This is a genomic window from Psychrosphaera sp. B3R10 (assembly GCF_018861025.1).
In the GTDB taxonomy this organism is placed as follows: domain Bacteria; phylum Pseudomonadota; class Gammaproteobacteria; order Enterobacterales; family Alteromonadaceae; genus Psychrosphaera; species Psychrosphaera algicola.
Genome location: NZ_JAHKQH010000038.1, coordinates 1 through 45,465, shown reverse-complemented (window position 1 = coordinate 45,465; position 45,465 = coordinate 1). Strand labels below are relative to the sequence as shown.

Here is a 45,465-nt window from a genome sequence, read left to right as displayed (position 1 = left end):
GGTTTTATTTAAAACAACGTCTTATTACACCTAAAGTTCAGGCGACTTTTTCCTTCGTCTAAATCCCCCTTAGTTGAGATTTATATCTCGAAGTGAACGGCAGGGACGCCGTTGCAAGGAATGTGCATAGGGATGTGCGTACATTCCGTCTTCGACGATAATATAAATATCAAATAAGGATTAGGGATTTAGCCGAAAGCGGTCTTTTTGCCTACATGATCTTAGAAACAAAGAGCGGCTGTTGAAAAAAGTATGGTCGACGTAGTCGAAATAGTCGCCTGCAAGGCACAAGCCCCGCGCCAGTAAGGTCGACGCAGTCGAAATAGCCGCCTGCAAGGCAAAGAAAGGCGCAGCCTGCAAAGCGAATTATGGCATTCCTCTGCACTCGGTTGGAGATCCCTAATATCGCTTAGGCTGCCTAACTTTACAAGCTACGGGGATGACGTTTTTTTGTTCTGGTTATTGTGAGCCTATGCTTATTTTTTTCTTTTACTGGCGTGGATCATCTGTCTAAGTGGAAACTCTTGGTGTTCGGTTCGTGCAGAGTCCATATAATTTTCAAGTCGTTTAGCAATTTGCGGATTCGCACTTGCGACATTTGTCGTCTCGCCAATATCTTTGCTTAGGTCGTATAACTCCGGTGTTTTATTTAGCTTTCGAAGCAACTTCCAATTGCCAGCACGAACCGCCTGAATTGGGCCTTTACGCTCATTAAATTCCCAGTATAGATAGTCATGCTCTTGCTGTTGTTTGGTATTTCCTAAGAGTGAAGGAACAAATGAAATTCCATCGTTTGCCGGACATTGTGCAACACCCGCCAATTGACAAAAAGTTGGCATAATGTCCCAGAACGCCGATATATGATGACTTTCAGTATTAGGTGCAATCGTTTCCGGCCAAGAGGCTATCATAGGCACTCTTATTCCGCCTTCATATAAGTCACGTTTTTTACCTTTTAAGTCACCATTACTATTAAACCAGTTGTTTCCAGAATCAGGGCCGTTATCTGAGGTAAATATGACTAAGGTATTTTTGTCCAAACCTTTGCGTTTAAGTAACTCGACTATTTTTCCTACGTCTCTATCCATCCGAGTGATCATGCCAGCATAAGAAACATTACCTTCGGCATCGTGTTTATAATGCCCTTTCGTATTCATCTTGCGTTTAGGCCAACCTAGGTCGCGATATTCTAATTGAGAGTCTTCAGGTACAGTTAGTGGCGCATGAGGAATAGTGTAGGCTAAATACAAGAAAAACGGCTTATCTGGTTTGGCATTGCCTACATAAGATAACGCTTCTTGAGTAAACAAGTCGTGCGTATATTGCCCTTGGTTTTCCTCAGGAATATTCGCTGAAAAATAATATGGCGTATTGTTTTTCCAAAGTTTATTCCAATAATAATAGTGCGCATCACGATGGTACTTATAGCCAAAAAAGTAATCAAATCCCTGCTGATTAGGCATCGCTGGGTCAATTTCATAATCACTAACATCGGTACTTTCACTCAGACCCCATTTACCAATCGCAGCAGTACTATATCCGGCCGTTTTCAGCATCTCAGCAATGGTCAGGTCTTCCTTTTTAAGGCTTACCGCTTTACCCGAAGCAGTCCATTTGGGATTGCCACGAATTGGACTGTGCCCAGTGTGTAAGCCTGTAACTAAGCTAGCTCGCGACGGCCCACACACGGTAGAACCTGCATAATGCTGAGTAAATTTAATGCCCTGTTTCGCGAGGCTGTCTATATAGGGCGTTTTGAGTTTTGTTTGACCAAATGCACCAACATCACCGTATCCCATATCGTCCGCAAGAATGTAAACAATATTAGGTTGTTGTTGAGTAGGTTTTTGTAGAGTAGGTAATCCCTGTGTAGACTTTTGCTCTTTAGACTCGGCAATACCAACATTACTGCATATTGCTAGAGGCAGAACACAACTCATGATAAATAGTCGTAAACGTGCTGAACGGGTTTTATGGATTGCAGTTTGTTTGAATGTCATTTCGGTATTGTGCCTTTTTAAATTTTTAAAATGTACACACAAAACATTTATGTACAAGTTATGGCGTAGATGCAGACGAATATTTAGCGAATCGCCCGGCTATCCAATGATTAAGCGGCTTTAGCTAATTAGAGCGGTTGCTGTTTTAAGAAAAATCGTAGTACAAAACAACTTGGTTTATCACACTTTTGAGCGTCACAAATCAAGTTTGGTTTAGGCCATTTCTGGCCCTACTTTGTCTTGTAATTGTGCTGCAACGAATTGTTGCAGCATGCTTTTACTAAAAGCAGTTAAAACAACTTTGTACTACAGTGCAGTCACTTTAACACCGTTAATTGTCGGACTTTGGTTGTTATGTTTAGACAGTTTAAACTCTAGAGTTACCCGATAACCCGCTGGTAAACCAGATACATCCAACGCGGCAGGTGTACTCTCAACTACTCGGGTAAACCCTTTTTTTGCTTTGTAAGTCTCTTTAACTTTAGTGAAAGGTGTCCATTGATCCACCTTACCGTCATTGTCGGTATCCACACCAGCACGAACGTTTACGCCATCAATCCAAGGGCCATCACTGATAAAGTCAGTGCCAGAACGTTGAACTAACAAGTAAAACTTACCTTCGGCAAAACCAACGGTTGGGTCTGGATGAAATCCTTCACCGACTTCGCCGTCCCACACAAACTCTTTAGTAATATCGTCGGTACGCCAGCGTCCTACACGCATGCTTTTATTTTCATCATGAGGGTCGTAATCGCAGAACAGATAATAATGGCCACCCACTTTAATCATTGTGTAGTCACCAAAAGCGTCCTGTGGCCCTTCGTGCTCTTCATAAGTATATGGCGTTGGATCACGGCCAAACTCTAGTTGATTAGGATGCGGTTTATAAGGCAAGATACGACCTGTTGCCGTTGTTCTTTGGTCGATTGGCGCCACATATTCATGAGGTTCAAAGCCATTGATCCCGTCTGGGCTATCTGCATGGCCAGCCAACGGTGAATCCCACGCGTGTTTGCTTGGATCTACTGGGCTCCAGTCTTCATAGATTAAATGAAATAAGCCGTCATCATCACGAAATATCGACATGTCAGAACCATGTGTTGGGTCTTCAAAAACCTTACCTACAACTTTGCCTTGTTTGCCATCGGTTAAATCTTCATCGATGATCAAATGTGGATCTTCATCATTTGGCTTGTCGAAATAAATGTAGAACTTACCGTCCATGTATTCAGCAGAGGTCACCCAACGGTTATCGTGATTTGAAATTGGGCCGTAATGCACCCAGTTTTTCATGTCCGTTGTGTGCCATGCATGATAGCCGGTTTTAGGCTGTTTTTTATGTCTAGATAACAACCAATAATTACCCTCACTCACAGGGATTAGAACCGGTGCATCTTTAGCAAATTTTGGCGTAATTTTACCGGCCGCCTGCCAATTGTCCCAAACAGGTACTTGGCTAATTTCAATTTGATCTAAACGAGTTTTAGTAGAAGACTTATAAACCACTGTTGATAACGTACCCGATTCGCCCACTAACGACGCTTTCCCGTCTTTAATTTCAACGTTTTCACTGCTTACAATTGAAGAAGCCCAATCTACATTGGACTGGCCTACTGATGCAGTCTCCATTACTGCACAGCCCCCCAAATTGGCTAAAACCGCTAGTGCCAATAAATGTTTTTTCATTGTCCTTACCTTTTTCATAATAGTTTTAATAGGCGTCTGCTCTTTAAAGAGCAGACTTATTTTTATTTTTATTTTTATTGTTATTGTTATTGTTATTGTTATTTTTTGACATTTCTTGATTTAAGTGGCCAATCATCAGTTCGAAATGGCGTGACGGGTAACCCAATTTTGTCATATAAATTAACAACCGGATTATCTTCCCAAGCATATCTCACAGCGACGGGTTCATTAATCTCGTTGCTATAAACTTCAACCGTATTTTTGCCGGTAATTTTTGCCGTGGCCCGGACAAAACGTTGGTCTTTTCCTGCAATGTAAAAACCAAGCACTTCATTTTTATCAAGTGCATAAAGCTTTCTTTTTACATTTTTGAAGGTTAGTAAAAATTTATTTCCTTTAATTCGACTCGATTTATACATAGGGCTGTCGGCCATCATCGGATAACCATAAATTTTGGCTAACGGATGACGTACTAAACGATTTGCAACATCTTGCTTATTGCCAGGGTGAATATTTCGCGCTTCGCCGACATCATAAATTACAGCTTCACCTGTATTTGGAAGGCTTAGTGTCATCGTTTGCGCTTCACGCAACTCAGCCCAGTCACTGTATTTTGAAGGTGTATCTTTTTCTGGTCTAAAATCGGCTAATTGCGCCCAATAGAATGGGAAATCGCCCTGACCCCAACGCTCACGCCACGAATTAATCAGCAGCGGGAATAGAGAACGGTATTGATAACCGCGAGCGCCATTAGCCTCACCTTGATACCAAATAACGCCACGGATACCGTAGCCAATAAACGGGTTTACTACACCATTAAATATATTGGCAGGTCGTTTACCGCCCGTTAATACATTAGCTGGGTTTTTCAGTTTTTTACCTTTTGGTTTACCTGCTTTTACCCAATCTTGAAATTCAGCAAGGTCTTTGTTGAATTTATCTTCATCAAAGTTTTCCGCTACCTTGTCCCAATGCGCTAGTAGTTCTTCATATTCATTATTCTTCTCAAGCGCATCTCGTGGGATCCATGCTTCGATTGGCGTTCCGCCCCATGAATTCTTAATTAACCCAATAGGTACATTTAGCGTTTGATGTAATCGACGACCATAAAGGTAACAAATTGCAGAAAAATCTCGTACATTCTGAGGAGTTGTCTTGTACCACTGTGTTTCCACGTCAAATTGTGGTTTATCAATACCCACTCTCGGTACGCTTAACAGACGTATATCTGGGAAATTGGCAGAGGCTAATTCAATTTCAGAGTGATTAATGTGCTGAACACGCCACTCCATATTCGATTGGCCTGAACATAACCACACTTCACCAACCAATACATCACTTATCTCAAGTACAGTATAATCACCTTCGATGGAAAGCTTATAAGGTCCACCAGCAGGCAATGGCGCTAATTTAACGCGCCAATCGCCTTTGCTATCGGCTTTCACTTTGTAATTTTGGTTTGCTATTGATACATGGACCTTGGCTCCAGGAGTTGCCTTACCCCAAATTGGGTTATGTTGTTTTTGCTGCAAAACCATACGATCAGCAAAAATATGCGGCACCGTTATTTTACTTAGTGCGGTGCTAGAAAATAATATAAGTGTCCAAAATAACAAATGTCGTTTCATTGCATTAACTCTCTTATCCCTGTTTAGTGTTTTTATTAACACGATTTTCTACTTTAAAGAACCATAAATGTTTTATTAAATATAAAACAACATACTCAACAAAAACCGTAAATATTTTTCCCCTCGCCGTTTCCGCTCATATTTCAACCAAACATTGTACGGTTTTTAGTTCCTATCTTGTTGTTACATCAGATCTATCCAAATTAAGTGGGGATTTTTCGTATAAAAAGTGCTCGCCTATACATTTGCGCAGGGATGCGATGTTATCGAAAGAGTCACTTATTTATGACGAAACACACTTTGTTGACCGATCTAGGTGCATAAAAATTTGCACTTAAAAAATAAAAGACACTTAACAGTGTGCTTATAAAAATAATAAAAACAATCAATAGGATGAGTAACAATGATAAAAAAAACCAAGAGAAAGCTGATTAACGCGGCAGTTGCGATGGCATTAATGCCAGCATTCGCGAACGCCGCCGATGCAGAGATCACGGTTGATCCAAGTAGTGTGCAGCAAAGCGTTAAATTTGCAGCCGATGTTAAACTGACTTTGAAAGGCGTCGCTGATGGTAATACGAGCTTAGTATTAGACCGTTTTATCGAACTCGGTATGGATATGCTCAGAGTACCAATCTATATGACTCGCGATATTAACGATGTATTTTACGATAAAGTCTATGACGTCGCTGATCAGGCTGAAGATAAGGGCATGACAATATTTGCTAGTGTCGCAAATGGAGATGGTGACTTAAATAACAATTTGCATCATGCAGACAAATTCGACAGCTCTTTTATTTGTAATTGTGCTTATAACGTATACAGCCTGAACTTAACAAAATATGCGGCTTATCTCGACGACTATGTCGAGAACATGGCGCTTAATGACGCCAAAGTCGACATTTTAGGGCCATACAATGAAGACGCAGCCGACAATAGTGACTACCGCAAAATATGGGATCAAATGACCAACAGTGACTTCTCTCGAATTGGAGTTGAATCATGGGCGTTAGATGTTGCGCCTACAACTTACGCGGACGTTTCAAATCGTATTGATATCGCCGGTGCGCATTTTTATGATGATGGTCAATTTGCCCGTTCTACCCACGACAGTCTCTGGTCAAACTTCACAAGTGCGACTGGCACAACACCTGGATGGTTTACCGAGTCGACAAGGCTCAGCGTTGGTGGTAACTCAACCATGCAAAACGTCGTTGCCGGATTAGAACATATCATTCCAGCAATTAGAGGTGGAGTTGAACGAGTTGTAGTTTATCAGACGGCAAACCGCCTAGTTTGGTATAACGGTGGTAAAGTGGCCTATAAATTCAGTGCCTTTAAGCAGTTTATCAATAACTCAACCGGGAACGTTGTAGCATCATCAGCGGATACAGCCGATATTCGAACAGTCAGCTTTAAAGATGGTAACAATGTAAGTATCAATATTACTAACCCTGACAGTGTTACTAAAAGCGTAATAATTAATTTGGATAGTAACTATAAAACCGATGGTTTAATCACTCGTACCGTATGGGAAACAGGGTCAGAAGGGGTAGCAAACAGTTATACATTAAATAACAATGCCCAATGGACAGTTACCGTACCAGCAGAGTCTTACGTTCATCTGCAAGTGCCAGTTAAAGTAAACTGATGTCGTAGCATTAATTAGAAGCCTATTGTTTGAATCACAGTGGATTAATCAATAGCAAACGAACTTTAAAGCAAAAAAAGAGGCGCTAATATTAGCGCCTCTTTTTATTATTTGCCTGAGCCCTCAAAAAAACGAATTCGACTTTTAATACGGAAAACAAACCTAAATTTACAACTTATTTCATGGCCTAAATCGTCCATACTGTTCGTTTTCTATCATTAAAAATAAAATTTTTAGCTGACAACTATTTGTAATAAGACATGAGACTGCCAAAGTGGTTCTAATCCAAGTCATTATTTGATGAAACGTCTAACCAGCAGCAACATTAGAAAGGCCCAAGTTCCAGAGAAGCTGCCGCCGCTACTTTTTTGTTCTGTTAGCGGTGCTTCAACTTCCTCGCTTACAGTTTCTTCGGTTTCTTCTGTTTCTTCTGTTTCTTCTGTTTCTTCGACTTGAGTACCACTGCGGGTTGCATCAAATGGAAATTCGTCTAATTCGTCCAATACGGAATCGTTGTCGTCATCTTCATCAATAAAATCGGCAATGCCGTCTTGGTCAAAGTCTGGCAAGTCACTATCTTGCGGTAGACCAATATGGCTACATTCTTCGATAGTTGACGCAGATAAGGCAACCACAGGCACACTTAATTGCAGATAAGAATTTGCCGGCACAGTCATCGTCCAACAACTTGAATCATCAAAGGCAATATCCGTAAGACCAGCTTCGACATCGTTTGTCCACAACATCTGTGAACCGCTTCCTAGCGCGGCAAAGTTCCCCTTTAATTTAACCGAGGTAATTTTAGGCGTTGATTCGCCATTTGTGATATTTACTTTCAGAACACCGGACTCATAAAAACTGACCGTTTTAACGGCATAATCATCCGAGGTTGAATCCACTACATTTCCAATGGCATTTTTAGTGAATTGCTTAACACCACTAAAACGATAAGCTCGTGCACCACCGTTGTACCAAACAAACCGATTAGCCGCTTGATAGAAGATCACCCGCTCAGCACCACCACGAATAGACGGGATAATATGCTCTAAACCCGTGCGAAGGTTAGTCATATCATTGTTAGAGGCCTCAAAACGAGTGGCTTCGGTGAACCATACTTCCTTGCCGTTTGCCGCTTCGGTTAATGCAGCCCACTGGCTGTCATGAATAGCGACTTTATTGGCCGAATCATCATAAAAATGTGAGCCAACAACATCAACTAGATCAAGTAACTTTGGTGTATCAATAATCGAATTTCCAAGGCCCCAGAGCTCCGGTCCAATGCGTTTAAAGTCACTATTGCGCATGTGTTGCCAGATTTGCTGATAATCGCTTACCGCACCTCTGTCTTCGTTAAATGGCCCGACAAACGTGACTTTAGCATCGTGCAATGCCATTTGATCAAGAAACGCATCCATATACTCTGCATAGGCCGCTAAATTGATATTATAAAATGTTTTAGGGCAATTACTTTGACAGATCAATTTGTCAGAAAACTTATGCGCCCCGTGTAGCCAGTTATTTTTATCACCATCGCCATTTGCAACACTAACAAACAAAATGAGTCCTTTATCTTCGGCAATGTCAGATACCTTAAACACTTTGTCATAGAATGGGTCAGTGACATCACGAATGGGAAAAAATGGCAAACGAACCATATCCATTCCCATTTCAATAAATCTATCCATAACTTTCGACGTGTTCCCCTCGGCAACATTTTTTATGGTTAATTTAATGTCCGCACCAAATTTAACTTGCTGTTTTTGTTGTTCTGGAAATATCTCCAAATGAGTATCAGCCGCATATCCGTAAGCACTTACTAACGCACTCATCATTAAGTTTATTGTTATTATTTTTATTGCTTTCATAATTCCTCTGTTGAGCTTTACCCAGTATCACATTGCTTTGTTGTTGAAACTGCAATTTAGTTAATATGAAACAAGGTATGAACGAGAAAGACGTAATTTTTGGTGGGTTTAGCCAACGGTATAATATGAGTGAGTGACGGTTGAGTGGCTCTGGTCTTGGATATTAATGACGTTATTTAGCCTGATTGTGTTAAGCACTTTATTCAGTCCGCGGGATGTGCGATTGAATTCGAGCCAAAGATCGGGTTAAAACTCAACACTCATAGAGAGGGAATAATCACTACCACTGTTGATATAATTGATCAGGCGCTCTTCATAGACAGAGTAGGAACGTACTGGCTCGTTAGTCAGGTTTAAGATGTCAAATGACACATTGATATTGCCATATTTGTAACTCATTCCAAAATCAAATTGATCTCTTGCTGCAACCATAACGACGTCGCCTAGCAACCCGATGCGGGACTGCAAAAAACTGTCTCGATGGAATAGGCTTAAATTAAAATTTATATTATCTAAATCGTAAAACAATGCCGCAACGTAAGAGTCTGCAGCCCCTTCAATTGCCGGAATCGCCGTATTACTTTGCTCATGTAAATGCTCAGTGGTTTCAACATCTGTATATCTAAAACGACCTCCGAGCCCCTGCAATAGTCCAGGTAACATATGAAATTTACTGACGACATTGAGCTCCCAACCGCTGACGGTTTCATCCGCAATATTTGTAGGAGAAATAATAAGATATTCTCCAAACTGCGAATCATGTAGGGTTCTATACTCTGCCTTACTCGACAAATAATTGGAGAAGTCTTTGTAAAAGTAAGCTATTTCAAATACCGAATAGGCATCCCAGTAATAGTTCCAGTTGATATCAATGTTGTTCGACAAGGTAGGCTCTAAGTATGCATCACCTTGAAATGCGATACTTGCTCCGACCCTTGAAATATAATTGCCAAGTGTAATTGATAAGTCACTTAGGGTTGGTCTTGTCATCGTTTTGGACAACCCTAAACTCACGACATTTTGCTCAGATAGAGCCAGTTTTACATTAAACGATGGTAAAACCTCTGAATAGCTATGAGTTTCGCTGATGTCACTAGCAGAACTAAAACTCATAATTAAGTTTGTCGGATCCCCTTCAATTGTTTCAATGCTTCTAATGGCCTGCTGATTTCCTTCTGACAAAACCTTTGTATTGGCAAATCGAACCCCAAGATTACCGCTCCAGTCTCCCATTGCAGATTCGCCTTGGAATTTGACACTGACATAACCTTCTATTAACTGCTCTTCCACCTGCCAAGATTTGCTAGGGTAATGCACTGGTTCTACACCACCTGCTTGTTTTAGTGCCCAAATCGAATCTGCTAAAGGGTGATCTTTGTCAATGATTTCCGTTTGAATATGTTCATCCGACCATAGGTAATCAACGTACTCTTGAGCGTCAAATGAATACCAATCTGTGGGGTTGCCGCCATCAATGAAATCTGACGCATTAAAAGGGCTAAAAATTTCGTCCGGTATGTCAAACACATAACCCGCAAACTCCCAACCATTTGGAGAACGAAAGCCATCTCTTTGCTTGGTTCTGGCCGATTGGTATATTCCCATATCAAACTGTTTAAACCATTTAAAGTCTGGAAACCAATGTAAGTCTAAACGAGTCTGAAAAATTTCATCTTTAACATTTTCACCATTAAATATAGTGCCATGGCTTCGAATATCTTCGATACCAAATTCACGGTCATAACTTAGCTCGGCATAATTAGCACCGGGGATAAATTGATAAACCGGATTCGCAAATGGCACGCCGGCGATAATAAATTGCTGTTTACCACCATTGTTATTTTCGGCAGCTGAGTAAGATGTATCTAACGTTAACTCTATCGCATCGGACAACAAATGTTGAAGGTTCAACCCCATTTGGATAGTAGAGGTTGGTCGGTTTCGATTGAGCTCAACAAAGTCGGTTGCAAAGTCCCCATCTTCTCTATATCGATAACCTAGCAACGTATTGTGATTATCTACTTGAACACTTTGAAACGACTCGCCTAACGTTGACTCAACACCAATTGGATTTACATGAGTCCAATTACCTGAAGACTTTATATGAGAATCGACTTCATATTTTGAATACAATAAGTCTGCCGTCAAAAGGGTTTTATCGGTAATGCTCGCCTGTAAAACGACATTTCCTCCAATACGCGATTCCTTACCTTCATCTATACGAAAATCATAATTCCTCGGCACGTAAACACGAGAATAGTCATCATTCTGCCCTTCTAAGTAAGACAAATCGACAGGGATCCAACCGTCTGTGTTGACCGACTCTAACCGATAATCTTTTTCGTGGTATTGAATGGAGATTAGCGCACCGTAGTCACCATTGTTATAACTAAATAACTGGGATATTTCAGGAAAGTACTCACCGGAAAGTTCACTGTAACCTAGTTTTACCGCTGACTTAGAATACGTTCCTAAGTGAGAACCGGGCATGGGACTGACTAAGTTAATCGTGGCGCCAATACTTCCGGCTATTAAGTCGGTTGACGGAGATTTATATACATTGACCCGTTCGATAACATCTGAGGAAAGCACATCAAAACTAAACTCACGTCCTTGATTTTCCGTCGCGATAACACGGCCATTATAAAGGACGTTATTAAATTCTGCTCCAAACCCCCGTACAGAAACATGGGTTCCACCACCGTAAATTTTATCGGTTGATATGCTGGGCACATTTCGCACGACGTCTGCGGCATTGCTTTTGGCGATTTGATTAATCTGAGACTGGCTAATTTGCTCTGTTTGAGAATCAGAAAACCGTTTAAAATTGGCCGACTTGTCCATCGCGAACATTTTACCTTCAACGACGATAACTTCTATTTCCTCAACTACCGGTGAAATCTCAACTTCACCTTTGAGTACCACTGGCGCTTTTTCCTCAACGACTACAGGTTGAATCTTAGTGATCTGGATGACACCACTAGGCCGCACGGTTCCTTTTAGAGGGGTGTCTTTCAGTAATTGTTGTAATGCTTGTGATGCGCTGAATTCGCCCTGGAGGCCGTCGACGTAAAGTGAGCTTGCTAAATGATAAGGGTAAATTAATGCGCGATTCGTTTGTTTCGCAAAGCTATTTAAGGCATCGACTAAATTTGAAGCGGGAATATTAATAGATGATTTAGGTTGAACGTCTTCAGCAACGCTAACTTGGCTGTATAGAACAGCGCAGACTAGAAAAATAGCTTGGGTTTGAATTGAAAAAGTCAAAATAAATCTGAACTACACATTGATCAAAGCAGTTGCACACAATATCCCAAAAGCCAAAAAAAAAGAAGTCACGACTAACATAAATATTAGGGTGACTTCCATTCTTCGGTAATGGCGTATTAGTCGGCCGCCATGATCTCTATTTGTTGATATCCAACTTTTGCAACCCTGATTGGGAAGTTAGACTCCAATGAAGCGAAAATAGAATCAATATCGTCAGTTTGGAAACTACCAGCAACTTTGATTGATTTTAATTCACTGTCCACGATCTTAATCTTATAACCGGTTAGGTTGCGGATTTCATCGACGGCATATTCAAGCGTTTCACCAGAAAAGACTAACATACCGTCGCGCCATGCTTGCATACGAGACATGTCGGCAATATCAACATTAAGTGCGTCTTTAACAGCGCTTAATGACTGAGCAATCTCTGCGACTGTATTTACTACAACTCGTTTACCGGCTGTTAATAATCCCAGTTCAACCAAATTTGGTTCAATATTTTCAATCAAATCTGACGATTGTGGGTTACCTGTTGAAGCAACTGCGACTGTACCTTCGGTGACTAACACGTCTAACGATTGTTCTTTTACTTTTACAGTAAATGCTGTACCAACCGCTTCAACACGACCTTGAGCACCATATACTCGAAACGGGATCTGCTTGTCATGAGCAACGTCAAAGTGTGCTTGACCACGTACCAATTGGATATCTCGCGTGCTTTCATCAAAGCTGACATTAACTTTACTATTAGAATTTAACGTAATAACCGAACCGTCGGCCAAGGTAAAGTTACGCTGTTGACCTAAAGCAGATATAAAAGTGCCATTAGTGTCTGCATATGGGTGCTGCTCAGTTGGGGTTTGAGTTGTCATAAAGACTATCATCATGACCCCAACAAAACTCGCCAATGCGCCACCCATTACAGGCCAAGCAAACAACTTGTCAAACCAAGAAGTTTTTTCTACCACAGGACTAGACGCTGTCTGGTGCGCCGTATGCTCCAATGGAACCATTAGATCAGTTAGCGACGTATCAGACATAAATTGATTTAGCTTAATTAACGTGCCGCGGTGTGCTTTACTACGCGCCATCCAGTCAGTTAAGTCAGCCAACAATTTTGCGCTTGGTTTTTCATCGCGATCCAACGCGACCAACCATTCGGCGGCTTCCTGCTCAATCACATTTTGATCAGGAAATTCAACGATTTTCTTAACCATTATTCATTTCCTCGAACTTGCTTTAATGGACTTTTTCGATCTCTAATCGGAGTATCGACGTCCTGTTTTCTAATATACTCACTGCAATAAACCAATGCCATACTCAAATGTTTTTCAACACTGCTGAGTGAAATCTGCAATCGATCAGCGATTTCTTGGTGCTTCAAGCCATGCACCCTTTTTAATAAATACACCAACCGCCCCTTTTCAGGTAAATTTGATATTGCTTCACAATGAATTCCTAATGACTCCATGGCGACATTTTCAGCCTCCGCACTATGTGCTTCATCTTCATTAATGTGATCCATGCAATCTTGTATATAACTTGTCCGTTTATGCGACTTATGGTTTAACTCATTAATCGCTAAGTTCTTAGCAATAGTAAATAAAAACGCTTTTGGGTGTTCCAGCTCTTCTGTGCGTTCACTTTCCGCTTTAGCTGCTTTGATATACACCTCTTGAACAACATCCTCAATATCTTGTTCACTGTGCAAAAATCGTTTTAGATAATTGCGCAGAAACAGGTTGTTCTCGATAAATACGCTGGTTAGTTTTGTCCAACCACTTTCTCTACTGCTGCTTCTCGTCAAAACAGACACTCCCCCAAGTTTCCAAACCTAATGAAATAGCGTTTGGAGATACCCGTTAGGTACTATTAAAAACAAAGTCCGATATCAAAAGCCGTAAATTTAGGCTACTTTTTATCATTGAATTTTATTATTTTTTCGGACTTACCCTGTTGCGCATTCAAAAAACTGATTTCTAGCTTATCTAGTTGCCAATTTTTAGCACTGCTAAATTGATAACATACGCACCATAAAAAAACCGTAAAAATAATTTAATTTTTTTTACGGTTTTTTCATTTTGTTTTGTCTTCTTGCGCGGCATCCAAGTCTTTTCTTGTTTAAAATCAGAACATTAAATGATTAAAAAATTTCAAAAAAAAAGCAAAGTATTTACAACTTTGCCTTTAAAAGGTTGGGAAAGGTTAAAAACCGTGTTTACGAATATACTCACCCACTTGTTGTAGTGAAGCGATATCTTGTTTATCAAATTCGCCATTTGGACGAGGTGCAAGGTTTAACAATAAGTTACCATTATTGTGTTCTTTGGCTACTTTTAGTTTATCTAAAATCGCGTTAACGCCTGGGTGTTTTCCATCGTGTTTTTTGGTGTATCCCCAGCCTGCAATATGGGCACAAATTTCAATATGCTTGCCAGATTCCAACATTTGTTTTGTGACTTCTGGACGGTTTTGCAACCAATGAATTTCCGGCGCATAAAAATCTTCTGTTCCTAAGTAACCCGTTTTGTATGAAATCAGCGTTTGTGGCTGCAACTTACGGATTAAGTCATAGGTTTCTTCCATTCTAAACAGTTCAGTTTGACCGCTTTTTGGAACCGCGTGACCGTCTAACCAAATGTTTGCAATTGTGCCGTAATTTGTTAATAACTCGCGAAGTTGTTCGTGCATGTATTCAATGTAAATATTGAGGTCATGCTCTTTACCATATTTATAGTATTGCTCCTGCGGGTCATAAAGTGGACGAGCATGCCCACCCCATTTATCATTATTTGCCGCATGAGGGTGACGCCAGTCACGGCCATGGGAAAAATACAAACTCAGTCCAAGACCTTTTTTATCACAAGCTGTTGCTAGTTCTTCAACTAAGTCGCGTCTAGCTGGAGAGTTAACGCTGTTAAAGTCAGTCGTTTTGGTATTCCATAAGCAGAAACTATCGTGATGACGCGTTGTGATATTGATATATTTCATTTCCGCCTGCAACGCCAAGTCAGTAATGAAATCGGCGTCAAATTTCTCAGCGGTAAAACGGTCTTTCAATTTTTGGTATTCAAGTACTGGAATTTTCTCTTTAATTTGAACCCACTCACCGCGACCTAATAAAGAATACAATCCGTAATGAATAAACATGCCAAATTTAGCGGCTTTAAACCATTCTAAATTCGCTTGCTTAGGATCGTTGCTAAAGGTGTTGCTAAACCCGTTTAAATAACCCGGAGTCGACGTTGGATTTACATTAGATGAGCAAGAAAACAAGGGCGCTGCCAATAATGATCCGGCGCCATAGCCCATATATTTAATTAACTGTCGTCTATCCATTTGATTGTTTCCTCAATTCTTGTTGCTTTTACAACTATTCTTAATCAATTAATCTAGAAATAAAGTGCGCTTTAAGCGCACTTTAGAAACGATTATTATTTGGTAATCGGTCTGATCCTGAACGAGTATTGGTAGTCGCCCCACAGTATTTGGTAGTCAAACAATGGCGTAGAGCGCCACGAATCGGTGCCACCCACACCGCGTTGACGGTGATCGATATTAACAAATACGTAATCCGATTTTACTAAATCACTTGGATGTTGACGTAGTGGCTTCATTTTTTTATACCAAAACTCACTGATGTCATAATGCGACGCATTAAAGCCCATCGTATAGTCGGATACAAACTCAACCCCTTCACCTTTGTCATTAAATAAAGCGACATGACGCACGTCTGTTCTATGACCACTTTCCTGCGGACGAACATATGGTGTGAATAGCTCATCAACTGTTGCTTCATACAAACCAACGTAAGCTGCTTCTTTTCTATCCCAATAGTTTTCTATCGGACCACGGCCGTACCACTGAACTTTGTCCATCGATTTATCAAATGTGAACTTCATACCAAGACGAGGCATCTCTGGGTGTTTTTTATGCTCAGCTGCATAAAACCAGTTATTTACCTGAATTTCACCTGAAGGTGACACAGTGTAAGTGACCTTTTGACGAGACTCGACCGCTGGAATTGATTGTTCTAACTCAACGATGACATCTTGTCCTGACATTTTATAAGTAAAGCTGTTGTTGAAGATCCCTTCAGCAGCTTTGTGCCATACAAGACTTTCTTTCGGCATCCCATCACCAAAGTCGTTGTCTGTAGGCGCACGCCAGAAGTCCGGAGTCGAGCTTTGTAAAAACTGTTCTTTGCCATGGTAAATAAGTGAACTGATGCTGCCATTATTTTTATCAAATGATACAGCAAACGTGTCACCGGTTACGGTGAGTACTTTTTCGTTCACACTGACTTTAAGAGCGTCATTAGTGACGTCTAATTTAGGCGTAATTTTTGGCGTTTTAGCAAATGCTAATTGCTCTGACGCTAATAACGTTCCAGCTGGTAAAATGCCTTCTGGTTTCGTATTAACAATTTCTAAATTAACAAAGTACTCAGCACCTTTTTTCAGATCATAATCAAAATCAAGGTCGACTTTTTCAGATTTGAACGGTTTAGCGTCTAGATCAAAGCCATCGTCTTGAGCGACAACAACTCCGTTTTCTAATAACTGCCAGCGTAAAGTACGGTTCGACAAATCACGGAAATAGTTTTTATTGAAGACTTTTATTTCTTCATCTTCCATATCGTGCCAATCGATATCGATGTTTTGGTATACTTTTTTAACTTCAAAATAATAAGGGTATGGCGTGCGATCAGCGTAAACCATGCCGTTAGCAGAGAAGCTGGCATCATTGCGAGTTCCTTCAGGTTCAATGTCACCACCGTAACCCCAGAACGCTTGCCCTTTTTCGTCTTTTAATGCCCAAGTTTGGTCAACCCAATCCCAAATAAATCCACCTTGTAACGAATCATGAGAATAAAACAAGTCCCAATATTCTTTAAGGTTACCGCCAGAGTTCCCCATCAAATGTTCATACTCAATTAGGATCAGAGGGCGTTGGTCAGTTGTTACCGTATTTTTAATGTAGTATTCAACACGCGGAACGCTTGCATACATTTGGCCATAAGCATCGGTATGACGACGTTGTTGCGCTTGTTCAACAATAACAGGTCTTGTGCCTTTAGATTTTAACCAATCGTATCCAGCTTCAATGTTTCGGCCATCGCCAGTTTCATTACCGGTAGAAAACATCACTACAGACGCGTGGTTTTTGCTACGTTCATACATGTTTTCAACACGATAAAGGTAAGCGCCCGTCCATTCTGGTTTATTTACGATGTGTTTTTTAGGATTGTAAGGCGCCTGGTTAGACGCCCCTAGCCCGTGAGACTCAATGTTTGCTTCATCTAAGATATACATGCCATATTCATCAGCAAGGTGATACAAATATGGGTCACTTGGATAATGAGAATTACGAATCGCGTTAACGTTCGCACGTTTCATCATTTCAATGTCTTTACGCATCGACTCACGAGAAATAACATGACCACTAACCGGATCGTGTTCGTGACGATTGACACCTTTAAATTTAATTGGCTTACCATTTACTAAGATAGTGCCATTTTTTAATTCACTGCGTCTAAAACCAACGCGAGCTTCTACAAACTCGATTTCCATTCCTTTGTCATCAAGTAACGTTAAGTTTAGCGTATATAGATTTGGAAGTTCTGCACTCCATTGCTTTGCTTTCTTAACAACTTTAGAGAAGGTTACTTCTGAAGTTTGATTTGCCGCAATTGGGTTTACATCAAGCACTTTCTTAATAACACTATCGTTATCATCGTCTAACAATTCAACTTTTACTTTATAGGCCGATTTTGCAGATGTGGCGTTATTTTTAATTTTTGCACTGAAATTAAAGACACCGTGTTTGTAGTCGTCGGTTAATGTCGAATCAACAAAATAATCTTTAATATGGGTTTTAGGTGTCGAATATACGAACACGTCGCGCTCAATCCCGCTTACACGCCACATGTCTTGGCATTCAAAATATGTCGCGTCAGAAAAACGGTGCACTTCTAGAGCAACGGTATTTTTACCGACTTTTGTATAAGGAGTAATATCGAAGTCAGAACCCGTTTTTGTATCTTCAGCGTAACCGACTTTTTTACCGTTAACCCAGATATAATAAGCAGAGTTAACCCCGGCTAAATGGATATACTGTTGACGATCGCCCCACGAAGCAGGAATGGTAAACTCTTTACGATAAGAACCTACTGGCGTAGAAGCATCAGGTGTCGCAGGTGGTGTCACCTTAGGAACCGTACACGGATGATTTAAGTAATTGGCAATGCCAAATCGTTTATTCTCAGAGTTCATTTGCCAGTTAGCCGGCACTGGGAAGTCAATCCAACCCGAGTCATCAAAGTCCACTTGATAGAAATCTTTTGGACGCTCATCACGAAGATTAACCCAGTTAAATTTCCATTGGCCATTTAACAACTGATAGTTATCAGCCTGATAAGGAGTCGTTAGATTAATGTCGTTTTTATCTGTATAAGCATAAAAACTCGACCGTACAGGTTCCTTGTTTACCTGAAAAACTTCAGGGTCCAACCACTCAGGGCTTTTAGCGCAGGCGATATTGACCGTAAATAACAAGAAAACACCAGTCGTCAATTTCGATAATTTTACGTTGTTCATAGTCTTATTTATTTTTTTAACTTGGTGACATATAAACAAAGCCTATTAAGAAAAACCGCAAAAATAGTTACAAAAACTTACGTTTATCCATTTAGTTCACTGAATTTAGACGCGTTTTGATGATGTTTGTGGGATCACGCTGTGTCTAATTTATTTACGGAATTCAGGGAGATTACATGTTATTAATACTTCAAATAAGTCAGAGGTAATTAATGACGTACTCTTGCAAAAAATTTATTTCGGTGGCGATATTGGCCACAATTTTACCAACATTAAGCATGGCCAACGACAAGGTAATCGTTGATGTCGACTTATCTAAAGTCATTGGTAGTCAAAACCCTTTGTATTATGGCGGAAACAATATTTACCCTAAAGGGGGCCAAGGATTATTAACAGCCCAAGGCGAATATGATCCAATTGAAATGGAAGCGATCGAGAAACTCGGTATTCAATCTTATCGTTTTCCAGGCGGTTCAGAAGCAAATCTATATAAATGGAAACGAGCCATAGGGCCTTTAAAAGACCGAATAGATAATGTAAGTGGCAATAACCGAGGAAGTCGAACCAATGAATTTGGCTCTGATGAATTTGGTCGAATGTTAGAAAAAACCCCATTTAAACATGGCGTGATCATGGTCGCCTGGGGATACGAAACCCCACAAGACGCAGCAGACTGGGTGGAATACATGAATGCCGAAGTTGGTGCCAATCCAAATGGTGGCAAAGATTGGGCAGCTGAACGTGCTAAAAATGGTCACCCTAAGCCCTATGGCATAAAATATTGGGAAATAGGCAACGAAGTTTACGGGAACTGGGAATTAAACTGGGGGTCTTATCCATACGAATTGGACGCTAAACGCGGTGCAGCCAATGTGCAAAAAGACACTGCGTCAGGCACCAATGGCATGTTGCCTTTTGGTGATGCCAAACGCTATATTTATGGTGGGACTAAGTACTTTAAGCAACAAAGAGCCGCTGCGCAATCCACCTGGAAAGGGCCAAAAATCAAAACAAATGGTAAACCTAATCAAAACCTTTTTGTAAAATTTGCCCCCGTAAGTTTATCTAATCCAGATCAGCCTTTTGTGCTGACAATCAATGGATATAAATGGCAACGTGTTGATAATTTCACCCAGTCGACAGCGTCCGATAAACATTTTGTATTGGAACCGAGATCTGGAAAAATCACCTTTGGTAATGGCCAACAAGGACGTATCCCCGACGCAGATCAATACGTTGTTTTAGATTACCTTTCTGGCAGACAACCCGGTTTTATTGATTACTATCAAAAGATGAAAGACGTCGACCCAACAATTCAGATCCTATCTTGTTTTGAAAAAGAATCATTTGTCGCGCAAATGGCAAAAGCAAACTTGCCTTTTGATGGGCTAACCAAACACTACTACCCAAATATGTTAAAAAGAGGTGGTCATCAAAAGTTTATGCCTTCTTTATTATCCGGTATTGATATCAGCCACAAAATTGATGAAATGATGTCTTGGTATAAAAAGTACCCTAACCCCGCGTTATCTATAGAGGACCAGAAAATTTGGCTAACCGAATACGACACAAAAAACCACATTAACCAAATCGCAATAATGCATACGGTTATTAATAACCATAGTAATGACGTTGCCGCTATGTTGGGACATTCTTTATTTTTGAATAATGATACGCCAATGGTCACTGACGACGGTATTATTCGTCCTCACGCTCTGCCAATCGAAGTATTTTCCAAACATATGTTCGACAATTTTGTTGAAGTGTCGGTTACAGGTAAGCCGAATCATTATGAACAACGCTCATTTCCGGCAATTTTAGCCTCTGCTAGTTTTGACAAAGATAAAAACAACTTTGCCGTAGTGTTAACAAATACCTCTGAGACAAAAACAACGACGGCTCAAATAAATATAAAAGATGTCGATATCGCACCTGGAACTAAAGCAGAGGTCTGGGCGTTACAATCCAATACAGGTAAAATTATTGACGACAATACTAAGGCATCACCAAACGCTGTAAGTCTCTCACATATTAGGGACATGCCAAACATCGGTACAAGCCTATCGGTTCCTGTTGCACCAGGTGCGACTATTATTGTGAAATGGTTAAATAAAAAATCGCATTAAAAAAAATTTAATTGAAAGTTTCTAGTGGTTTTTAACCATAAATGTCCTCAAGCTTTGTATTTTGATAGATTAGGAATGCGTAGAAAAACGACTAGAACTTTCTTTTAATTGGAGTTTTTAATGATTATCGAACAGCGTAAACTTACGTAAAAGACTAAACCTTGGTTTTCCCCTGTTTTCCCTTCGATTAAAATCAAAGCCCACACACAAACTTTTTATCTGTAAAAATACATTAAAATTGTTTTTTTATAGATTATTTTTACGGTTTTATCAGTTGAGCTTGTTTTTATTCATGCTTCGATAACAATAATAAAATATAGGATATTGTATGATGAACAAATTCAAACTTCTCGCAATAAGTTGTTTTATCACGATACCACTTACAGGGTGTGGTTCGGATGATGAAACAAAAGTGTTTCAACCAGAAGGTGCAGTCGATTATTCAGCTCCGGAAATTTCAATTACTGGCGGTGATGAAATTGAAGTTACCATTTTTGATACTTATACCGACGCAGGCGCAACTGCAGTCGACAATGTTGACGGCGATGTTACCAGCGCAATCACCTCAGTAAGTACCGTTGATACCTCAGTTGTTGGTGTTTACACCGTAACGTATACCGTTAGCGATTCAGTCGGTAACGAGGCCGTTGCAGTCAGAACCGTAACCGTTCCAGACACAGTTTTGCCAATTCTTACCTTAAATGGTACCGACATGACAATTGGTCAAGATACAAACTATACGGATGAAGGCGCGACCGCGACAGACAATGTTGATGGCGACATAAGCTCTGCAATCACAGTGGTAAATACAGTTGATACAAGTACTGTAGGCGTCTATACAGTGACTTATAACGTAACAGACGCTGCTGGCAATGTAGCAACAGAAATTACAAGAACCGTTACCGTTGAGGAAGCTGTTCCGGACGATATCGCTCCAGTAATTGCGATTGCAGAAGCTGACGTTACAATACACCAAGGTACGACGTTTACTGATTCAGGTGTAACAGCAACAGACAATGTTGATGAAGAAGCCGCAATTACAAGTGCTATTGTGACTACAGGTACGGTAGATACTAACGTTATTGGCGTTTATACCTTAACTTATAATGTTACCGATGTGGCCGGCAATGAAGCTGACGAAGTTAAAAAAACCGTGCGCGTTATCCCAGTTATTGACGGTGTTGATATCGTAGCTGACGTATTCCCAAAACAAGAAGCGCAACACGTTGATTTTGGTAGCTCGATTGATGGTGTTGTAGGTCAAATGTTTGCAACGGGCCAAGGTATAAAACTTGTTACCCACATGGTAAACAAGATGCGCATGGAGTTTATTCGTATCCCAGTGCACGCTACTCTTCCTCTAACAGATCCAGTGTATGAGCAAATTAAAGAAGTTGCGGTTTATGCCAAAGAACAAGGCATGAGCATTATGGCTGTTGTATCTCAAAAAACCGGCGCTTGGTCTGAAATTAATACGTCACTTGAAGGCGAAGCAAAATATACTGCAATTGCAAAATGCGGTGATACTTGCCCAGACAACATTTATGGTTTGGACTTAAATGACTATGCAACTTACTTAGATACCCTGTTAACCGATTTAGAAACAGCCGGGGCAAAAGTTGATTATTTAGCACCGTTTAGTCAAGACGACGTAAGTGCTTCTGATTATCAAGCCTTATGGACTGCAATGTCTAGTGATGATGACGGTACGCTTAAGCGTGTTGGACCTGAATCAGGTTATATAACTGACGCAGACGAGATATACACTGCGCTTGCTGCTGAGTTAGATGTTGCCGCGGCAAACTTTGATGACGAAGATACACTAACTTCTAGAGAACAAAGTGCACATTGGGACGCTATGTATACAGCGGCTACAAACGACAGTGCGCCACTTTGGTTTACTGAATCTTCTAAATGGATTGATGGTGGCGCCAATGCTAACGAAAAGCTCGTATCTGGTATAGGCAGCCTTCTAGCGGCAATTAATGCTGGTGTAGAGCGAATTATATTTGAACGCCATGCCGCAATATTTGGTTGGTTTAATGGTGGTAATACTGATGCAAAATTCCACGCCATGAATAATTTCTCTTTAAGTACAGCTGGTAATGTTGTGGACTCTGAAGTTTATAGCCAAGATATCAGAGGCACGAGCTTTAGAGATGGTGACACTTTATATGTAATGTTCACCAATGTTAGTGGTGAATCCCAACATGTAGCGGTGCGTTTACAGGACGGTGAAACAACAACTGTCACCGATGTAGCAGCGACTGATGACGTATTTACAATTCAAACGTTTGGCGTCGGTGGCACCAATAAAACTCCGGCTAACATTTCGGTTAATGATGATAAAAACATCATTCAAGCGACAATATTATCTGGACAGTATGTCCGCTTTACAATTCCACTAACGCCTAGCACAGACGGTTAGTGGTTCGTTGATTAAGATGAAAGTGAATACACTTAAACTTAATGCCAACAATTAAAGCAACAAACATGAAAGGCCATTTACACCGAGTGTAGGTGGCCTTTGTATATATACCTAATTAAAACTGTACCGTTCTATACCGCTGTCGATATAATTCAAGTGGTTAATCGACACCGTGTTACACGCTGATATAAAACAACTTTAATGCATTATGTAAATAACAAAGCTTTTTGATGAATTATTTACGGGTTTTTAATTTTGATTTGTTTATATATAGAACGACAAGAGTGACGTTACAAATTACTGCGTTGCACTTTCAGTTAATCCAAAATAATAAATTGCGACATTAGCCAATTAAATAAAAATACTAGTGAGCAAAATAACAACGGAGTCAACAATGAAAAAGCCTTGGAAAACTTTACCAACGATAGTGGCCGTTTCGGTTCTGGCAGCGATTTATCCAGCCTATGGTCAAGCAGCTGAACAACAAGACGCAGAAGCTGAAGTTGAAGTTGCTAAAAAGTCGAAAAAAGCCAAAAAACTTGAGGACGAAATTGAGGTCATCGAAGTCACAGGACTTAGATCGAGCTTATTAAGAGCAAGCGAATTAAAACGAAGTGCAAACAGTGTAATTGATGTTATCAGCGCCGAAGACGTAGGTAACTTCCCCGATGAAAACGTTGTTGAATCATTACAACGTGTAACGGGTGTTCAGGTCCTGTTTGGCGAAAATGGTAGTGCTGGTGCTTTCCAGGTACGTGGTGTAAGCCAAAACCGCATCGAACTTAACGGCCGAAGTGTTGCCGGTGGTGAAGGTACTGCCCCTTCTCGAGACGTTAACCTTGCTGATTTTCCATCTGAACTTATTGACTCATTAGAAGTAATCAAATCACCAACAGCCGCGTTAACAGAAGGCTCGTTGGGTGCGACAATCAACTTAAAAACGAAGCGCCCTCTTAGCGTTAAAAATAGCTTTTTAAACGTTAATGCTAAAGCCAAATATGGTGATGAAGTTGACGAAGTTTATCCAAATATAAATATTATCGGAACACATAGCTGGCGCGACACTAGTTTCGGTGACTTTGGTATGCTTATTAATTTAACGCATAATGACAACCACAGTGGTGGTGATGTTGTTGGGCTTGCCAGTTGGGGAAACAATTGCCCAATGTACAGTACTGACAACAATGGTTTAACAACCAACCAACAAGGTCTATGTGGTGAGGATGACGCGACAGTATACCGCCCTAATAGCTATGTACTGATTGACCGTAATAATCAAAATAGAAAAAATGCGATTGCAGCGACGTTTCAATGGGCACCAAACGATAGCTCATCTTATACATTAGATATCGTTCACAACGATACATTGAGCCACGGTACATCAGACGTATTCCAAATTACTTCTCAAACAAACTGGATATTACCAGCAGAAGAACTTGGCGAAGACGGTACCTTATATGCGTTCAGCAATGTTGAAACAGGTACAGCAGTAACACGTACAGATAATATGGGCCGAGTTATCGACACCGTTTATCCAGTAACCGCATTTGACAGCTCAATTGGTAATTTAAACCGAAGTACAGCCCAAGCGAACCACAACACCACGACTCAAACTACAATTGCTTTAAAAGGTAAATGGGATTTTGATACGTTAGGTATCCAAGCTGAAGTTGCACACTCGAAGTCAGATCACGAACGTCATTATATCGCCGTTGGTTACAATGGTTATTATGGTAACCCTACGACTCAAAATGATCACCGTTTACGCGTTGATGACCCAAGCTTAATAGGTACCGACATGGCAACCGCTATTCGTCAAACTGGTACTGACTTGAGTGTTGATTTAACGGACCCTAGAACGGTTGGTATTTCTTTAGCAAATGGTATGGATCCGAATGACTTACGCTCATGGCGTGTTACTAACTTCCGTGATGATGGCTGGATACGTGAACCTACCACATCTGCTGCAAAAATCGATTTTGACTATTTTGTTGACTATGGCGTACTTGAGTCAATTGAATTTGGTGGCCGTTTTGCCCGTGACGTAATGGAAAACGCAAGTCGTTTCCGCTTCGTTTGTAACCCACGTTGGGCTTACAACGCAGATGGACCACATGCGAACAGTTATGATGAAACAATTCATGATGCGTGTGAAGAGCCAATCTCTGCGGTTGAATTAGCAGAACGTTATCCTGGCATTAACGGAACACATGACGGTTTTTATAGTGAAGCCGGTAATGTGCCAACTTGGACCGTTTTCGACCTAGACATGTATCGTGATAATCGTAGTTTATGGAATGAAATTTCTGGCTTTAACGACAAAGGTTACGAAGAAAGCCCAGGTGAAAACTATACGATGACAGAAGACACCACTGCGTTATACGTAATGGGTAATTTCAACGGTGATGTATCTAGCTCAGTCACATTCCGCGGTAATATCGGTGTACGTGCAGTAAGAACAAAGGTAAGTTCTGAAACTTACAATGCCCTTGATGCCGAAGGTAATCCAGCAAAAGTAGAGTTGGAAAATACCTACGACAACTATCTACCTAGCATGAATATCGCCTTCGCACATGAAGATTATGGTTTAGTGCGCTTAGCCGCCGCAAGAACCATGGTTAGACCTGCGTTAGGAAAACTATTACCAGTAGCACAGTTAAACAACTTCCAAGGTTGTGCGGTTTTTGACCCACAAGACCCGTTTGGAGTTTATAACTATGGTGTTCCAAACCCGAATCTAACTCAAGCTGAACAAGAGCTTCAAATTGCGCAGCAATATGCAATACAAAACAACTACAACGGTACCGTTGACAGTTGTCCAGGTATCCGCTCTGGTAGCACTAACATTGGTAATATCGAACTAACAGCACAAACGTCTGATAATGTAGATTTAAGCTTTGAGCGTTATTGGGGCAAAGGCAACATGGCGAGCTTAGCGTTCTTCTATCGCAACGTACAAGCTGACTTAGTTACAAAACGTGGTATTTTAGCGGTTCCTGCAACACCAGGAAGTGAAGTTATTGGCCAAGATGGTAATGGCGGCTACTTGTTAGGTGAAGACTTATCAACACAACCTGGTTTTGAATTATGGCGTATACGCAGTGCGTTTAATGGTGAAGGTACAACACGTAAAGGTATCGAGTTAGGTTATACTCAGTGGTTAGACTTTTTACCAGGTGCGTGGAGTGGTTTAGGCTTCTCTTTAAACTACACATATACTGAAGGAACTCGTCCAGCGCCGACATTTATCGACTCTGCAACTGAAGAAGAGCTTGATTTATCGACCATGCAGGGCATTCCAGTCAACCTTGTTGGCCAAGAAATTCCAACTGACTTTGTCGGTCAACGTGATATTTTTGACCAGCTAGCTGCACTAGGTGACGATGGCCCACTTCCAAATGGATTTGAGTTATTAGACCATACGGTTCTGCTACCGATTTCAAACATGTCGGAGCACTCAGGAAACATATCAATATTTTACGACAAAGGCCCATTAAATATGCGTTTAGCGGGTAACTATCGTAGTGAATATTACAATGCCGGTGAACTAAATTGGCCTAAGTACTTTGATGATGTAGTCCGTGCTGACTTCTCGTCATCTTATAAGATTACAAAAAATCTTAAGGTTCAATTTAACATCAACAATCTACTTAAGACTGTTTCACATAGCTACAATATCGATCCGCAACTTACGAATCGTTCGAGCTACAGTGACCGCACATTTACGCTTGGTATGAGTTACCGCTTCCAGTAAGCATTAATAATAAGGCAAGCATTTAATGCTTGCCTTTTTTTTGTTTAATCGAGACTGTGTTTGTTAATTCTCTATACCTTTCACTCGTAATCTAGAAGCAAATGACCTCCTCTTAGGTTCCTTATATAGATGACGAAAGGTACCAACAAGTTACTTCAACTTTACTGTTGTTACGTTGAATATTGACAAGCTAGCTCATTCTTAATAAAGAGTTAGAAATGACTATTTCAAAAATAAAAACACCACTATATAAAGCGCTGACCATCGGCCTTTTTTTAGGTTTCAGCGGTTTTTCTACTGCCGATGACAAACAAGATTTCCAACAAGCTTTTACCAATTTTTCTAATTTTGCCAAAGCTGGCGACCTGCAAGCGAGTTTGCCCCACGGTAAAAAAGTTTATGAGCTTAGTAAGGTTTTGTACGACGCGCAAAGCCCGAGTCGCATTGCTGCTGCAGAAAACTACGCTTTTGTCCTCAAACAACTTGGCAAAGACAAAGACGCAGAAAACGTTTATATCGACTTAATTCAGCTTAAAGAAAATAAATTTGGTAAACACGCTAAAGAGCTTATTTTACCGTTATCTGATGTTGCAGGTTTGGCGTTAGATAAAGAAAAAACGGCTGACTATCAAACTCGTTATGAAAAGCTATACCTGCGACACAATAGTACTCAATTTGTACCACAGCTATTATCAAAAGGTTTACCATCAGCGCCATTGGCAGAAAAAGTACGAGAGAAAATGAGCCAAAGTTTTGGCTCTGAAATAAAAATCGTGGAGTCACCACACTGGACTCTTGTTGCTGTAGGCAAGTCTAAAAAATTCGCTAAAAACGCCTCTAAAATTTTAGAAAACAGCTATGAGTCGCTGCTTAGCTTTAGCATTGCGATTGATATGGCTCCTGCAAAACTTGAGGAAAAAATGACGGCGGTTTATTTTGAATCACCAAAGCAACAGCAACTGTTTATGCAAAAATCTCGCTGGGCAAGAAACAAGATTGCCATTTTGGTTTTGAAGCAAAATGGTAAGAACTTTCCTGGTACGGCAATAGCGCGCAATGGAACTCGACTAGCAGGCTTTATTACCGGTTTAGAGAAACGGGTTAAAGGTAAACCTACATGGGCTTATCGAGGCTTATATAGCAGTTTCCAGTTCGGCAAGGGAAACCAAGAATATGGTCCACATACCAATAACTACAATCGACAACAGGTGAAAAAAATCGAAACTATTTTGAGCCGAGAAGATGCACCTAATGTTCACAAAATCGTGTCGTATACTGGCTCAAGTTTACCTTGGTTGGAAAAATCTCAATTGGAAACCTATTATCCGTTTTTAATCCGTTATTTATATCAATATTATCCTAACCAACTCGCCGCGTATTTAACTGAAATTTCGTCGAAAAATTCAAAGTCGTCTGGCCCTTCATTAAGAGCCACATTTGAAGACGCTTTTGGTGATATTTCGGCTCATGAGGCACCATTTAAGCAGTACTTACAAACGCTCGTTAATGAACTTTAACCACATCAATTTCTTTAACGATTAGACATAAAGCTCGGAATATAGGACCACTTAGTCTTTTATTCCGAGTTTATGCCATTTCCAATATCACCTAAGTTTCACCGCTTGCTTCGCGTTAATCTAGCGCGGAGTCTAATGAGCGCCCAGCAATCCTAAATGCCTTAATTTTAATCACGATAATTAGCATATATCTGCCATTTTTTTATGGTTTCGACGTCGCAAGTTTGTTTACTAATTGTCCAAAATCGAACTCAAAACAAGTGCACTTCATATCGCCTGCACTGAATAAAAAAACAAAAACAAAAACAAAAACAAAAAAGGCTACTACATGAACCTATTACAAAAACTAACAGGGATGCTTTTGATATTATTTTTAATATCCTGCGGCGGAGAAGATTCATCAACAAAACAAAATGAACAAAACAATACCGAGACCGGAGGATCTAATACCGGTGGCGGCTCAGAGAATGGCGGCACAAGCGAAACCAAAAGGATTTTGGTGGATGTCACCAATATCAATCAAACCATTTCTATGATGGGAGGTGACATGGAGCGCAGTCATAGAAACTTCGGACAAGTCGACAATCAACAAGAAGTTATTCGTTGGGTCGCAAAAGACATAAAATTTGATACGTGGCGTGTCGCTTACGATAAACACCAAGAAATGACTGAGGGCGTTAAAGATTTTTCAATTTACGATAATGCCGTCAAAGCAATGCAATTGATAAAATTGGAAAACCCCAATATAAAGTTTTTTGCCACACTGGAGTCAGATTACCACGGCTATAGCCAGGGGAATCGGAATAATCTACCAACTTGGATTTACGATTATGCCTACCTAGATTCAGAAAATACCGGAAGCCGTTCATTTGACGCTGTGAAGTATGGCCTTTTTCTCGCCGATTATGTTGAATATATGTCGCAATCTGGCGTGCCAGTAAGCTATATAGCAACATCAAAAGAATATGTAGGGGTGATTACCGTTGATCGTGCAAAAGTGGCGATAGAGACGTTGCAGGATGCCTTAACCGCTAGAAATATTGCCATGCCACTCATAATCGATGCTGGTACTTGGTCGTTAAGCAATGGCATTAAACTCATTGGTAACTACCAAGCAAAAGGTATTAACCAATATGTTGCAGGGTACAGTTCACATAATTACTGGTCAGGGGAAACAAAAAGTTGGGGTGATTTTATACAAGCCGCCAACGACGCTGGAAAATTTGCCTATAACGAAGAATCAGGTCATGGCGGTGGTGGACAGACAATATATGAATCTGATTTTAACTATGCACTAGGCACCTATGCGGCAAAAACCGAGATGTATAGCGCGGGCCTGCAAGGCGAAGCCATTTTTGAATTATGGCCTCGTGGTTATAATGAGATCCAAACGAACAAATATTTTGCAAAACCGATCTTTTTTAACAAAGGCACCGACGGCCGAAGAATGCGCTCTTATTACCTGATGAAACATTTTGCAAACAATGCTGTCGACAGTAAGTATGTTTCTACGTTAACCACCAACCTTGATTCCTTAAGCACGATGGCGTTTATAAAAGGTGATAGTTTGGCCCTATGGGTTATCAACAACCAAAACGACGCTCAAGACGAAGTTGAATTTGTTATTGACCAACTCAATTTGAAAACAGGTATGACGGTTCAACACAGGGTTTGGCAAGAATCTACAGCGATTGAAGGCCTAGCATCGACAATCGAGCTACAACAAGACGGTAAATTCACGGCAGATATCGACCTGAACAGCCTCAACCTATTTATCATTAAGCCGCAATACCCTCTTACTCAGTTTGTCAAAACTGACGACAGTGAATTTACTGAGATGAATAACCAAGCGGTCGCTGTTATTGAAGCGGGGGATTCCGTTGAGTTTGAACCCAAATCGACTGCAACGGGCACATGGCATTGGAATGGTCCAAATATCTTCAGCGCCGATCAAGCTCATATTCAACTGTCTAATATTACGCCTGAGATGGCGGGTTATTATCAGGCAACTTTTAGTGACAGCGATGGCAATACTAGCGCAATCACTACTGAATTGGCTGTAGATTGTAAAGTCGATCCTGAACTCAGTTTTGAGTATCAAATAAACCAAGAAAGCCGGGTCGACAGCCAAACAAGCATCTATTTAAATACAGGGGATAAACTGAATATAACTCCACTTTCTCAAACATCGGGGGACTGGCATTGGACAGGACCGGGTTACATTGATGCAACACAGGATTACTTAGCAATTGCAACGGCGAAATTAAAACACGCTGGGCAATATACCGCTCACTTCACGAGCGACGCTGGGTGCCGTGCCAAACTAGAGTTTGATGTGAATATAGCCTGTAGTGACACGCCAACAATTGAACCTAAAATGTTCATTGCAGGAAAGTGGCAATCGACCTACGAACTTGAATATAGAAACGGTGATACCTTTCAAATTGGCCCAACGTCACCAGATGTTGGTCGTTGGCAGTGGACTGGTCCTAATGACTTTAAAGCCATAGAAGTTCGTCAATTGTCATTCGCTGATGCAAGTGAAGCACAGCAAGGACAATACACGGCGACGTTAACTACGCCATTAGGATGCAGTAGCAGCGCAGTTTTTGAAACAAAGCTTGTTGAAGGAGAATGCACGCCATCGACTGTAACGCCTTATATAAGGGTAAACGAAGGGACTTGGCAAAAAGTCACCTCGGTAACGGTCAAAGTAGGCGATACGATTGATTTAGGGCCACAACCCCACAGTGGCACTTGGTCTTGGTCTGGACCAAAAGGGTTTAGTAGCTCAGAACGCCAGATCCAAATATCAAATCTACAGTTAGACCAAGCAGGGACTTATACGGCGACCTATACGCCCGCAAACGGTTGCCCTGGCACAGCCGAATTTGTAATAGAAATATCCCAATAACGGGTCAAAGGCAACATTAACCAATGTGTTCGTGTTGCCGCCTCCCCACTGTCTAATTTACCAATGATTTACAAACACACTTCCTGAACAATCAATGCTCGACGCAAATTAGTCAACGCAGAACCTGCAAAAAAAACCTTTATAACAACCTTTATAACAACGTTTATAAAAACGGACCTTATGCCAATTCAGTAAAACCGTGGAAACTTTCAAGTCGTTTAAGATCCAATAGTAAACCTAGCTTGACGACAGTTTTAGGACATACTTTTGATGCTGGCGAGATATCGCGTTTGATTAAAATGAATAGACGTTAACAAATATGAGTTCAAGGTTAGGGGCAAGACACTGCTTCTAAGTTACAGTGCCTAGTTTTGTCAATAACGCGCACGCACTATACGTACACCAAATAGGCACAATATCAGCAAGCCAGTTAATGATCCGCCGGAGCTGTTGTCGGTATCAGGTAAAGATTCAACTTTGTCATTCACAACGAAGCTGACATTGGCGTCAATTGATTCATAAGTAAGATCAGTAAAAAATACACCAGACAACTCACCGTCGTTACCAAGCAAAGATAATGTAACCTTTCCTGTGCTATGGGCATAAAATTTCAGTGTCGCCAGCAGGGTATTTTGCTCATTAACTCGCTCAGGGCTGATAACTAAGTTATCTACCGTAGCGTATTCTTCAATACGAGAAAATCTCGGTTCGGTCAACTCATCCCCAGTAAATTCAAGTTGCTGCAATGCAGCGTCGTTATAATCAAATGCAAATGAAGAAATGGATTTATGTTCAGTATTTTCTAAAATAACATTTACTAAAAAGTAATCTCCGACCTGTATATCATCCGATAATACATCCAATGTTACGCTAGCTTGGGCAGCAGGTATTAAGCTCATGCAGATTATGATAAAGCGACAACAAGCCTGCTTTAGACGGCTACCTACGAGTGTTGTATGTGTCATGAAGACAACCTTTTTTTTAATTTTAAAAGCGCCGCCATTATGTATTCTCACCTAGCGACAACTTTTTAATTATTGTTGTAAGAAAATTGCGTAGAGTTGGCTGTAATCCCGCTTTGTGATCTTGCCATCAACATCGAGATCAGCACTTAGCAGGTAGTTTTTGTCGGTATTACTCAGGCCATAAACCGCTCTAAAAGATTCAAGATCCGCAGCATTAACAACACCGTCTAGATTCACATCCCCCTCACCTTGGCCATACCCGCCGGATTGAACCACAAGCAAAGGCACGTCGTTAACATAAATAGTGGCGGCACGTTCAACATTCGACATATTTTCAATCGCGTTAAATGTAATGGTTGTTGATGCATCGCCACTTTGTTGATCTACTGTTAGCCAGTTAGGGAGTTGAGTAATGACCCACGGTTGATTGGCCGTGACATCTAAGTTAAACGACTGCTCTGTTGCCGTGATTTCGTTTTGATTTAACGACAGATTAATTGTCGCATTACCACCAATTCTGAACTTATAGATGACTAAACTCGAAGGAGCGACATTTACTGAAAAAGAATTACTTGAGGTTTTTGTTATACCACTAACAACGCCCATTTTAGGTGTGTCCTCGCTCCAGGTTTGAGCGACTATTGTATTACTGGTAATAACTTTATCATTAAGCGTAATTGGCAAGTTGGTAAACGCATTTGTTGTAGACGCATTAATCACATAAGCGGTGATATATTCATCGTCAGAAAACGCCATCACTTTAATGTCAGACAATTCTTGCGGTGTTGTGTGAGCGATATAATGTTTGTTATACACACCATCAATAAACGCTTTTATTAACCAATAACCACGGAGGCGATTGCCCTTTTGTCCTTTGGTAAAATAAACGGCGCGCGTTTCTTTGGTGATCCCTCTTGACCAAATTTCAAAGAACAACTCGCCCCGTAATCCAGCCCGATATGATTCTGTTTTACCCGTATAGATATTGATGACTCCACCTATCGTAGGTTCTTCGCCCCACAAAGGCCCGCCACCAGCGGCATTGGATTCTTCATTATATACCGGTTTATTAATCGCAGACGCGGCAGTAATTAAATCCAACCAATTCGCTTCTGTCGGCTTGTCATAAGTGTGTGCCGAAAAGCCAGAGTAATTTGCCTGATAGCCATTATTGCTGACATCCACCACAAAATTTTTGGCTTGTTTTACCCCCCACGCCGCAGGGCCATTAAATTCAGGAACCGGTACACCTTTGTAGGCTTCCGTTGCTAACAGCTGTTTCAACTGATTAATCGTGTTGTATTCATTCCGTGCCGGCATTACCTGCATCCATTCTTTAGATACCGATATAATGTCAATTTTAACGCCACTTTCATGCATAAGTTTTAAGTAGTCGGCGAGAAAGCCCGCATATTTGTCGGCTTTAAAAAGTGTTGAATTATAGCTCCCACCGTTATAACCATTCCCAGTATAAATCCAGTCCGGCATATTGTTATTTTTGCCGTAACCGTCATAGTCGGTTTTTAATGTCGCCCAAAATTTTACGTCTGGATTCACCGCTTTAATTTTTTGCATCACTTCAATTTGTTTGCTGTAAAAACCAAAATTGGGAGCGCCTTCAATCAATTCTTGTTTTTTATCAAACACCACCCTCATATAAGGCATCACCATGTCTGAAAAATACCAATCGATGATTTCGTCTGGGTTGCTAGCTTGTAACAAAAAATTTGCCGAGCGTTCCATGTCTCCACCGACAATATCAATTTTTTGCTTTAACTCACCCGCATGCAATTCAATAGCTGATTGCGCATGCAGACTATAAAAACTTAGCGCGCCAATTAAAATAACGGCAATGTTAGAAAGTCCCTTTTTTAAAACGCCTTGCTTGATATTCATAATTATAAATTCGCTTTTGAAGTTGCCACTGAAAGTTTTGTTATCAAAACTATTTTAATTGAGTCGCTCTACCAATAATTTCGAGTGGTCGTTTATCCACGGTTAGATATAAAGTAAACAAGTCTGTCGCGCCAAACCCTCAAAAATTAATCAAATTGAAGGAACTAATATTTAAGAAAATTAATAGTAAAAGAAAGCACTTATACCAATCACTGAACTGGATCAGGTGTTGCTTGATATTTATATGTTCTGGAATGACAGTTTTAGATTACAAATCAAAGTTATGTGATCACTTAGCTAAAAGATAGAAAAAATACGGAAGAATATTGGCGTTGAAAAACAAAGCCCAACAGGAAGTTGGGCGATATTAAAGCTTGTCATCAGCCCGAAATAATTAGCGCTTTTAGGTTAGGTGCACTATTTCCTTTACTCACTAATTTAATGGTATTAATGCCACTATTCACCTTAACGATTACCTGGGCTTTTTCCCATTTGTAATGCCAACTGCCCGTATTTGAAAAACGAACTAAGGTTACAATTTCATCATTGATGTAAAGATCCATATTTCGTTGTTTTTTGGGGTCATTTAAAGCGTATAAGAACCTCAAGTCATAGTGACCAGTTTCACCAACATTTTTTAACTTCCATGTTACTGAGCCTTCTCTTCCTTTAAAGTCCACATGTTGAGCTGTTTTGAGCGCCCCCACAACATCTGCGTTATTTGCCAACAGTTTAAATTGACCGGGAGCAACGGTAGCAATTTCGCCATTGTCGCTCTTAGGTCCCTTTGCATCGTCAGTTAACTTGCAACCTGTAGCAAAGATAACAATCATGGTTATTACAAAAACTTTAACCAATTTCGACATCAACCTGAGCTTGTGAGCCAAAGACTTGTAATTTAAAGGCTTACTCAAAACAACGTTTGAGTAGTCTGCAAAATCCATTTATTCGTCATCCTTTGCCGTAATACTTAGTGACTTAATATTAGGGCCACTGCTACCCGTTGTTTTTAATTCAATGTAATTAGCTCCGGCACCAAGTGGTGCGTCAACCGTGACTGTTGCCCACTTGCCTTGCCATTTCCCTGTTTTAGGAAATTTCAGCTTCGCAATCTTTTTACCATTTACGATAAGTAACATCTCGCGGTCGCTTTCTTTATCATTTGATGCGTATTCGATGGCCAATTCATTCATACCGTATTCGCCGTCGTTTTCCTGATACCAAGTAATAGAACCTTCACTGGCTTGAAAATCAACGTGAGTAGCACGTTTTGCAGCTCCTTTAAGTAATGCATCTTTAGCAGGCATCGCACGTGAATTTTCGACTTGTGCGCTGGAGCCCGTTTTTCCCCAATACAAACCTGAACCATCTGCAAACGCTTCTTTCATCGTAAATAATGCTTTACCGTCAATATAAACAACCGCTTGAACTAACGTGTTTGGTTTTACTTTAAATGCGCCTGAATATTTTTGACTGCGCTTTGACGGTATAGAACCGTCAGTTGTGTAAAACACGTCAATGCTAACTTTAGCCGCCTTGCCTTTGATATTTAGTGTGGCCACATCAATGTTAATTAAGTCTGATGAATATAACTGCTTATCTCCGATAATCGCGGCACTGATCATAGACACATTAGTTGCACCGTTATCAATATCAATAAACGCTCGAGTCGCTCCCATAAAAGCTTTACGATTATCTACGCCGACATTTTTTGACGTATCAACTGGATCACCGTTTTCTAGTGAACGGATCTCGGCGTCTCCCACTAAATGGAAGTAAACCTTGTTTTCGCCATATGGATAGAAGGTTCCTTTTTCATCTAGCAGTTCAGCGGTGATTATTGCGCTGCCTGTTTCAGGTTGAACAAAGCGGTCTTCAAGTGTTAGTTGTAAACGGCTTGGGGCGTTTGCTGTAACCTGCTGAGTGCTTGCTTTGACTTGACCATCAACTAAACAATTAGCGCTTAGTGTGCCTTCTTGCCAAGGTACCATCCACTCGGCTTGCATTTCGTCCCATTTAGTTCCTAACGAATCACGACCTAACGATTTTCCGTTAATAAATAGCTCAACTTCTTCACAGTTAGAATAAGCCCAAACAGGGATCTTCGTTGCTGCTGCCATTCGCGGATGAGTCCAATGCGGTAATAAATGTACAAAAGGTTCGTCGGTCCATTGGCTCTTGTAGAAATAGAACAGATCTTTTTCAAATCCGGCTACGTCTAACGCGCCACCCATAAATAAACGGAACGGCCAGCCACCGTGGACATAACCCGCTTCACCATAATAGTCAAAACCAGTCCAACGGAAATGTCCGCTAAACCAAGGTAAATCGCGCATTAACTCCCAGTTTTTACGGGCTGATATTCTTACCGTTGCGTTGTCATATGACGAATTAAAATGCTGCTTTGGGTTTCTCCATGTACTTGGATCTGCCCATTCGTAAGTGAAGATTTCTTCCTCGGCTAAATCAGGTAACGGGAAAATGCCTTGTCGTTTCGAATGATTGCCGTCTCGTAACCACGTTTGAGAGCGGTAATATCCGCGTGTTTGCCAAGTGTGTGGTGCTTCAGTCGCAATAAAAGGTAGATCCGGTCGTGAATTTTCGAAAAATTGTGTTTTTTCACTGCCGCCGTTTACTCCAAACACGTCCATTTTACTTGACGCACTGTGGCCTGAAGTCACAGGGCGAGTTGGATCGAGTTTGTGCATTTCGTTTACTAATTTCTCAGCAATTTCATCGCCTCGAGTTTCATTACCTACGCTGTAAAGGATAATCGATGGGTGGTTTCTGTTACGACTAACCCATTCTGTTAGATCTGTTTTCCAATCGTCTTTAAACGCCTGCTGACCATAGTCAAACGGTGCCTTTTTACTCCAGCCATCGAACACTTCATCCATGACCAAGATGCCCATTTCATCACACAATTCATAAAAAATTGGTGGATATGGATTGTGGGCTGTACGGATTGCATTGACGCCCATTTCTTTAAATAATGCTAACTTCCAACGCAACAATGGCTTAGTCCAAGCGCCACCTACCGGGCCACCTTCCCAATGCTCACTCACGCCTTTAAGTTTGGTCACCTTGTCGTTTAACCAAAACCCGGTTTTTGTATCCCATTTAATCGTGCGAATACCAAATCGAGTATCCACCGTGTCATAAACTTTATCGGAGCTACGAATGGTTGTACTCAAGGTATAAAGATTAGGCGTTTCTGTGTCCCATAACTTTGGTTTATATAAAGTTAACTGTGACGTTGTTGAACAGTTTTCTGAAGTACAAGCTGGTAATGGATTATTCTCAACTAATACTGGCTTGCCCGTTTGGTCGACAATTTTAGACTCAACATACAAAGATTCATTTCGGGTATTAGCGTATTCCAGTTTTACCGTCGCTTGTGCTGACTTATCTTTGTTTAACGACGTGGTGACATAGACACCATTATTTTGAACATAAGATTGAGCATCCATTACTGTTAGGGAGACAGGTGCATAGATACCTGCTGGGTGATACCAACGAGCAGAAGGCTCTTTCAAGTTGTCAACGCGCACGGCAATATGGTTAGTGCCCGCTGTTAAATATTGACCAATGTCGTATTGAAACGAAATATAGCCATAGGCTTTTTTACCAAGATAGTGACCGTTTATCCAAACTTCACTGTTCATGTAAACGCCTTCGAAATCAATCACAACACGCTTATCTAACCAGGATTTACTGACGTCGAATGATTGACGATACCAACCTAAACCACCGTCAAAATAACCGCCTTTGTCACCTTGTTGGCCGTCAATACTGATCCCTTTATTAAATGCCCAGTCGTGTGGCACATTTACTGTCTTCCAATCCCTATCGTCAAACGTTGGTGATGTTGCAGCGTCACTGCCGGATAAAGAAAATTTCCAGTTTTGGTTTAAATCAATATGTAAACGTGCTGCATTAATGTGTGAAGAAATAATCGCTAAAACAAATAATACGAAGCGATATTTAGTAAATAAATTCATTATGGAAGACCCTTTTAATAACTACCCATATTAGACAAAAGTCGACGCTAAAAAACGTAAAATTTGTTAAACAAAAATAAAGATAAGCTATTTAGTGAATACCAAATAGTGTTAAAAAAGGGACTTTATAGTGTCTAATAAGACACAAAAATACAGTAATGGGGCGTATTATGAAATGTTATTGATTGTTAAAAATAGAGTGACACTGAATAATTCAGTACCACTCTTTAAGCGTAGAGGTAATGAGTGCAGAAATAAACCTGACCTATATTATCATCACGATATGAACCTAACTGCTCTGCTGTTTAATTTTAGCTAACAGGGTCAACATCTCTGTTACCTTTGCTGGATATTTATCGTAAACATTATTTGATTCTGAAGGATCAGAGTCCAAATTATATAATTGCACCTGCGGCATATCTGTATATTGACTCAACTTCCCTTTATTAAACCCACCTGAATGTGGCGCATCGATTAACTTCCAAGCCCCTAGACGGATTGAAAACGTGCCATCTACCGAATGTGTAATGGTTGTTTGTCTAGGAGGTATGTTGGCATTTTGCTGCGTCAACACAGGCAATATGTTAACACTATCTTCACCGGCGTTTGCTGGTAACGTTGTATTTGTAATCGCTGCGGCCGTCGCCATCAAATCAGTCAGAGATATCAGTTCATCAGACACTTGATTGCTAGGGATTTTATTAGGCCATTTGGCAATAAATGGAACACGATGGCCACCTTCATAAATGTCGCCCTTATGGCCGCGGTAATTTAAATTAGCACGGTGTCCATGTTCGTCGATGTCACGCTGATACCAATGTGAAGCGTTGTCGCTGGTGAATATAATAAGTGTATTCTTAGTTAAACCCGCTTTTTCCGTTGCTCTTACGATTTGGCCCACAACACTATCGACTTGGACCATGAAGTCACCATAAGCGCCGGCTTGGCTTTTTCCTTTAAATTCAGCGGTTGGTAACCATGGTTGGTGCGGTGCAGGTAACGGCAAATATAGAAAAAATGGCTTTTTGCTATTTTTTTGTTCAACAATATAGTCTTCTGCTCGTTTAACTATGTTTGGTAACACCTCGATATGCTTAAAGTCTTTAGCGATTTCGCCGCCACGCCAAAACTCTTCACCACCACCAACACCGCGCGGAAGGCCATGTTTGCCGGTTTTTAATGTTGCAGGCTGAACCAACTTGTCGTTTTCAAAATAAACATAAGGGTCCATGTCTAATGACGCAGGGATCCCGTAGTAATAATCAAAGCCGTTATCAATTGGCCCAGGTGTTAATGGTTTACTATAATCTGTTTTTTTACCACTGCCCAAACCAATATGCCATTTACCGATACCAGCCGTGTTATAGCCGCTCGATTTTAATACCGATGCTACGGTTTCACGACCATCTTCAATTAAGGCTGTTCCATAACCAAATAAAACCCCTTTTTTAAGACGACTGCGCCAAGAATAGCGACCGGTTAATACACTATACCGAGTTGGTGTACAAACCGACGAAGGAGAATGCGCGTCGGTAAACCTAATCCCTTGCGCTGCCAGTTCATCCAAATTTGGCGTTGGGATCTTTGACTGCGGGTTATAACTTGAGACATCTCCAACTCCGGCGTCATCCGCGAGGATATATATGATATTCGGAAATTCCGCCTTATCGGGATCTTCCTGAGTATTTGTTTCTTGAGTGTTTGAACAGGACGCTAAAAATGCGATCCCAAATAACATAGATAAACTTCTTAATGATTTCATATCAATTGATTTCCAACCGTCATTTGAACATTTTGCATCGAATGAACTAAAGTGAGGCTTACAGCGCTCCACTACAAATTGTATTTTTAAATATAAAATACAGGTTATGAGATCATTGATTTAATGTCAACAAATTTAAGTTTACTGCTAGGAATTGAATATGTCAGTCAGTGGATGTTTGATGAAAATAAAGTGGTATGTGACCTGTGTCAGGCGCTGTTTTGAATAATTATGAGACGGTAAAATTATAAGCATGCCGAGGCTGTCGGCATGCTTATACAGTCTATCAATTTTGAATGATATCGAATCGATGAATGAAAGGTAATTGCTTTTTAGCTTTACCAATTTCAACACCCCATTGAGGCAAGCCACCTTTATTACTGTCGGTAAATGCCTCAGGTCGATAACCACCGGCAGCCCATGGATAACCGATGACGTCGGAGACACGAGTGAAATTAATACCATCTTCAGCAAACATTATTGAATGCTGGATATTGGCAGGCGCTCGATCTCCTATCATTGCCGCAACACCATTACCTTGTGGCCAAACAAAGACTTCATGATTGCCAGGGATGACTGGCGTATTTGAAACCTTGATATATGGGCCTTGTGGTTTATCCGCTATGGCTAACCCCATTTGTGTTTCTTTTGGGCTTTTCCCTAACTGACGGCCTTTATAATACAGCCAATATTTTCCATCTTTAACGAGTAGGCTTGCATCGTCAATCAAATGACTATCGAAATCACTCTTGGTGTCGCTATTTTTTAAGATTGGTTGATTGGAAACACGCTCCCAAGGACCATATGGCGAGTCGGATACCGCCAAGCCAATCTTTGAATCAGGACTAAATGGGCGTTTATAAGGTTTAGACGTACCGGTATAAAAAAGCCAGTACTTACCTTCTGCAACAAGGATATTGGGCGTGAATACGCTTTCACCTTCCCAGCTTCCTTTTTTCCCTTTTGCTAATGCTTCGCCCTGCTCAACCCAATTATGACCATCAAGGGACGTAGCGTACCAAACGGTTGCATCATATCCAGTGGAAATCTTTCCCTTTGAATACCAAACGTAGTAAATGTTATCAACCTTGATAACATCACTTGGATCACGTCGCATTACCCCAGCTTCAACGCCAATTCCAGTTAACGCTGAGTGTGTGACTGTTACCTTTTGTGGCAGAGCAACATCCGTTGTACTGCAAGCTTGTAATGCCAAAGCGCCTACTAATGTGACTGAAGCTATCGCTGCTGATAGTAATTTCATTATTAAATATCTCGCTTTTCTTTAACCAACTGGTTTCCAAGGTTCACCAAACTGTGGTTTGTTCGGGTTACTTCTCAAAAACTCTGCGTCTTGATCTTTGTACCACTGATGTAATACTTTACGAAGCTCTTCAACCTTTTCGGGATAATTCTTCGCCAAATCACGGTTTTCGCCAATATCTTCGGCTAAGTTAAATAGTTGCACTTGGCCATCCTCAAAGCGCTCCAATAATTTCCACTTTCCTAAACGAACAGCAGCTCCAGGGAAACCACCTTGGTTTGAGTAATGCGGGTAATGGAAAAATAACGGTCTGTTTTCAAGGCCATTTTCCAATGCCAAAATAGGTTTTAAGCTTTCACCGTCCGACTTTGGAAGCTTGTCTTCATCGATACCTAACATTGCGTAAATCGTTGCCGAGATATCCATCATCGTAACTGGAACGTTACTGGTTTTACCGTTAGATGCACTGCCTGGGACTCGAATTACAAATGGGACTCGTATACCGCCTTCATATAACCAACCTTTTCCGCCATTTAGTGGCAAGTTAGATGTTGGTCTACCTTCAGATGTAGACAAGCCACCATTGTCTGAAAGTAAGATGACAATCGTGTCGTCCTGTAAATTCTGTTTGTCTAGTTCGTTAACGATACGTCCAATATTCTCATCGACTTTTTCAACCATAGAGGCGTATGTTGGATGTGTTTGAGACACGCGATTTAATCTGGCTTTTTTATTAGGCCAAATTTGTTCGATTTCTGCAAATTCAGATTTTGGATCAGTGCCAGCAAATTTGGCTTCATATTTTTCAACCAAGTCTTTAGGCGCTGCTAATTTAGTATGAACCGAATAATACGACATCAACATAAAAAATGGCTTGTCGGTCTGCGCGTAATTACCGAGTAGGTTAATTGCTTCTGATGTTAAACGATCTGTTAGATATTCACCTTTTGGTCCGCTTTCTAAACGCGGGTTTATATATGGTGAAAAATATCCGCCCATTGGGCTACCAGCAACATGACCGCCAACATTAACGTCAAATCCATAATACTCAGGCCACTCTTGCTCTGTTTGTCCTAAATGCCACTTGCCAAGAAATGCTGTATCGTAACCTTCTTTATTTAACACATTGGCAATGGTGTCATGGTTTTCCGGTAGACTTTCATTAAATGGTGCAGGTTTAAATTTGCCTTCTCTAATTTTATTTTTCTTAAGTCTATTTCGAAAGAAGTCAGTTGTTCCCATTCTAGTGGGGTGCAAACCCGTTATCAAAGCCGCTCGGGTTGGACTGCAAATCGGGCTCGCAGCGTAACCATCGGTAAACTTCATACCTTCAGCGGCTAATTTATCCATATTTGGCGTTGAATAATTAGTTTTTGGGTTGTATGTAGCAACATCTGCCCAGCCGAGATCATCAACTAAAATTATCAATACGTTAGGCTTTTTAACTGGTTCAGGCTCTGAAAGGGATGTGCAACCCATCATAAAGGTGGTGGCACAGGCCAAGATACTTAGACTAAGTTTTAATTTCATTTTATTTTCCTTTTTTAATCGGCTTTAACCAAATCGCTTGACCACCGCCTGGCGCTAAGTGCATTTTTAACACATCACTTTGAGTTACTTCACGCGTAATAACTTCATAAGCCTCACGATTAGTTATGTAATGGGTATTGGGCGCATCTGCATAAATTTTGGCTAAATAAGTTTGATTTGGTTTTAAAAAGTTTAATTTAAGTGGCAAGGTTCCACCGGCTTCATTAATCGCCGCACCAATAAACCACTCTTCACCCGTTCTTCTTGCAGTAACTATGTGCTCATTAATATCACTTGATAACACCATTGATTCGTCCCAAGTAGCAGGCATGTTTTCTAAAAATTCAAACAAGTCCTTTTTTCCTAAATACTCTTCAGGGGCATCTGGAAAGATGATCAATCCGGAAAAAATAATTAAAGAACGCGCTACTTCACTTGCAACTGTGGAATAAACCTCTTCTCTAACATAATCTCGGCTTTGTTTTAGGCCATCTAGCTTAAAGAAACCATTGGACATATCTAACGGTCCAGCAAGTGCATTTATATGTGCCATCTCAACAAAACCTGAGGGTTTATAAGTATACAAACCATCCGTTTGTGCATGAACTGCTTCTCTGGTTACCCAGTTTGGCCATGTTCGTCTCATACCACTTGGAATTACCGGGCTATCGTGAAAATTGATTAATAATTTATGCTTGGCAGCAAGTTCAACAATTTTGAGGGTTTTAATTACCTTATCTTTTCCACCCAGCTTCATAAAGCCATATTTAACGCCTGCGGCTCCCCAACTTGCCCATGTTTCAAATAGCTCATCCAAATCATGATTTACACTTGCCTTATCATTGAGATACAAAATAAAGCCAATGCCTTTCTCATTCGCTTGGTTGATCAGTGCTTTGATATTTAATCCATCAATTTCAGTAAACGGGTCAGACTTGGCGTTATGTTCTGGCCCATACCAATTGGCGTCGATCATCACATATTGCATGTTATTGTTTGAGGCAAAATCAATCATTCGTCTTAGTGATTCATTATCTAAGGCATATGTGTGATCTTCATATTGCTCACCACGTACACGCCAGTCCCAAAAAGATTTACCCGTTTTGATCCAAGACGTATCTTCAATTTGGTTTGGTGGCGACAGACTTATCAACACTTGTGACGTAAGTAGGCTTCCTACAGTTTTACCAAGCTGCAATACGCGCCATGACGTGGTCGATGATGTATCACTAGCTACCAGAGGGGCGCTCGCAACAACAACTTTTGCGGAATCAGATACTGTTTTAAGCTTAATCATACCAGTATCGACACGACCAGCCTCTTGAAACGCTATTGCTGGCATTTGGCTGCTAGTAAACGCAATAGGGATTGCCAAATTCTCATTACTGCTACGCAAAAGACTCGCGGTTTGTTTCGTAGGCTTCATGCCATTATTACTCCATGCCTTTGCGTCATGGGCTAAAGTAAATTCTGTTACTTCTTTAAACGTTTTAGTTGTTGATTGGGCTTTGGCTTGTAACACATGTCTTAAAGCTACGGCATCGTTGAAAACCCTAACCTCTAGGTGACTGATTACACTTTGAGTTTGTTTATCGATAAGTTTAAATCGAGCTTCGTTGTATCGACTTTTTAGGTCTTCAAACTGGCCCCAAGTTAATGCCGCTGTTTCATCGACAGAACGTTCAGAAAGCAACACTAGATCGTGTTCAGTTGCGACAGTACCAGGTGAGACCAAATCTATATCCGACGGTAAGACAACTGATTTATCGTCGAAAAACACACTGAACTGCGGTGATGTTGTTGACTCCCACGACAAGTTAAGTGTAATAAGACCATCAGGCGATGTTAACGTATGTTGTTCCGTTTTAAATAGATTATCACTACTTTTACAAGCAAATAATACAAACGTTACACCAGTTGCGACAATCAACTTTGAAATGAATTTTGATTTACCAAGAAATAACAAAGCTGTTTACCCCTTTATCTGTTTAACTTGAAAAATATAAAACAATGCAAGGACCTAAAAACCATAAAAATTTATACAACATTGAAAGAAAAATAACAGGATAAATTAAGTGGATTAAGTTAGATGCCATCCCAGAAAATAGAATAGCTAAAAGCTAGCAGAGTGCAGAGGAAGTTATAAAATCAGCAACACTGACCCTACTGGTCTTAATTCGCTTTAAATTAGCGCATAAGTTCAGAACAAAAAAACGTACTCTGCATATTGAAGGAGATCTCAAATATCGCTTCGCGATTTTGAGATGACGAGTTTTTCTTGCAGTAAACGTCATTCCATAGCTTGTAATATTAGTCCAGCAACAGCGATATTTGGAACCTCAAACCAAATGAAGAGGAAGTTCTAAATTCGCTTTAAATTAGCTCATGATTTCAGGACAAAAAACGTCATTCCAAAAGAGCCACAGCGATATTTGGAACCTCCAACCGAGTGCAGAGGAATAGCATGTTTCACCTTGCAGCCAGCTCATAAGTTCAGAATAAAAAACGTCATTCCAAAAGAGCCTTAGCGATATTTGGAACCTCCATCCGAGTGCAGAGGAAGTTCTAAATTCGCTTTAAATTAGCTCATACCATTTCATTTTAAATTG

General features: G+C 40.6%; 23 protein-coding genes. 6 read left to right on the top strand and 17 right to left on the bottom strand.

Going from position 1 to position 45,465, the window contains the following annotated elements; translation table 11 throughout:
* Nucleotides 1–476 precede the first annotated feature (476 nt).
* The 3 genes from KO525_RS13770 to KO525_RS13760 form a co-directional block, all read right to left on the bottom strand.
* Nucleotides 477–2,000: an arylsulfatase gene (locus tag KO525_RS13770; protein ID WP_252736688.1), complete on the bottom strand. Its 1,524-nt coding sequence runs from the start codon at nt 1,998–2,000 to the stop codon at nt 477–479.
* A 306-nt stretch (nt 2,001–2,306) separates the two neighbouring features.
* Nucleotides 2,307–3,686 (bottom strand): hypothetical protein, encoded by a 1,380-nt coding sequence (locus KO525_RS13765; protein ID WP_215964408.1) that lies wholly within the window; start codon nt 3,684–3,686, stop codon nt 2,307–2,309.
* 98 nt (nt 3,687–3,784) lie between these two features.
* Nucleotides 3,785–5,314 carry a sialate O-acetylesterase gene (locus KO525_RS13760; protein ID WP_215964407.1) on the bottom strand — a complete coding sequence of 510 codons (1,530 nt, stop codon included), beginning with the start codon at nt 5,312–5,314 and terminating at the stop codon, nt 3,785–3,787.
* 403 nt (nt 5,315–5,717) lie between these two features.
* Between KO525_RS13760 and KO525_RS13755 the strand changes: the two genes are divergently transcribed.
* Nucleotides 5,718–6,965 (top strand): hypothetical protein, encoded by a 1,248-nt coding sequence (locus KO525_RS13755; RefSeq protein ID WP_215964406.1) that lies wholly within the window; start codon nt 5,718–5,720, stop codon nt 6,963–6,965.
* A gap of 293 nt (nt 6,966–7,258) precedes the next feature.
* Here the strand turns inward: KO525_RS13755 and KO525_RS13750 are convergent, their stop codons facing one another.
* From KO525_RS13750 to KO525_RS13725, 6 genes are all read right to left on the bottom strand, one after another.
* Nucleotides 7,259–8,830 carry a hypothetical protein gene (locus tag KO525_RS13750; protein ID WP_215964405.1) on the bottom strand — a complete coding sequence of 524 codons (1,572 nt, stop codon included), beginning with the start codon at nt 8,828–8,830 and terminating at the stop codon, nt 7,259–7,261.
* Between the two features lie 246 nt (nt 8,831–9,076).
* Nucleotides 9,077–12,097, bottom strand: coding sequence for a TonB-dependent receptor (locus KO525_RS13745; protein WP_215964404.1), 3,021 nt, complete (start codon nt 12,095–12,097; stop codon nt 9,077–9,079).
* Between the two features lie 119 nt (nt 12,098–12,216).
* Nucleotides 12,217–13,317, bottom strand: a complete 1,101-nt coding sequence (locus KO525_RS13740) for a FecR domain-containing protein (protein WP_215964403.1) — start codon at nt 13,315–13,317, stop codon at nt 12,217–12,219.
* Nucleotides 13,317–13,916, bottom strand: coding sequence for an RNA polymerase sigma factor (locus KO525_RS13735; RefSeq protein WP_215964402.1), 600 nt, complete (start codon nt 13,914–13,916; stop codon nt 13,317–13,319). The genes KO525_RS13740 and KO525_RS13735 overlap by 1 nt, the downstream gene beginning before the upstream one ends.
* A 389-nt stretch (nt 13,917–14,305) precedes the next feature.
* A complete protein-coding gene (locus KO525_RS13730) occupies nt 14,306–15,439 on the bottom strand; it encodes an alpha-L-fucosidase (RefSeq protein ID WP_215964401.1) in 1,134 nt (377 codons plus the stop codon).
* Between the two features lie 95 nt (nt 15,440–15,534).
* Nucleotides 15,535–18,699, bottom strand: coding sequence for a glycoside hydrolase family 2 TIM barrel-domain containing protein (locus KO525_RS13725; RefSeq protein ID WP_215964400.1), 3,165 nt, complete (start codon nt 18,697–18,699; stop codon nt 15,535–15,537).
* A gap of 212 nt (nt 18,700–18,911) precedes the next feature.
* Between KO525_RS13725 and KO525_RS13720 the strand changes: the two genes are divergently transcribed.
* The 5 genes from KO525_RS13720 (at nt 18,912) to KO525_RS13700 (ending at nt 31,438) form a co-directional block, all read left to right on the top strand.
* A complete protein-coding gene (locus tag KO525_RS13720; protein ID WP_252736689.1) occupies nt 18,912–20,825 on the top strand; it encodes a hypothetical protein in 1,914 nt (637 codons plus the stop codon).
* 328 nt (nt 20,826–21,153) lie between these two features.
* On the top strand, nt 21,154–23,253 hold the full coding sequence (locus KO525_RS13715) for a DUF5011 domain-containing protein (RefSeq protein WP_215964399.1): 2,100 nt from the start codon (nt 21,154–21,156) through the stop codon (nt 23,251–23,253).
* Between the two features lie 394 nt (nt 23,254–23,647).
* Complete coding sequence (locus tag KO525_RS13710; RefSeq protein ID WP_215964398.1) at nt 23,648–27,007, top strand: TonB-dependent receptor; 3,360 nt, start codon at nt 23,648–23,650, stop codon at nt 27,005–27,007.
* Between the two features lie 218 nt (nt 27,008–27,225).
* Nucleotides 27,226–28,524, top strand: a complete 1,299-nt coding sequence (locus KO525_RS13705; RefSeq protein ID WP_215964397.1) for a tetratricopeptide repeat protein — start codon at nt 27,226–27,228, stop codon at nt 28,522–28,524.
* Between the two features lie 328 nt (nt 28,525–28,852).
* Complete coding sequence (locus KO525_RS13700; RefSeq protein WP_215964396.1) at nt 28,853–31,438, top strand: immunoglobulin domain-containing protein; 2,586 nt, start codon at nt 28,853–28,855, stop codon at nt 31,436–31,438.
* Between the two features lie 374 nt (nt 31,439–31,812).
* On the opposite strand, the gene KO525_RS13695 is transcribed toward KO525_RS13700, so the two are convergent.
* The 8 genes from KO525_RS13695 to KO525_RS13660 form a co-directional block, all read right to left on the bottom strand.
* Nucleotides 31,813–32,403: a hypothetical protein gene (locus KO525_RS13695; RefSeq protein ID WP_215964395.1), complete on the bottom strand. Its 591-nt coding sequence runs from the start codon at nt 32,401–32,403 to the stop codon at nt 31,813–31,815.
* 69 nt (nt 32,404–32,472) lie between these two features.
* Nucleotides 32,473–34,299: a BACON domain-containing protein gene (locus tag KO525_RS13690; RefSeq protein ID WP_215964394.1), complete on the bottom strand. Its 1,827-nt coding sequence runs from the start codon at nt 34,297–34,299 to the stop codon at nt 32,473–32,475.
* A 380-nt stretch (nt 34,300–34,679) separates the two neighbouring features.
* Nucleotides 34,680–35,243, bottom strand: a complete 564-nt coding sequence (locus tag KO525_RS13685) for a hypothetical protein (RefSeq protein ID WP_215964393.1) — start codon at nt 35,241–35,243, stop codon at nt 34,680–34,682.
* Nucleotides 35,244–38,300, bottom strand: a complete 3,057-nt coding sequence (locus tag KO525_RS13680; protein WP_215964392.1) for a glycoside hydrolase family 2 TIM barrel-domain containing protein — start codon at nt 38,298–38,300, stop codon at nt 35,244–35,246. It abuts the gene before it with no gap.
* Nucleotides 38,301–38,589: 289 nt separating this feature from the next.
* Nucleotides 38,590–40,062, bottom strand: coding sequence for an arylsulfatase (locus tag KO525_RS13675; RefSeq protein ID WP_215964391.1), 1,473 nt, complete (start codon nt 40,060–40,062; stop codon nt 38,590–38,592).
* Nucleotides 40,063–40,348: 286 nt separating this feature from the next.
* Entirely contained in the window at nt 40,349–41,326 is a 978-nt protein-coding gene (locus KO525_RS13670) for a family 43 glycosylhydrolase (protein ID WP_215964390.1), read from the bottom strand.
* A gap of 21 nt (nt 41,327–41,347) precedes the next feature.
* Nucleotides 41,348–42,856: a sulfatase gene (locus KO525_RS13665; protein WP_215964389.1), complete on the bottom strand. Its 1,509-nt coding sequence runs from the start codon at nt 42,854–42,856 to the stop codon at nt 41,348–41,350.
* A 1-nt stretch (nt 42,857) separates the two neighbouring features.
* Entirely contained in the window at nt 42,858–44,822 is a 1,965-nt protein-coding gene (locus tag KO525_RS13660; protein WP_215964388.1) for a glycoside hydrolase family 97 protein, read from the bottom strand.
* Between the last annotated feature and the right edge of the window lie 643 nt (nt 44,823–45,465).

Coding starts and splice junctions, on each gene's coding strand:
- KO525_RS13750 (WP_215964405.1), bottom strand. CDS start 8,830: ATGAAAGCAATAAAAATAATAACAATAAACTTAATGATGAGTGCGTTA.
- KO525_RS13700 (WP_215964396.1), top strand. CDS start 28,853: ATGAACCTATTACAAAAACTAACAGGGATGCTTTTGATATTATTTTTA.
- KO525_RS13715 (WP_215964399.1), top strand. CDS start 21,154: ATGATGAACAAATTCAAACTTCTCGCAATAAGTTGTTTTATCACGATA.
- KO525_RS13725 (WP_215964400.1), bottom strand. CDS start 18,699: ATGAACAACGTAAAATTATCGAAATTGACGACTGGTGTTTTCTTGTTA.
- KO525_RS13720 (WP_252736689.1), top strand. CDS start 18,912: ATGACGTACTCTTGCAAAAAATTTATTTCGGTGGCGATATTGGCCACA.
- KO525_RS13675 (WP_215964391.1), bottom strand. CDS start 40,062: ATGAAATCATTAAGAAGTTTATCTATGTTATTTGGGATCGCATTTTTA.
- KO525_RS13680 (WP_215964392.1), bottom strand. CDS start 38,300: ATGAATTTATTTACTAAATATCGCTTCGTATTATTTGTTTTAGCGATT.
- KO525_RS13665 (WP_215964389.1), bottom strand. CDS start 42,856: ATGAAATTAAAACTTAGTCTAAGTATCTTGGCCTGTGCCACCACCTTT.
- KO525_RS13755 (WP_215964406.1), top strand. CDS start 5,718: ATGATAAAAAAAACCAAGAGAAAGCTGATTAACGCGGCAGTTGCGATG.
- KO525_RS13740 (WP_215964403.1), bottom strand. CDS start 13,317: ATGGTTAAGAAAATCGTTGAATTTCCTGATCAAAATGTGATTGAGCAG.
- KO525_RS13710 (WP_215964398.1), top strand. CDS start 23,648: ATGAAAAAGCCTTGGAAAACTTTACCAACGATAGTGGCCGTTTCGGTT.
- KO525_RS13670 (WP_215964390.1), bottom strand. CDS start 41,326: ATGAAATTACTATCAGCAGCGATAGCTTCAGTCACATTAGTAGGCGCT.
- KO525_RS13730 (WP_215964401.1), bottom strand. CDS start 15,439: ATGGATAGACGACAGTTAATTAAATATATGGGCTATGGCGCCGGATCA.
- KO525_RS13695 (WP_215964395.1), bottom strand. CDS start 32,403: ATGACACATACAACACTCGTAGGTAGCCGTCTAAAGCAGGCTTGTTGT.
- KO525_RS13770 (WP_252736688.1), bottom strand. CDS start 2,000: ATGACATTCAAACAAACTGCAATCCATAAAACCCGTTCAGCACGTTTA.
- KO525_RS13765 (WP_215964408.1), bottom strand. CDS start 3,686: ATGAAAAAACATTTATTGGCACTAGCGGTTTTAGCCAATTTGGGGGGC.
- KO525_RS13705 (WP_215964397.1), top strand. CDS start 27,226: ATGACTATTTCAAAAATAAAAACACCACTATATAAAGCGCTGACCATC.
- KO525_RS13685 (WP_215964393.1), bottom strand. CDS start 35,243: ATGGATTTTGCAGACTACTCAAACGTTGTTTTGAGTAAGCCTTTAAAT.
- KO525_RS13760 (WP_215964407.1), bottom strand. CDS start 5,314: ATGAAACGACATTTGTTATTTTGGACACTTATATTATTTTCTAGCACC.
- KO525_RS13690 (WP_215964394.1), bottom strand. CDS start 34,299: ATGAATATCAAGCAAGGCGTTTTAAAAAAGGGACTTTCTAACATTGCC.